This is a genomic window from Paenibacillus sanfengchensis (genome assembly GCF_036864765.1).
Classification (GTDB): domain Bacteria; phylum Bacillota; class Bacilli; order Paenibacillales; family Paenibacillaceae; genus Fontibacillus; species Fontibacillus sanfengchensis.
The window spans coordinates 288,357-335,253 of record NZ_JBAGJC010000007.1 but is presented as its reverse complement, the minus strand read 5'-3'; the positions used below and the strand labels follow the sequence as shown (position 1 = coordinate 335,253).

38 protein-coding genes, 5 tRNA genes and 3 rRNA genes (1 of these 46 running past the window's edge) are annotated in these 46,897 nt (G+C 50.7%); 40 read left to right on the top strand and 6 right to left on the bottom strand.

What is annotated here, in order from left to right:
* The 4 genes from V4U84_RS17405 to V4U84_RS17390 form a co-directional block, all read left to right on the top strand.
* Nucleotides 1-390 (top strand): 16S ribosomal RNA (locus V4U84_RS17405); the annotation flags it as partial.
* Between the two features lie 395 nt (nucleotides 391-785).
* Nucleotides 786-3,714: ribosomal RNA gene (locus tag V4U84_RS17400) — 23S ribosomal RNA — on the top strand.
* Nucleotides 3,715-3,849: 135 nt separating this feature from the next.
* Nucleotides 3,850-3,966 (top strand): 5S ribosomal RNA (gene rrf / locus V4U84_RS17395).
* Between the two features lie 375 nt (nucleotides 3,967-4,341).
* Complete coding sequence (locus V4U84_RS17390; protein ID WP_334074649.1) at nucleotides 4,342-4,848, top strand: GNAT family N-acetyltransferase; 507 nt, start codon at nucleotides 4,342-4,344, stop codon at nucleotides 4,846-4,848.
* A gap of 107 nt (nucleotides 4,849-4,955) precedes the next feature.
* On the opposite strand, the gene V4U84_RS17385 is transcribed toward V4U84_RS17390, so the two are convergent.
* Nucleotides 4,956-7,205: an FAD-dependent oxidoreductase gene (locus tag V4U84_RS17385; RefSeq protein ID WP_334074648.1), complete on the bottom strand. Its 2,250-nt coding sequence runs from the start codon at nucleotides 7,203-7,205 to the stop codon at nucleotides 4,956-4,958.
* Nucleotides 7,206-7,354: 149 nt separating this feature from the next.
* On the opposite strand from V4U84_RS17385, the gene V4U84_RS17380 reads away from it, so the two are divergent.
* The 11 genes from V4U84_RS17380 (at nucleotide 7,355) to V4U84_RS17330 (ending at nucleotide 23,465) form a co-directional block, all read left to right on the top strand.
* Nucleotides 7,355-8,170: an AraC family transcriptional regulator gene (locus V4U84_RS17380; RefSeq protein ID WP_334074647.1), complete on the top strand. Its 816-nt coding sequence runs from the start codon at nucleotides 7,355-7,357 to the stop codon at nucleotides 8,168-8,170.
* 105 nt (nucleotides 8,171-8,275) lie between these two features.
* The gene (locus V4U84_RS17375; RefSeq protein ID WP_334074646.1) at nucleotides 8,276-10,591 is read left to right on the top strand and encodes an FAD-dependent oxidoreductase; all 2,316 of its coding nucleotides are present in this window, start codon (nucleotides 8,276-8,278) and stop codon (nucleotides 10,589-10,591) included.
* 138 nt (nucleotides 10,592-10,729) lie between these two features.
* Nucleotides 10,730-12,586, top strand: coding sequence for a sensor histidine kinase (locus V4U84_RS17370; protein ID WP_334074645.1), 1,857 nt, complete (start codon nucleotides 10,730-10,732; stop codon nucleotides 12,584-12,586).
* The gene (locus tag V4U84_RS17365; protein WP_334074644.1) at nucleotides 12,558-14,081 is read left to right on the top strand and encodes a helix-turn-helix domain-containing protein; all 1,524 of its coding nucleotides are present in this window, start codon (nucleotides 12,558-12,560) and stop codon (nucleotides 14,079-14,081) included. Before V4U84_RS17370 ends, V4U84_RS17365 begins: the two co-directional genes overlap by 29 nt.
* A 160-nt stretch (nucleotides 14,082-14,241) precedes the next feature.
* Nucleotides 14,242-17,511 (top strand): golvesin C-terminal-like domain-containing protein, encoded by a 3,270-nt coding sequence (locus V4U84_RS17360; protein ID WP_334074643.1) that lies wholly within the window; start codon nucleotides 14,242-14,244, stop codon nucleotides 17,509-17,511.
* Between the two features lie 124 nt (nucleotides 17,512-17,635).
* Nucleotides 17,636-18,610 (top strand): ABC transporter permease, encoded by a 975-nt coding sequence (locus V4U84_RS17355; RefSeq protein WP_416367262.1) that lies wholly within the window; start codon nucleotides 17,636-17,638, stop codon nucleotides 18,608-18,610.
* Nucleotides 18,604-19,464, top strand: a complete 861-nt coding sequence (locus V4U84_RS17350) for a carbohydrate ABC transporter permease (RefSeq protein ID WP_334074642.1) — start codon at nucleotides 18,604-18,606, stop codon at nucleotides 19,462-19,464. The genes V4U84_RS17355 and V4U84_RS17350 overlap by 7 nt, the downstream gene beginning before the upstream one ends.
* Nucleotides 19,465-19,528: 64 nt before the next feature.
* Nucleotides 19,529-21,055 (top strand): extracellular solute-binding protein, encoded by a 1,527-nt coding sequence (locus V4U84_RS17345; RefSeq protein WP_334077599.1) that lies wholly within the window; start codon nucleotides 19,529-19,531, stop codon nucleotides 21,053-21,055.
* A gap of 186 nt (nucleotides 21,056-21,241) precedes the next feature.
* Nucleotides 21,242-22,027 (top strand): hypothetical protein, encoded by a 786-nt coding sequence (locus tag V4U84_RS17340; RefSeq protein WP_334074640.1) that lies wholly within the window; start codon nucleotides 21,242-21,244, stop codon nucleotides 22,025-22,027.
* A gap of 155 nt (nucleotides 22,028-22,182) precedes the next feature.
* A complete protein-coding gene (locus V4U84_RS17335) occupies nucleotides 22,183-22,494 on the top strand; it encodes an ArsR/SmtB family transcription factor (protein ID WP_416367261.1) in 312 nt (103 codons plus the stop codon).
* Nucleotides 22,495-22,511: 17 nt separating this feature from the next.
* Nucleotides 22,512-23,465: a cation diffusion facilitator family transporter gene (locus V4U84_RS17330; protein WP_334074639.1), complete on the top strand. Its 954-nt coding sequence runs from the start codon at nucleotides 22,512-22,514 to the stop codon at nucleotides 23,463-23,465.
* A gap of 66 nt (nucleotides 23,466-23,531) precedes the next feature.
* Here V4U84_RS17330 and V4U84_RS17325 read toward each other — a convergent pair whose 3' ends face one another.
* Nucleotides 23,532-24,236 (bottom strand): MerR family DNA-binding transcriptional regulator, encoded by a 705-nt coding sequence (locus V4U84_RS17325; protein ID WP_334077598.1) that lies wholly within the window; start codon nucleotides 24,234-24,236, stop codon nucleotides 23,532-23,534.
* 156 nt (nucleotides 24,237-24,392) lie between these two features.
* Here V4U84_RS17325 and V4U84_RS17320 point away from each other — a divergent pair, with 156 nt between their 5' ends.
* From V4U84_RS17320 to V4U84_RS17260, 13 genes are all read left to right on the top strand, one after another.
* Nucleotides 24,393-25,271 carry an alpha/beta fold hydrolase gene (locus tag V4U84_RS17320; protein ID WP_334074637.1) on the top strand — a complete coding sequence of 293 codons (879 nt, stop codon included), beginning with the start codon at nucleotides 24,393-24,395 and terminating at the stop codon, nucleotides 25,269-25,271.
* Nucleotides 25,272-25,549: 278 nt separating this feature from the next.
* Nucleotides 25,550-26,194, top strand: coding sequence for a hypothetical protein (locus V4U84_RS17315; protein WP_334074636.1), 645 nt, complete (start codon nucleotides 25,550-25,552; stop codon nucleotides 26,192-26,194).
* A gap of 224 nt (nucleotides 26,195-26,418) precedes the next feature.
* Nucleotides 26,419-27,153 carry a UTRA domain-containing protein gene (locus V4U84_RS17310; protein ID WP_334074635.1) on the top strand — a complete coding sequence of 245 codons (735 nt, stop codon included), beginning with the start codon at nucleotides 26,419-26,421 and terminating at the stop codon, nucleotides 27,151-27,153.
* Nucleotides 27,154-27,484: 331 nt separating this feature from the next.
* Nucleotides 27,485-28,267, top strand: coding sequence for a fructoselysine 6-kinase (frlD, locus tag V4U84_RS17305; protein ID WP_334074634.1), 783 nt, complete (start codon nucleotides 27,485-27,487; stop codon nucleotides 28,265-28,267).
* Nucleotides 28,268-28,301: 34 nt separating this feature from the next.
* On the top strand, nucleotides 28,302-29,174 hold the full coding sequence (locus V4U84_RS17300; RefSeq protein WP_334074633.1) for an amidohydrolase family protein: 873 nt from the start codon (nucleotides 28,302-28,304) through the stop codon (nucleotides 29,172-29,174).
* Complete coding sequence (locus V4U84_RS17295) at nucleotides 29,162-29,590, top strand: secondary thiamine-phosphate synthase enzyme YjbQ (RefSeq protein WP_148457792.1); 429 nt, start codon at nucleotides 29,162-29,164, stop codon at nucleotides 29,588-29,590. The genes V4U84_RS17300 and V4U84_RS17295 overlap by 13 nt, the downstream gene beginning before the upstream one ends.
* 66 nt (nucleotides 29,591-29,656) lie before the next feature.
* Nucleotides 29,657-30,559, top strand: coding sequence for a transporter substrate-binding domain-containing protein (locus V4U84_RS17290; RefSeq protein ID WP_334074632.1), 903 nt, complete (start codon nucleotides 29,657-29,659; stop codon nucleotides 30,557-30,559).
* Between the two features lie 28 nt (nucleotides 30,560-30,587).
* Nucleotides 30,588-31,328, top strand: a complete 741-nt coding sequence (locus V4U84_RS17285) for an amino acid ABC transporter ATP-binding protein (RefSeq protein ID WP_334074631.1) — start codon at nucleotides 30,588-30,590, stop codon at nucleotides 31,326-31,328.
* A 27-nt stretch (nucleotides 31,329-31,355) separates the two neighbouring features.
* Nucleotides 31,356-32,081 carry an amino acid ABC transporter permease gene (locus V4U84_RS17280; protein ID WP_334074630.1) on the top strand — a complete coding sequence of 242 codons (726 nt, stop codon included), beginning with the start codon at nucleotides 31,356-31,358 and terminating at the stop codon, nucleotides 32,079-32,081.
* On the top strand, nucleotides 32,032-32,685 hold the full coding sequence (locus V4U84_RS17275; RefSeq protein WP_334077597.1) for an amino acid ABC transporter permease: 654 nt from the start codon (nucleotides 32,032-32,034) through the stop codon (nucleotides 32,683-32,685). Before V4U84_RS17280 ends, V4U84_RS17275 begins: the two co-directional genes overlap by 50 nt.
* A 127-nt stretch (nucleotides 32,686-32,812) precedes the next feature.
* Entirely contained in the window at nucleotides 32,813-34,264 is a 1,452-nt protein-coding gene (locus tag V4U84_RS17270; RefSeq protein ID WP_334074628.1) for an NAD-dependent malic enzyme, read from the top strand.
* Nucleotides 34,245-35,672 carry an aspartate ammonia-lyase gene (aspA, locus tag V4U84_RS17265; protein ID WP_334074627.1) on the top strand — a complete coding sequence of 476 codons (1,428 nt, stop codon included), beginning with the start codon at nucleotides 34,245-34,247 and terminating at the stop codon, nucleotides 35,670-35,672. The genes V4U84_RS17270 and aspA overlap by 20 nt, the downstream gene beginning before the upstream one ends.
* Before the next feature lie 88 nt (nucleotides 35,673-35,760).
* Entirely contained in the window at nucleotides 35,761-36,747 is a 987-nt protein-coding gene (locus tag V4U84_RS17260; protein WP_334074673.1) for an SIS domain-containing protein, read from the top strand.
* Nucleotides 36,748-36,870: 123 nt separating this feature from the next.
* Here the strand turns inward: V4U84_RS17260 and V4U84_RS17255 are convergent, their stop codons facing one another.
* The 3 genes from V4U84_RS17255 to V4U84_RS17245 form a co-directional block, all read right to left on the bottom strand.
* Complete coding sequence (locus tag V4U84_RS17255) at nucleotides 36,871-37,515, bottom strand: DUF1349 domain-containing protein (RefSeq protein WP_334074626.1); 645 nt, start codon at nucleotides 37,513-37,515, stop codon at nucleotides 36,871-36,873.
* 1 nt (nucleotide 37,516) lies between these two features.
* Nucleotides 37,517-37,726, bottom strand: coding sequence for a hypothetical protein (locus tag V4U84_RS17250; protein ID WP_334074625.1), 210 nt, complete (start codon nucleotides 37,724-37,726; stop codon nucleotides 37,517-37,519).
* 103 nt (nucleotides 37,727-37,829) lie between these two features.
* Complete coding sequence (locus V4U84_RS17245) at nucleotides 37,830-38,618, bottom strand: serine/threonine protein kinase (protein ID WP_334074624.1); 789 nt, start codon at nucleotides 38,616-38,618, stop codon at nucleotides 37,830-37,832.
* A 272-nt stretch (nucleotides 38,619-38,890) separates the two neighbouring features.
* On the opposite strand from V4U84_RS17245, the gene V4U84_RS17240 reads away from it, so the two are divergent.
* The gene (locus tag V4U84_RS17240) at nucleotides 38,891-41,278 is read left to right on the top strand and encodes a polyprenyl synthetase family protein (protein ID WP_334074623.1); all 2,388 of its coding nucleotides are present in this window, start codon (nucleotides 38,891-38,893) and stop codon (nucleotides 41,276-41,278) included.
* Between the two features lie 72 nt (nucleotides 41,279-41,350).
* Here V4U84_RS17240 and V4U84_RS17235 read toward each other — a convergent pair whose 3' ends face one another.
* Nucleotides 41,351-41,776, bottom strand: coding sequence for a VOC family protein (locus V4U84_RS17235; protein ID WP_334074622.1), 426 nt, complete (start codon nucleotides 41,774-41,776; stop codon nucleotides 41,351-41,353).
* A gap of 175 nt (nucleotides 41,777-41,951) precedes the next feature.
* Between V4U84_RS17235 and V4U84_RS17230 the strand changes: the two genes are divergently transcribed.
* The 11 genes from V4U84_RS17230 to V4U84_RS17180 form a co-directional block, all read left to right on the top strand.
* Nucleotides 41,952-42,368, top strand: a complete 417-nt coding sequence (locus V4U84_RS17230; protein ID WP_334074621.1) for an Rrf2 family transcriptional regulator — start codon at nucleotides 41,952-41,954, stop codon at nucleotides 42,366-42,368.
* A gap of 96 nt (nucleotides 42,369-42,464) precedes the next feature.
* The gene (locus V4U84_RS17225) at nucleotides 42,465-43,328 is read left to right on the top strand and encodes an SDR family oxidoreductase (protein WP_334074620.1); all 864 of its coding nucleotides are present in this window, start codon (nucleotides 42,465-42,467) and stop codon (nucleotides 43,326-43,328) included.
* Nucleotides 43,329-43,611: 283 nt separating this feature from the next.
* Complete coding sequence (locus tag V4U84_RS17220; RefSeq protein ID WP_334074619.1) at nucleotides 43,612-44,349, top strand: VOC family protein; 738 nt, start codon at nucleotides 43,612-43,614, stop codon at nucleotides 44,347-44,349.
* 489 nt (nucleotides 44,350-44,838) lie between these two features.
* Nucleotides 44,839-45,039: a hypothetical protein gene (locus V4U84_RS17215; protein ID WP_334074618.1), complete on the top strand. Its 201-nt coding sequence runs from the start codon at nucleotides 44,839-44,841 to the stop codon at nucleotides 45,037-45,039.
* Nucleotides 45,040-45,249: 210 nt separating this feature from the next.
* Nucleotides 45,250-45,324: transfer RNA gene (locus tag V4U84_RS17210), tRNA-Gln, on the top strand.
* Between the two features lies 1 nt (nucleotide 45,325).
* A tRNA-Leu gene (locus V4U84_RS17205) sits at nucleotides 45,326-45,415 on the top strand.
* A gap of 152 nt (nucleotides 45,416-45,567) precedes the next feature.
* Nucleotides 45,568-45,641, top strand: a tRNA-Glu gene (locus V4U84_RS17200).
* Nucleotides 45,642-45,654: 13 nt separating this feature from the next.
* Nucleotides 45,655-45,729 (top strand) — tRNA-Trp (locus tag V4U84_RS17195).
* Nucleotides 45,730-45,740: 11 nt separating this feature from the next.
* Nucleotides 45,741-45,823: transfer RNA gene (locus tag V4U84_RS17190), tRNA-Tyr, on the top strand.
* A 140-nt stretch (nucleotides 45,824-45,963) separates the two neighbouring features.
* Complete coding sequence (locus V4U84_RS17185) at nucleotides 45,964-46,536, top strand: ribonuclease H-like YkuK family protein (protein WP_334074617.1); 573 nt, start codon at nucleotides 45,964-45,966, stop codon at nucleotides 46,534-46,536.
* Between the two features lie 126 nt (nucleotides 46,537-46,662).
* Nucleotides 46,663-46,897: the 5' portion of a GNAT family N-acetyltransferase gene (locus V4U84_RS17180; protein WP_334074616.1), read on the top strand. The gene runs 224 nt beyond the window's last position; only the first 235 of its 459 coding nucleotides appear in the window; the start codon lies at nucleotides 46,663-46,665; the stop codon falls past the right edge of the window.

The following is a 46,897-nucleotide window of genomic DNA, read 5'->3' as shown; positions in this document are numbered from 1 at the left end:
AGTGACTGCCGGTGACAAACCGGAGGAAGGTGGGGATGACGTCAAATCATCATGCCCCTTATGACCTGGGCTACACACGTACTACAATGGCTGGTACAACGGGAAGCGAAGGAGCGATCCGGAGCGAATCCTAAAAAGCCAGTCTCAGTTCGGATTGCAGGCTGCAACTCGCCTGCATGAAGTCGGAATTGCTAGTAATCGCGGATCAGCATGCCGCGGTGAATACGTTCCCGGGTCTTGTACACACCGCCCGTCACACCACGAGAGTTTACAACACCCGAAGTCGGTGAGGTAACCGCAAGGAGCCAGCCGCCGAAGGTGGGGTAGATGATTGGGGTGAAGTCGTAACAAGGTAGCCGTATCGGAAGGTGCGGCTGGATCACCTCCTTTCTATGGAGAATCGCTTCCTGCGACGGAAGCATTCAAAAAAAGTTCGGTCCGCTGTAAGCGGCCGGATAAAATGGCTTCGCAAAGCGAAGTCGACCATACTCACTCGTTGGTCAGTTTTGAGAGTTCAACTCTCAACTGACAGAAGTTTTGAACGTCACCGAAGGTGATCGTTACAAAACATCCGTCATTGATCCTTGAAAACTGGATAACGAAACGAAATTTGCGTTTTAGAAACAACTCTTTTAGCTGAACTTGTGTCTAACAAGTTTAATAAAGGTAGTGACTACAGAGCGAAGGTTTTGGGATGACCGAACTTTAGGTAGTGCGCGGCTGCTTGCGATAGCAAGCCAGTAAGCGACGAACGAGGAGAGGGCAGCGCAAAACCGGAGCGGATTGGTTAAGCTACTAAGAGCACACGGAGGATGCCTAGGCGCTAGGAGCCGAAGAAGGACGTGGCGAACAACGATACTGCCTCGGGGAGCTGTAAGCAAGCTTTGATCCGGGGATGTCCGAATGGGGAAACCCGGCTGGAGTAATATCCAGTCACTCATGCCTGAATACATAGGGCGTGAAGAGGCAGACCAGGGGAACTGAAACATCTAAGTACCCTGAGGAAGAGAAAACAAAAGTGATTCCGTCAGTAGCGGCGAGCGAACGCGGATTAGCCTAAACCAAGGGGCTTGCCCCTTGGGGTTGTGGGACGTCTCACACGGAGTTACAAAGGAGCATATTAGACGAAGAGGTCTGGAAAGGCCCGCCAAAGAAGGTAAAAGCCCTGTAATCGAAAGTGTGCTCCCTCCGAGACGGATCCCGAGTAGTGCGGGGCACGTGAAACCCCGTATGAATCCGCCAGGACCATCTGGTAAGGCTAAATACTCCCTAGCGACCGATAGTGAAGCAGTACCGTGAGGGAAAGGTGAAAAGCACCCCGGAAGGGGAGTGAAAAAGAACCTGAAACCGTGTGCTTACAAGAAGTCAGAGCCCAATTTAGGGGTGATGGCGTGCCTTTTGTAGAATGAACCGGCGAGTTACGTTTGCAAGCAAGGTTAAGCCGATAAGGCGGAGCCGCAGCGAAAGCGAGTCTGAATAGGGCGAAGTTAGTTTGTAGGCGTAGACCCGAAACCGGGTGATCTACCCCTGTCCAGGGTGAAGGTGCGGTAACACGCACTGGAGGCCCGAACCCACGTACGTTGAAAAGTGCGGGGATGAGGTGGGGGTAGCGGAGAAATTCCAATCGAACTCGGAGATAGCTGGTTCTCCCCGAAATAGCTTTAGGGCTAGCCTCGGTGGGACAGTCGTGGAGGTAGAGCACTGATTGGGTGCGGGGCCCGCCAAGGGTTACCAAGCTCAGTCAAACTCCGAATGCCATAGACTGATTAACCGGGAGTCAGACAGTGAGTGCTAAGATCCATTGTCAAAAGGGAAACAGCCCAGACCATCAGCTAAGGTCCCCAAGTGTGTGTTAAGTGGGAAAGGATGTGGAGTTGCACAGACAACCAGGATGTTGGCTTAGAAGCAGCCACCATTTAAAGAGTGCGTAATAGCTCACTGGTCGAGTGACTCTGCGCCGAAAATGTAACGGGGCTAAACACACCACCGAAGCTATGGCTTGATGCTTTGCATCAGGGGTAGGGGAGCGTTGTATTTTGTTTGAAGTTTTACCGGAAGGATTGTTGGACTGTATTCAAGTGAGAATGCCGGTATGAGTAACGAAAAGATCAGTGAGAATCTGATCCGCCGAAAGCCTAAGGGTTCCTGAGGAAGGTTCGTCCGCTCAGGGTAAGTCGGGACCTAAGGCGAGGCCGAAAGGCGTAGTCGAAGGACAACAGGTAGAAATTCCTGTACCACCGTAAACCGCTATGAGCGATGGGGTGACGCAGTAGGGTAGTGACGCGAGCTGATGGATGCTCGTCCAAGCAGTGAGGCTGGTGTGTAGGCAAATCCGCACACCGTAAGGCTGGGCTGTGATGGGGAGGGAAAATTTACAGTACCGAAGGTCATGATCTCACACTGCCAAGAAAAGCCTCTAGCCAGGTGAAGGTGCCCGTACCGCAAACCGACACAGGTAGGCGAGAAGAGAATTCTAAGGCGCGCGGAAGAACTCTCGTTAAGGAACTCGGCAAAATGACCCCGTAACTTCGGGAGAAGGGGTGCCTCGGTAGGGTGAATAGCCCGAGGGGGCCGCAGTGAAAAGGCCCAAGCGACTGTTTAGCAAAAACACAGGTCTGTGCGAAGCCGCAAGGCGAAGTATACGGGCTGACGCCTGCCCGGTGCTGGAAGGTTAAGGGGAGTGGTTAGGAGCAATCCGAAGCTATGAACTGAAGCCCCAGTAAACGGCGGCCGTAACTATAACGGTCCTAAGGTAGCGAAATTCCTTGTCAGGTAAATTCTGACCCGCACGAATGGCGTAACGACTTGGGCGCTGTCTCAACGAGAGATCCGGTGAAATTTTAATACCTGTGAAGATGCAGGTTACCCGCGACAAGACGGAAAGACCCCATGGAGCTTTACTGCAGCTTGATATTGGACTTTGATACGATTTGTACAGGATAGGTGGGAGCCTAGGAAGCCGGAGCGCCAGCTTCGGTGGAGGCGCCGTTGGGATACCACCCTGATCGTATCGGAGTTCTAACCTGGTACCGTGATCCGGTGCGGGGACAGTGTCAGGCGGGCAGTTTGACTGGGGCGGTCGCCTCCTAAAGAGTAACGGAGGCGCCCCAAGGTTCCCTCAGAATGGTTGGAAATCATTCGCAGAGTGCAAAGGCAAAAGGGAGCTTGACTGCGAGACTGACAAGTCGAGCAGGGACGAAAGTCGGGCTTAGTGATCCGGTGGTACCGCATGGAAGGGCCATCGCTCAACGGATAAAAGCTACCCTGGGGATAACAGGCTTATCTCCCCCAAGAGTCCACATCGACGGGGAGGTTTGGCACCTCGATGTCGGCTCATCGCATCCTGGGGCTGAAGTAGGTCCCAAGGGTTGGGCTGTTCGCCCATTAAAGCGGTACGCGAGCTGGGTTCAGAACGTCGTGAGACAGTTCGGTCCCTATCTGTCGTGGGCGTAGGAAATTTGAGAGGAGCTGTCCTTAGTACGAGAGGACCGGGATGGACGCACCGCTGGTGCACCAGTTGTTCCGCCAGGAGCACAGCTGGGTAGCTAAGTGCGGACGGGATAAGCGCTGAAAGCATCTAAGCGTGAAGCCCCCCTCAAGATGAGATTTCCCAATTAGTAAGACCCCTTGAAGACGACGAGGTTGATAGGCCTGGGGTGGAAGTGCAGCAATGCATGGAGCTGACAGGTACTAATCGGTCGAGGGCTTATCCAAAAAATCACCCCACAAAGTGAAGAACAGCTTCGATGCTGATTCCGAGTACTTTGCGGGGACCCCGAAAAACAAATAGGGGCTAAAACGCAAATACGTTTCGTATCCAGTTTTCAGGTGATCAAACATCTGAACACGTTTGGTGGCGATGGCGGAGGGGTTCCACGCGTACCCATCCCGAACACGACCGTTAAGCCCTCCAGCGCCGATGGTACTTGGACCGAAGGGTCCTGGGAGAGTAGGACGCCGCCAAGCGAAGAAGAAAGAGCACTACCGTATGAAGCGGTGGTGCTCTTTTTGTATGCTCTAATACAAATTGATGCAAATCTGCAACAATTTCCGAACGTTTGAGCCCCGAAAAGCGAAAAGGATGCAAATGTGCAGGAATTTTCGGCCTTTTTCTTGAAGGGAGCCCCAGCAACAAAAAAAGCCTGCAGATTTGCAGGAATTTCGGACAGAAGGGCCATCTACTCCAATAATTCCTGCAGATTTGCAGGAATTTGACCATTCCGCACTTTGCAACCGCTCGCTAGGTGTCGTTACGAGTTTATTTGTTTAAGCTTGAACTTTATGATAAAATTTTTGAGATTTGACAAGGTAGAGGAAATACGGATGAAGGAAGTGGATCATATGGATTTAGTCATTAAAAAAGTAAGTACAGCGGATGGAATGGCGGCGTTGGCGGAATTGGCCTCGGAAATATGGCATGAGTACTATGTTTGTATTTTATCCAATGAACAGATTGATTATATGGTGGACAAGTTCCAATCCAAGCCTGCTATTACGGAGCAAATCGAAAATCAAGGCTATGAATACTATTTCCTGAACGCACTAGGGGAGCATGCCGGTTACATAAGTATTAAAGAGGAAGAGGGCAAGCTTTTTTTAAGCAAGTTCTATATCCGAAAAGAACACCGCGGGAATGGCTACGCCAGCAAGGCAATGGAGTTTCTGGTGGAGTTATGCAAACAACGGGGGCTAGGGCTCATTTGGCTTACGGTAAATCGGCATAATGACGACTCGATCGCAGTATATACGAAAAAAGGCTTCAAGGCCGTTCGCACCCAGATAGCGGATATCGGAAATGGTTATGTCATGGATGATTACGTGATGGAGAAAGAAATCCGGCTGGCTTGACACGAAAGATTAATTAGAACAACTCCCAAGAAAGGTTACAGGCATCTTCAAACCATTCTTGGGAGTTGTTTTGCGTAAGTCTATGTTGTGCAACGCACAGCCAGGTATTAAGCAGGATAAACGCGGATTTCGACGACCTCCGCTCGCGGGCATCCGTTCGTCGCTTCAATAATAAGCCTCAGGGAGGTTGCCGGGATCGGGCGGTCAAGCCGATGGATGTTTTTCCGCTTCCTGTTGTTTTTGAAATGAACGACTTCGATGCTCCCCGAGGACGTCAGAACTTCGATCTTGTAATCCTTCACAAGTTCCGGGACGACTTGAAACGGGGTGCGATGATGATGGAGGTTGATCAGATCCTCGTTCACATCGTCCTGGAAGGTAAGATGAATTTCCCGTATAGTAATCTCTTGTTCCCATTGAAGCTCGATCCAGGCGGCTTTTCCCTCCGTCAGCGGTTCGGATGCCCAGCAGTGCGGACCGCCATAGGGACGGCTGAACCCGTCAATAACCTTATCAGGATCGAGGGCGTGGCCCGTCGGTAACCGGAAGCAAAGAGGGCGCCGGGAAAAAGGAGCGGCATTCCATTGTTGGACTGGTTGGGGAGGCTGGCGGTCACCGTATTCGGCAGACACGATCGGGGTCTGTCCTTTTCGGAAACAAAGCACGCCGGTTAAAGGCTGGGCCGATGTATATAATGCAACATGCGGATTCGCTTTAATTACGATAAAGGCATTGCAGGCTTCCTCCGGAGTCCAATCCAGCGGAACGGAAACCCATTTTTGCTCGCCGGAGAGAAGACGGATTTCAACGGTCTGAACCAAGGCATGAGGAACATAATTTTCTTTCTTGCCCGTATGATAAAGCTCAGCGGTCAGTATTGTGGCTTGCGAGCAATCCGTTAAAAGCTCCAAACCCGTTAAACGGCCATCCACCGGAACCAGGATGCCGAAGTCCGCCTCCAGCGGAACCCGCCCGACGGGGGCAGACGGCGCATAGGCGAAAAGTGTGGACGAGGCGCGAACGGCAGCTCGGGGTGCCAGGTCAGCGGGATCATCGGCTTTCAATCCGATGACCGATGCATCTTGGCGAAGCAGCGTCTGCTGCAAAGCGGCAAGATGAAGCCGTCCCAATTCCCGCGGCGTTACGGATTTGGCCTCGCACAGTGCGGCGGCTGTCCCGGCCGCCTCCCCCAGGATGGCGCAGGTAGCCATTACGCGCGTTGTGCCAAAAGCCACGTGGGAAGCGCTGATGTTCCTTCCGGCAAACAGGAGATTGTTGACGTTAACGGAATAAATCGAACGGTAAGGGATATGATAAATACCATCCGCAAACCAATGCTTGGAGCCATGCTCCTCAGCGTAAACGCCGCCCGGGGGATGGAGATCGATCGACCAGCCGCCAAACGCGATCCGGTCTTCGAAAGGCCGCTGGGCCAAAATGTCGTGCTGCGTCAACGTGTAATCCCCTATAAAGCGGCGATATTCCCGTTTCCCGGGAAGGCTGCCTACCCATTCGAGCGTCAGATTCTCGGATTCGAATTTTCCCGAGTTTTTGATGTAATCCCAGATCCCGTAAATGACCGACCAAAGCTCATCCCGGATGCGTTCATTATCGTGGACCGTATCCAGTTCGCCACCCCATTCGATCCACCAATAGGCGCAGCCGTTGTCCCCGCTGCGAATAATTCGCCGAAGCGGGATGGAGGTCTGAGTAATATCCGTAGCGAAGGAAGGAGGGGTGAAACGGACAGGCTCTCCGGCATCCTTCGTATAGAATAGCAGCGTACTGCCCAGCGTGATGGCATCCGCTTCTTCCGGGGCCCAAGGTTCGCCGAACTCGGTCCTCGACTCCCGGCCGATCCGGTATTTGGCTCCCGCAAGCGTGCCAATCAGTCCATCACCGGTACAATCGAGAAACAAACGGCTGCGAAATTCAATCCTTCGTTCGGAGCCCATCATCCAGCCGGTAACACTGCGGATGTTTCGGTCGTTCTCCGGCCCTTCGGCCTCCACTTCATGGACGTCCGTATTCAAATACAGGGAAAGATTCGGCTCCGCCTTCACAGCCTCCAGAAGAGTAAGATCCCATAGATAAGGATTGCCCTCCATGTTCCGGAACTGGTTTTCTAGAAACAGCTCTCCCATGATACCCGTTTCCCGGGCATACCGATTTACCCCATGTCCGGTTGCGCCACAGACCCAAACCCTCACTTCGCTGCTGGAATTCCCCCCCAAGACCGGGCGATTGTGAACCAAAGCCACGGTTTTCCCCAGCCTAGCTGCGGCTATGGCAGCGCATAAACCGGCAAGGCCGCCGCCGATGACGGTTATATCCGGTGTTACGGTCTCATTTCTCATTGTGAACACACTCCTTTTTTAAGATCGAACGCAGCAACTGACTACATCAAACTATCTTTAATTTCATAATAATAAAGCATATTTACTATACAAATAGCTTGAATTACAATATACATATCCAAAATTTCAAAGAAAGAGGTGAGAGAAGGTTGGGGCAAGGAGGTGTAACTGTCACGGGTTACCGGTATTGGGATTTCAAGCGTCAGTTTGCTTTGGAGAGGGACCGGAACGAAGACTGGGTAATGTTTGCCTTGGAAAGCGGAAGCATTTCCTATGCGGTCGGTTCAGAAGAGGGAGAAGCCGGAGGAGGAGAGGCGGTGATTTGCCCGCCGGGGGTATGGCTGAAACGCGAAGTCTTGAAACCGGTTTCTTTTCATTATGTCTCTTTTCGGATCACCGAGATGTCTAACCATACTAACACCTTGGCCCATTTTGAGGAGTATGACACGCTGCGGATTGTAACTTCCCGATGTCATATCCGTTTTACAGACCGGGAACGGTTCTTCTCAAATTTGCGGATCATGAGAGAAGTGGACAACCTGGGGAAGGATGAGGCGGTACGGTGGCGCAATTATGGATTTGGTGATTTATGTATGCAGGCCTCCTACCAGGATATTGTAAAAAAAACCGTACCCGCCGTGATCGATGTAAGAATGGCGGAAGCCATAAACGAACTGAGAAGCCTAGCCGACGCCCCGTTGGAAATTCGGCAGGTTGCCGCGCGCTACGGAATGACACCGGTTCAATTTATTAGGCGATTCCGTAACGCCACAGGCCAGACTCCGCTTGAGTACGTAACGGCTTTACGAATCGGCAAGGCCTGTCTTTTGCTGGAGGAGACGGATGATACACTTGAGGCGATAGCGGAACAGTGCGGATATGAGAGCGGGTTTTATTTGAGCCGGGTATTTTTGAAACAAAAGGGCATCCGCCCTTCAGAGTACCGCAAGTCTTACAAAGTGTAAGAAATTTGTGCACCCTATTGAACAGATTTGTTGACGGAAGTCTCCGCCCTCTTGAACTACAATCATAGAAAGAATGAATGGCTCAATGAGGATGGAGGAAAATCTGTGATACAATCCGAACAGGAAAATTACGATATGGTGGTTTGCGGCGGGGGGTTGGCCGGATTTTGCGCCGCCGTGGCCGCGGCCAGACTTGGAGCTACGGTATGCCTGATTGGGGATCGGCCCGTGTTCGGCGGCAACAGTTCATCTGAAATTCGGGTAACGCCGCATGGAGCGGCGGCTTTTCATGCGTATGCGCGCGAGACCGGTATCATTTCCGAGTTGTTGATTAAGGAACGCGCTTCTAATCACGAGACGATTCGGGAGAACGGCTGGACCAACAGTGTATGGGATATGACCTTGTATGATATGGCCGTAAGCACGCCAAATCTAACGTTCTATCTGAACACCACGGTCACCGGGGTACAAATGGATGGATCGCAAACGATCCGAAGCCTGACGGCAAGGATCGCCGGAGCCGAGACCGAACTCAGAATCGGCGGACAAATCTTCGTGGACTGCACGGGAGATGGCGTCATAGCGGATGCTGCGGGCTGCGAATGGAGATGGGGCACCGAAAGCAGAGAAGAATTCGGAGAACCGCACGCCCCGCGGATCGCAAGCGGCGACACCATGGGCAGTTCCATCCACTTTAAAGCGAAGGACATGGGCCGGCCGGTTCGGTTCCATGCTCCGGAATGGGCGGTGCGCTATGAGGATCCCGCTTTTTTTGCCGATCAAGGGAGACATTTTTATGAGCTGGAATCGGGCTACTGGTGGATTGAGATCGGGGTACCCTGGAATACGGTGTTCGACCAGGAACAAATCAGGCATGAGTTGACTCGGCATACGCTGGGGATCTGGGATTATATCAAAAACCGGGATCCGGTATTGAAAAAACGCGCCGCCCACCTGGCGTTGGACTGGATCGGCCAGATTCCGGGCAAACGGGAAAGCCGGAGAATTATGGGACGCTATCTGATGACCGAACACGATCCTGCCGGCAAAACGGTGTTTCCGGATGAAATTGCTTACGGCGGGTGGTTTATTGATTTGCATACCGCCGGAGGACTGCTGGCGGGGAGTGCGGAGCCTTCCAGTGCGGAGGGTTACGCCGAAACCTCGGAGTACGCGGTCAAAAGCTACTGCGGCCCTTACGGGATTCCGCTGCGTATCTTGATGTCCAAGGATGTGGAAAATCTGATGATGGCGGGGCGCAACGTTAGCGTTACGCACGCCGCTTTAGGAACGGTTCGCGTCATGGCCACCACCGCTTTGATGGGGCAGGCCGCCGGAACCGCCGCGGCCATTGCTTTGCGGGATAATATCCGCCTGACGGAAGTTCCCGGCCGTTGTATTGCCAAGATGCAGCAGCAGCTGCTGCGCGACGGTTGTTTTCTTCCGAATGTTCGGGGCTGTGACCCTGAGGATTTGGCAAGGGAGGCCCGCGTAACGGCCAGCAGTTCGGAACCGGTGGAAGGCGCCGGCCCGGAGAGCTCCGATGCCACCGGAGGCTTTATCCTTGGCAACAAGGAAGAGAGGCAGCAGGCGGATGAACCGCTGAACCACCGGCGAGGGCAGTGGATTGCCGTCGGTCCGGAAGGAATCCGCTCTCTCTCGGTTTGTTTATCCAATGGCTCGGATAAGGAGCAAATCTTGACCGCGGAGTTAGTTGCCGTAAATCATTTATGGGATTACCGCAGCCAGGGATCGGCCAGACTCGCCCATACCGAGCTGGTCATTCCTCCGGGGAAGAAACAATGGATCCCCTGGAATTTATCTCCGGCAGAAACCGCTCATTTGAAGCAGGGGAGCTATGTGCGTCTGGATCTGCTGCCTTGCCCCGCGGTGGAGTGGCACATTGCGGGAACCGTCATCCCCGGGCATACGTCCGCATACGAAATGGGGGACGGTCGGATGCGCCGTTATCGGGACGGAGGCACGCTCAGCTACAGAGTAACCCCGCCGCAAACCTGCTTCCTTGCGGAAAATGTGCTCACCGGGATCACTCGTCCCTATGATAATACAAACCAGTGGCGCTCGAATCCCGCGGATCCGCGGACCCCGTGGGTGGAGCTGGAATGGAAACAAGCCCGGACCGTCGGCATGATTGAGGTGACTTTTCCAGGCCATCTGTTCCGGGAATACCACAATTATCCTCCTTTCTACCGCGACCCTCAAACGGCGCGGGATTACCGCATTGAGGTTTGGGATGGCCATGCTTGGGGGGAAGTGGTTCACGTGGAAGGGAACGTTCAATGTAAAGTACGCCACAAACTGGATAAGCCGATTTTCATCGTTAAATTGCGGCTAAATATTCTGGCAACCTGGGGGGATCCGGCCGCAGGAGTGTATGAGATTCGTTGTTACGGTCCGTAATTAAAAATACGTTCGTCCCATATCCGTGCCTGTGTTACACTAGCTCTAACCGACACAGGTTAAAGACTATAGAGCATTTCACACAGCTGCCTTTCATGCAATCAATAGTTCCGCTTATATAGGCAGGGGGAATTGAGTTTGAGCTGGAACTGGAACTGGAACATGGCCCTATTAAACCGTCTCAGTCTGAAGCATCGCCTGTTTATCTCCATTTTGCTGTTCGTGCTGATCCCGGCCACCATTGTGCAAATTCATAGTATTTCCCGGCTGGAGACGATGATGAAGGACAACATTGCGGAGCAGAATATCGAGCAGCTGGATTCGTTGAAGAACAGTCTGGAGAATCTTCGGATCGGTGTGCTCGGGGCGATGCTTCAACTGGAACGCGATCCCGAGGTCGTCCGAATGCTCCGTACACCGGGGGAACCGATAACGGAGGAGCGCCGTCTATATTTACAGAACCGCTTATTAAGCGTTAAACAAGGCCTTATGAACGCGGTCGTCCCGGTTGATATCACATTAGCCGATGCTTCAGGCCATGTTTATACGTCTCTGGAGGAGGCGACCGTGGGGACGATGGAAGGGGGAGAGATGTATCAGGAAGGCAGTCCGGAGGGAACAAAGCAGCTTTTTGACGGAGCTACCTTTCAACGGCTGCTGTCTTCAGAAGAGCCTTATTTCTGGGCGGTTCATGCGCCGGAAGACAGGTATGAGAAGACTTTTCCGCCCTCGGAGCTCTTTTCCCTGTACGGCAAACTGCAAACACCCCAGGGGGATACCTTCGGCTACATCCGTATCAGCCTGGATATCAAATCCTGGATGGACTCCATCACGGGGGGATTTTTAATCAAGCAGAATTATTATTTGCTGGATGGAGATGGGCAGCCGATTCTGTTGGAAGCGGATGAAACGGAAGCGGACCATATGCAAACGATGCTGCCCGCATTCAAAAAGAATCCAAGCCGGTATTTCACAGATCATCAGGATCAATACATGTATAATGGAGTTTACATGCCCAATATGAACTGGTATATGTTAAACCGTTTCCCTTTGGAGGCGTTATCGGGGAATGTTTGGTCCATGAAACGGCAGGTCGTTTTTTCCTTCCTGCTGACGGTGGCCGTATTTATGCTGGTCACTTATGCCATCGTTTCCTCCATTCTGCGTCCGCTCCGTCAGTTGCAGCGGAAAATGACGCAAATGGCGGATCAATATATGCATCTTCATCTGCAGGAGTCCGGATATAAAGGCGAGACACGGGAGCTGGCCAGGTCCTTCAACCAGATGACCGATGATATCCGTAAGCTGATCGCCACTTTGCGGGCGGAGGAACGTCAAAAAGAAGCTTTGCGTTTTCAAATTCTGATGTCGCAAATGAATCCCCACTTCTTGCTGAATACCTTAAATACGTTGAAGTGGAACGCGCGGAGCCAAGGGGATACGGGAACTTATGAGATTTGCCAGAATCTGGGCAGGCTGCTGGAATGCGGTTTGAATACCGAGGTAGATCTGGTCCATTTAAAAGAGGAAATCGGACTCGTCCAGTCCTATCTTTATATTCAATCTTTCCGGTACGATCATACTTTTCAGTCGGAGATCGAGATCGGGGAAGGGCTCGATTACGCGTTAATTCCCAAACTCAGCTTGCAGCCGCTGGTAGAAAACTCGCTGCATCACGGATTGATACATATGCGTGAAGGCGGCCGCATTTCCATACGGGTTACACGGGATTCCCGAAAACTGAAAGTGGAGATTCTTGATAACGGGCAGGGCCCCGCCGCCTCCGAGTCTTTGCGTTCCTCAGGAAGGCGAAGGGGAATCGGCATCAGCAATCTAAGGGAGCGCCTTGCCTTGTTGTACAAAGGAGAAGCTCGCCTCGAGCTGATTCCAGCCAATCCGGGAATGCTGGCGGTGCTTGAAATTCCGCTGCTTATATCCTCACCCTATGACAAGGAGGGCATCCAACATGTGGAGTATCCTGCTGGTGGAAGATGAGCCTTTTGTGAGAAGAACGATCCGGAACACGATTCCTTGGGAGGAACACGGCTTTACGATCGCGGCGGAGGCCGCCCACGGTTTGGAAGCTCTAGAGCAAATGGAGACGTTGTCGCCGGACATTGTGATCAGCGATGTGCTTATGCCGTATATGGATGGTATCGAGCTGCTCCAGCAGGCGAGAAAAAGGGGGAATGAGGCGGCGTTTATCATGCTGACCTGTGCCGGTGAGTTTGAGTATGCCCGGATGGCATTGGAGTACGGAGCCTCCAGCTATATTTTGAAATTATCGATGGATGATGATAAGCTGCTGGAAGCGTTAAACAAGGTAAAGAGCCGCCTTCAACGAAAAGTCGAAGAAGAGGCCAGGCTGAAGTGGGACAGTCTGGAGGAACGCCTTCCTTACTTGTGGAAGAAGGCTTGCGGCAAGACGCTATCGTCGATGGAAGCGTTGAAATTAGCGGAGTTAAGCATGCACAAGCTGGGTACCAGACTTGTTTTGCTGACTTGGCTAGAGCGTGAAAAGGGGGTGTCTTGCGAGCAAGTGCGGGAAATGCTGGCTAATGAGGGGCCAGGCTCGTACCGACTTATGACGTTCCGGGCGATGGGGGTCAGTACGTTGTTGATTTGCCCCAGCGATGCAGCCGCTTCCGCCTCATTAACCAAGAAGCTGAGCGGCGATCCCCAAAAATTTGCGGGGGTGTGCCGTACGGTTTATCTGGACAATAAAACGGCGGACGATATCGCAGGGGAATGGGCCCAAAATTTGCGGGAGCTTGACCGAATCTATTATCACGGGTGCCGGACAGTGGTTCACAACGGATATCGGATTGATCGGCAGGACGAATATCCCGCGATTCCTTGGGAGTGGGAGCAGGAGATCCTTCGCAGTTTCGCCAAGGCTGCGGTGAACGAATGTGCGGATAAGCTTACGGAGTTGTGGGCTTTCATGGAAAATCATCAACTGCCGATGGTACAAGTGAAAGAAACGGCCGAACGATTGGAACGGCTTTTCGCTCATATTAGCCGCAAGCCGATTCTTCCCGGTGGGGAAGAAATGACGTTTTATTCCCGCCATCAAGTTTTGCTGGATACCCTTTCAGACCGGATGATCCAGTATTCCAAAGGAAGGACCACGCCGGCTTTGGAGGAAACGGACCATAAAGAAGTTAACCGGGTCATCCACTATGTGCTCGAGCACTATGACGAGGACATCTCGTTGCAAGCGATGGCCCAAAGAGTGAATATGGATGAGAATTATTTAAGCGGACTTTTCAAAAAGAAGACCGGCCAAACGTTCATCGGCTACCTTCAGCAGGTCCGTGTTCAGGAGGCCAAGGGGTATTTGGAGCGGACGGACCTGACGGTGGCGGAAATCGGCGAAAGATGCGGATTTGCCAACCCCAGTTACTTTTTCAAAATTTTTAAGAGGTGGACGGGGCTGCGGCCGAGTGAATACCGTCTTACTTTAAAAAGAGAGGAAGCCGGGCAATGAGCCCGGTTATTCTATTTTTTGCAAAAAAAACGGGTAATTGGGGAGGAAAGTGTAATTCGTTCATTCAGCAAGACAGATTTGTTGATTATGGCCCCAAAAAGGGTCTGATATCATGCCTTTGTAAGCGCTTAACAAAAAAAGAGTAATGGAGGGGTGCCAGGTGCAAGGGAGCTTTGGATCAAAGCGTATCAAAGGGCTGCTGTTGTTCGTGGTGATTTTTTCGTTGTGTTCGGGCGGTTTTATGGGGCCGTCCCCGCTCGTCGCAGCGGATAGTGAGGATGCGGGAGAAAGTGAATATTTCTGGGGGCAGGTGCCGATCGGCGGCGGAGGTTATATCACCGGGATCGTGATTCATCCGCAGGAGCCGGATCTGGTTTACATCCGCTCGGACGTGGGCGGAATTTTTCGCTGGAATGAAGAAAACCGCAGTTGGAAACAGCTGATTGGCGAAGCGGACCGTCAACATGCCAATTTATATGGCGGGGAAAGCCTCGCTATTGATCCGTCCGACCCCGATGTTGTTTATGCCGCTCTGGGAAGGTACGATTACTTGACGCCCAGCGACATTTACAAATCAACCGACCGGGGCGAAACCTGGTCTCCGACCGGGTTGAATCTCGGGGGCAAAGGGGTAAGAATGTCGTCCAACGGACAAAATCGCGCGGCCGGGGAAAGGTTGGCCGTGGATCCCAACGACGGGAACATCGTTTATTTCGGGTCCCGTTATGACGGTTTGTTCCGAAGCGTGAAGGCGGCCGAGCAGGGGAGCTGGATGCGGGTTGAGTCATTTCCTTCTCTGAAGAATGCGCCGTATGGCATCAGCTTTGTCCAGTTCGACCCGTCATCGGGAACCAAGGGAGCGAGAAGTTCCGTCATTTACGCGGGTGCGTACAATTATGGCGTCTATGTCAGCCGTGATGCGGGGAAAACCTGGACATTACTGCCCGGCAGTCCGCAAAAGCCGAACCGTGCCGCCGTTTCGAAAGAGGGTACCTTATATGTGGCTCATGGACAGGGACTGGCCAAATTTAAGGACGGGGTATGGACGAATATGACGCCTCCTGCGGACTCGGGCCAACCGTTCGGTTCCATCGCGGTGGACCCGGCGGATTCCGATACGCTACTGGCCGCTCGCCGGCAGGATGCGCACGGCAATCCGATTTATCGCTCGACCGACGGCGGAGCCACTTGGGCCAAACTGCAGATCAGCCGGAATTCGCTTGTCCCCTGGATGCCCTCCTGGCATTGGTCATCCGCCACGTCCGCTCTGGCCTTCGATCCGTTCCACAAGGGCCGGGTTTGGATGACGGACTGGTATTACGCCTGGAGAACGGAAGACGTGAACAAAGCCCCCTCCCAATGGAGCAATTACGCCAAGGGGCTGGAGACGGTAGTCAATGTAGCGAATCTCGTGAGCCCGCCGCAGGGTAGCCGGGTTCTGCACAGCGGCATCGCGGATAATGGAGGCTTCGACCATCGTTCGCTGGAAAGCTTTCCGGAGTCCACTTACTTTACGTCATCCGGCGGCATCAAGGAGCTGACCACCACCGGTATAGACGTTTCCGCATCCCGGCCTGATTTTGTCGTTCGTGTCGGCACGTATGGATGGAACGGCGACGGCCGGAGCGATCCAGGCGGCGGCGGGTATTCCACCGATGGGGGCAGCAGTTACACGGCGTTTCGCGCACTTCCTTTCAAAGGAGTTCAGGGCGGGAAAACAGCGGTGTCGGCCACTTACTCGAATAACGTAGTGTGGATGCCGCAGAAAGGCTCCGTCTATTATACGATGGACCTTGGAAACTCCTGGATGAAGAGCGCCGGTTTACCGGGAGACATGATTACGGGAGATCATATTTTTGCCGGTTACTATCAGCCGCTGGCCTCCGACAAGGTAAAAGACGGTGTGTTTTATGCTTATGATTACAGGAACGGGAGCTTCTTCCGCAGCGCAAATGGGGGAAGATCGTTTGAGACGGTCTCCGAGTTACCCACACAGCAAAACCCGTGGCATCATGTCCAGGCGGCTCCCGGGATGATGGGAGAGGTTTGGGTAAGCTTGAATGACAAAGGATTGTATCGCTCCGGCAACGGCGGCAGCCGATTTGACCGAGTGGACCATGTGGAGCAGGCGTACCTCTTCAGCTTCGGTAAAGCGGCTCCCGGTCGGTTGAATCCGGCGGTGTTTGTCTTCGGTAAGGTCTCGGGTTTTCCGGACGAAGCCATATATCGTTCTGATGATATGGGGGCAACCTGGGTAAAGGTCAGCGTTTCCGACCCATTCCCCGGCAATGAGCCGAACAGTATGGCGGGAGACATGCAGGTACACGGCCGCGTGTATGTCGGCACCAATGGTACGGGCATCCTGTACGGCGAGCCGGGCAGACCCATTCGGCTTCCCGAATTTAACGACGACAAATCGCCAAAACCGCCGAAAAGCTTGGAAATAATAGCCAAGGGCAATACGTTTCTGGATTTAGGCTGGGACAAGAGCACGGACTCGGGCTCAGGCATTCGCGGTTACCGCATTTCGAACGCGGCTGGGGAGATCCTGGCCGAGACTTACGGAACCTCATACAGCTTTTCCGGTCTGGAGGCCAAGACCCAATATACCTACTTCGTTCAGACAGTAGATCTGGCCGGTAATTTGTCGAAAGCCTCGAAAATTTCCGCCAAAACCGAACCAAATGATGGGACGCCGCCGGAAACGCCGCGGGATTTTCAGGCAGAGGCGATATCTTATGCAGAAATTAAACTGGTTTGGAAAGCGCAGGAGGATGAAGATATCGCCGGCTATCACCTTTACCGCTCGACCGAGCCGACTTTTGAACCGGGGCAGGCAAACCGGATCGCTTATTTGCTGCAGGGCGACAACCATTTGGATTCGGACGGGATAGAGCCTGAAACGGTCTATTACTACAAGTTGACCGCCGTGAACATGTTGGGAAATGAATCGGAGCCCTCCGGAGAGATTCGGGTGGAAACGCCGACGGATCAACGGGTGGACATCATCGTGGATAATCGGGATTCCGGCTTTTCCGTGGACGGTGGATGGCAGAGCAGCACGTACTCCGCCTCCAGGTACGGGGAGGATTATATGCATGACGGAAGAGCGGCCGGAAAGCAGGCCACATGGGTCCCAGACCTGCCGCAGGCCGGGGAGTACAATGTCTATATGCTTTGGAACGCTTCACCGAATCGGACCGCCAAAGCGGCCGTGGAGATCACTCATGAAGAAGGAAGCGAGGCCGGAATTACCGTCAACCAGACGCAAAACGATAACCAGTGGGTGTGGCTCGGGAAGTACCGGTTTGGAGAAGGGTCGGGGGGATCGGTAACCCTCCGGACGGCGGGCGACGAAACAACGATTGCGGATGCCGTCAAATTCTCCCTTGCCGCGCAGGATCCTTTTGGAGAAACACACCCGCGATAAATGAATAGAACACATCACGGTTAAAAACAGAAATATGTGCATGACACTGCTGAGAAATGGCAATATCGATCCTCTTACCTCTCCGTTATGATTGGAGTATATAACGGAGAGGAAGATGGTGAGCATGAAACAGCACGTCAATTTACAAGCCCATTCGCCCCAGCCCGCCGGGGGTATCCCCGGACAGCGGCTGCGCAGACTAACGGCGGACATTTGGAAGATGAAAGCGCTATACCTCATGTTGTTACCCTGTCTGATTTGGTATTTTATTTTTAAATATCTTCCCATGTATGGGGTCGTGATTTCATTTAAGGATTACAATTTTGCCGAGGGAATATTCGGGAGCCCTTGGGCGGATCCCTGGAACAAGCATTTCAAAATGTTCTTTGAATCCCCTTATTTCTCGCAACTTCTGACCAACACGCTGTTAATCAGTCTTTACAAGCTGTTGTTCGGCGTGTTTCCTTCGATTATCCTGGCTATCGTCTTTTTCGAATGCCGCGTGGGCTGGCTAAAACGCTGGGTACAAACGTTGAGTTACATGCCGCATTTTCTGTCCTGGATCGTCATTTACGGCATTTCCATCGCTTTCTTATCGGAAACTACGGGCCTCCTTAACCGCTGGATCACGGAGACGGGAGGGAACGCTATTCCTTTTCTGAACGGGACGGAGTGGTTCCGCAGCATCCTGGTTTTGACGGAAATCTGGAAGGATCTCGGTTGGGGGGCGATCATTTATTTGGCTGCGATCAGCAGTATTGATCCTACGCTGTTTGAAGCCGCCAAAGTGGACGGGGCCAGCCGGCTGAGAATGATTTGGCATATTACGCTGCCCGGGATCCGCAATGTGATTATTTTACTGCTCATTCTTCGGATCGGGAGCGTTTTGGACGCAGGTTTTGAACAGGTTTTTGTTTTTTATCACCCAAGAGTGTACGAGGTCGGGGATATTATCGATACCTGGGTGTACCGGACCGGCCTGGAGCAAATGAATTTTAGCCTCGGCGCGACCGTCGGACTGTTTAAATCGGCGATCGGGTTCGTTCTGGTACTAGGGGCAAACAAGCTGGCCAAAAGATGGGGGGGGAGCATATGGTAAGCAGCCGGTCGGATAAATGGTTCAATGCCGCTATATATGTCATCTTGGTTCTGATTGCCGTTGCCGCTGTTTTTCCGTTGCTTTATGTGATCTCGATGTCTCTGACCCCCTACAGCGAGGTGGTTAAAAACGGAGGTTTTATCGTTCTGCCCCGAAAAATCTCTTTTGAGGCTTACGAACGCATCTTTGCGGACCCGGCGCTGGGTCGATCGATGCTGGTGACTGTAATCGTTACGGTCGGCGGCACGCTCGTCAATATGCTTTTTACCACGTTGGCCGCTTATCCGCTCAGCCGCCGAAATTTGCCGGGACGTACTTTTTTTCTGCTGTACATGGTATTCACCATGCTGTTCAGCGGCGGCTTGATTCCAACCTATCTGGTAATCCAGTCGCTGGGCATGCTCAACACGCTGTGGGCCTTGATCATCCCGGGCGCGATCGCTACGTTTAACGTGCTCATTTTGAAAAGTTTCTTTGAGACATTGCCGGAAGAACTATTCGAATCGGCACGGATTGATGGGGCCAGGGAATTCCGCATCTTATGGCAGGTGGCTGTTCCGCTGTCGCTGCCTTCTATGATGACCGTTGGTTTGTTCTATATGGTGGGGCATTGGAATTCTTTTTTCTCGGCGGTGTTGTACATCACGGATACGGACTTGAATCCGCTTCAGGTGGTCATCCGAAATATGCTGCTTCTGACGCAGTCCAGCGAACTGCAGGCGGAAATTACTGTGCCGACGGCTGCGATGCAGATGGCGGCGGTCATTGCCGGCAGCCTTCCGATCATAGCGGTCTATCCTTTTATTCAGAAGCATTTTACCAAGGGAATGCTGTTGGGCGCAGTGAAAGGGTAATGGACGCGTCGCCGGAGATTTAACCGGGTTGCGGTATTTTAACAATGTAAAGGTGGGACGATCCATGAAAAGAAATCGAATTTGGTCATTATCTTTAGCTTTCGTATTGGCAGCAACGTTAGTAAGTGCGTGCGGAGGAAAGGAGGAGGGAGCGAAAGGAAATGGCTCCGAAGGCACAAAGGGCTCCGGTCCCGTAAAGATCAACGCATCCCAAATCAGCTGGGGGACAAATTTACCGGCCGACGATTTTGTTAAAAAAGAGCTGGACGCCAAAATGGGCATCGAGTTGTCGCAAACCTTAGTGGGGGACCAAGCCGATTATGAGAACAAAATTAATGTGCTCGCCGCTTCCAACAACCTGCCTGACTTGTTTATGGTGACAGGTAAGCCACACTTGCAGAAGCTGGCGGAATCGGGCAGCCTGCTCGATTTGACACCATACCTTGAAAAAATGCCCGATTACACCAAGTTTGCCGGTAGCGATGTGATCAAGAAAGGGCTTGTATCGGAAAAGCAATATGCGCTGCCGAAGGCGGGGCAGGCGGTCTCGTACACGTATTGGGTCCGCAAGGATTGGCTCGACAATTTGAAGCTTCAGCCGCCAACGACCGTGGATGAATTGCTTGCCGTAGCGAAGGCGTTCACGGAGCAGGATCCGGACCAGAACGGAAAAAATGACACTTTTGGCATAACGGGCACCAATTTTCAAACTTTTGATCCCATTTTCGGAGCCTATGGCATTACCAATATTTATGAGGGTTCCAAGCTGTTTGTGGAAGACGGTAAAGTAACGAATACGTTGTATCACCCGAAAATGAAAGAGGCGCTGGCGGCCATTAAAAAATTTGTGGATGCCGGAGTCGTCGATCCGGAGGTCGTGAGCAACAAAGGGACGATGGCGAAAGACAAAGCGTTTCAAGGCAAAGTGGGGATTATCAACCTGGACTGGGCGCAGATCATTAAAGACGATCAGGTGGCGGTATGGAAAGGGGCCAATCCCAAAGCCGAATGGATTCAACTGAATCCGCCAAAAGGACCGGATGGGACGCAGAATTCCAATTCCATCAATATCGGTGCTACCGGCGGGTTGTGGGCCATTCCGAAACGGCTGGAGAAGGAGCCGGAGAAACTGAACAAGATCTTGGAGCTTATCAATTACCTCGCAACGCCGGAAGGCGGCCGACTGGTGCAATTCGGTCTGCAGGACGTTCATTATACACTGAATGGCGAGCAATTAGTGATTACCGACAAAGGCAAACAGGAAGCTGGATTTACGTGGCTGTATCAATTTGCCGGGCGGGAGGAGACGGAGTATTTAAAAACGAAGTTTGCCGGCCAAGCCGAATACATTGAATTTGAGGCAAACCTGCCGAGAATTCAGACGCTCGATGGTTATGTGCAAAGCCCGCCCGGTTACAATGCGGCGGATGCCAACCGTTTTGTTGAGGAAGAAATGATCAAATTCGTATACGGTAAAAGCAGCTTGGACCAGTACGATCAATTCCTCAGTACGCTTGAAAGCACATTCAATTATAAAAATTATATGGATTCGGCTTTGGACCAGTTGAAAAAACTCGGATACGGCAAATAGAAGAATGTACGTTCGCAAACAAGATTGACATGAATTCCCTTTTCAGGTATATTATCTTTAAATCATAACGGAACAAGCGAGAGAAGCACCTCGCAGGATTGGCTGGATAGCCTGTCTTGCGGGGTGTTTTTTGCTTTTGGGGAACCCTGTTATGACATTAACCCATTTTACGAAGGAGTGGTACGGATGAATTTGAGGAAGAGTATAGTTCGGAGGGCTTTAAGGTTCACGCTGCTGATCGTCTTGGCGTTGGCCGTCCTGTCGGGCACCGGATTGTCAACAGCGAAGGCGGATAGCTGGGAGGATGCGCTGCTGACCGTGGACACGCTGCATGACAGTTTCTCCGCACTGGAGAGTGTAATCAAGCTGGCGAAGCTGGAGATGCAGACTCTCAGAAAGCAAAACAACGAGCGGTTGAAGGCGATTCAGGCCAAGATTAAAAATGTCGATAAGGCGAAAATCGACCAACTCAAGGCAAGCTATGATCAGGCGCAAAAGAAACACGCTCCATCGTTGGACCAATATAAGACGTTGACTAAGCAGGCCGCGGCAGCAAGAAAAGCGAAGGATTCCAAGAAGGCCGCCTTGCTTGACTTGAAGAGGAACAGCCTGAAGCCTTCGGTAGACGCGGCTAAGCAGGATATCGCGAACCGGAAATCGGAGCTTGCGGCGGCCAAGAAGCAGGCTGCGGCCAAAGCCAAGGAGATCAGAACGGCGCTGGCCCCGATTCAGCCCGTAAAGAAACAGATCGCTGCGGAGAACAAGTTGATCAGCCGGACCAACAAGAACAAGTCGGCGGCGGAGAAACTCTACCGCGTCGCGGTCAAGAAAGGAAACGCGGTAATGGCGGCGGCCCAGATGACGATCATGTACGCGGAGCTGGGCAAGGTAAATCAATCGCAAAAGAAGATCCATACGTGGGAGAAACAAATCGGCAGCTGCCTTGCTGCGGCCGAGGCCAAGCTGTCATAGGCGACCCCGGAATCCTAGTTGCATCATAGTGGTTTTAAGCCCGGCATATTCGGGCTTTTTTTTGTGGAACAAAGTCTTGACAAATTGTGGAGTACGATTCATAATGCAAATATGAGCACATGATCATATATAAAATAATACATAAGAAGGTTGTGATGACATTGGAAGCGAAGGAACATGCATTTTTAACGGAAGAGGAAGTGGAGTCGGTTTCGCAAATTTTTAAGGCCTTGTCGGATCCGACGCGGATTAGGCTGTTGTATTTGCTTTCGCAGGAGGAATGCTCCGTCAACCATATTGCCGAGGTGCTGGACATGTCGCAATCCGCGGTGTCGCATCAACTCAGTTTCCTGCGGAATAGGCGGTTAGTGAAGAAGAGGCGAGAAGGCAATATGCTGTTCTACAGCTGCGATGACGATCACGTCATTTCACTGCTGCATCAAGCGATTAACCATTGTGAGCATTAGAGAAGGAGGTAACCATTATGCATAACCATTCTCATCACGGGCACCAACACCATGGACATGATCACCATGGGCACCACGGCCATCATCATCACGATCATGCCAGGGAAGGCAATAAAAAAGGGTTGGCCATCGCCCTCTCGATTACGTTCGGCATTATGTTTCTGGAGTTTTTTGGCGGACTGATCACCAACAGCCTTGCACTCCTATCCGATTCCGGGCACATGCTTAGCGACGCCAGCGCCCTTGCGTTAAGCCTGGTCGCTTTATGGTTTTCGTCCAAACCAGCTTCGGCCAAGCGGACTTTCGGATTTCACCGCTTTGAAATTTTGACGGCGTTATTCAATGGTATCGTCCTGTTTATCATTGCGGGATTTATCGTATGGGAGGCCGTACAGCGGTTCAATAGTCCGCCTGAAGTGGCCAGCGGGTCCATGATGCTTATCGCGGCTGTCGGGTTGCTCGCCAATGTCGGCAGTGCCATCGCGTTGATGCGAAAAGGAGATGTGAAGAATAATTTGAATCTCCGCAGCGCATATATCCATGTTCTAGGTGACGCCTTAGGTTCCGTAGGCGCTATTCTGGCGGGAATCGTAATGATGGTTTTTAAATGGTACCTGGCTGACCCGATCATCTCGATCCTTGTGGCGCTCCTGATTTTGAAGAGCGCTTGGGGAGTTATTTCTCACACGATTCACATTCTGATGGAGGGGACGCCTGCCGCCATCGATCAGGGCGAAGTGAAGGAAGCGCTGCTTGCGATTGAAGGGGTCCAGGATGTCCATGACCTTCATATTTGGACAATTACATCCGGCTTCGATTCACTGAGCTGTCACGTGCTGGTTCGAGACGGTGAAGATAACCAAATCATTCTGCAGAAGGCGATTCATATCCTGGAGGAGCGTTTTCATATTGAGCATTCCACGATTCAAGTGGAGACCGCCGATATCCATCATGGGAAGTTAAAATGTTAACGAGCCGTGATCATACGCAACTCACATTTTATCGGCGCAATTCAAAAGCCTCCCCGAACGGGAGGCTTACGCGCGATAGAAGCTAATATATTTCATAAGCTCCGAAATCCCTTGAAACGCCAGCGTTAGATGGCTGTTCAATTTTTGCAGAGCGAACTGAAAGGAGCGTTCGACCCTGGCGAAATCCTGTGTCTCCAGCTCGTATAACAGCTGTTTCATGTTTTCGATGTAGTAGATCGTTTTCCGCAAGCTGCTGATTGCAATGATTTTTTTAAGTTCTGCCGTCGTAAAAATTCGGTACCCATTCTCCTTATTTCGCTTCGAGGCAATTAATCCCTCTTGCTCCCAATGGCGGATCGCCGATGGATTGACCCCGGCAATTTCCGCTACTTCTCCAATGGTCATGGCGTCCGTAACCTTTACGTTGTTGTATTTGGTAAAATCGGCGTTTCGGATCATGCTCATGATTTCTTCCACCCTGTGTTTCTCCATTTGAAGACGATACAGCTGCTGATTGACTAACCAAAGTGCAGGATCTACGTTCCCATGCTTTATTTTCCTCATTACCTCAAATACAACCGGTATTTCAAAGCCGCGCAGTAAAGCTCTGATCGCCGTAAACGCCTGTATGTGAACGGGGCTGTAGCATCTGCGGTTGCTGGGTGTTCTGGGAACGTCGGGAATGAGACCCTGATCCTCGTATCTCCTTAGTGTTGTCGTACTTACTTTCAACGCATGGGCTGCTTGAAGAGGAGTATATATTTCATCCATTGAAACTTCACCTCAAACCTAAAGTAAAACCTTCAAGTGCTTCACCAATATTAAAATTGAATATTTCAAAGATATCAAGGCCATTCGGAAGACAAACCGAAAGATTGCTTGAATGTTATAAGATGGAGATACAAAATGCCGAACAGGAGTGATATCATGAAAAAAATGATACAACTAAACAATCATACCGAAATTGAGGCAGGCCTGGCGGGAAATCCGCAGCGCAAAGTCGTTATGCTGCCGATCGCCAAAAAATCGGTTTACGGGCCGGAGGCCGAAAGCTTAAAACAATGGGGCGTGGATCCTCAGTTGGGGGAGCATTTCGTGGAGGGGTTGGCCGAACAGTTTCGGGTTCTTTATTTTGATTACGAAGGCCATTTATTTCAATATCCAGAGCCGGATCGCCTCACCGCGGAACATATTGTTCGCGATTTTTTGCAAATTGCGGATGAGATGGGCGTCCATAGGTTCAGTTATTACGGTTATTCCTGGCTGGGGCTTATGGGGCTTCAGCTGGCATTAAGAACCGATCGCTTGGAAAGTTTGATGATGGGCGGATATCCTCCTTATGAAGGACCTTATCGCGAAATGACGATCGTGACCGAAAAAACCTATGAGCTGGCTTGGAAGTCGAGTCAAGAGGTCTTCGCTTCCGCCGAAGGATGCCCGGGGCCCGACGACATGGACTGGGAAGAGATCCCGGTTACGATCGACCCGCGCATTCCCCGGCAGTTCCAAAGTTTATATAGAAGTTTAAACGGATTTGACGACCGGTTGGTTCAAGCGAGGCTTACGATTCCGAGACTTGCTTTTGCCGGATCAGGAGATACCCTCGTTTACGGAGAAAAGTTCGGAAATGTCACGGTCGATATTGGCGGAATTCTGCAGAGGAACTGCAGTCTCTTAGAATCTATGGGTTGGGATATAGAAATTCTGCAAGGGGACGGGATGGATCATACGAAGGCCATGCAGCCGGCGGCGGTTCTGCCGCTAATCAAGCCTTGGCTGATGAAAAGTTTGAAGTATATAAGTTGAACTAAAAAAAGCTCTAGGCAATAGTGTGAAATGATTCTGGAGAAGCGTAGCGTTCGCCTTTGTGACCGGATTTCTACCTATTCTGAATTTAATTGATGAGGAAATCTGGGAACAACAGCGATCGGAAGAACATTTCACACGGCTGCCTCATATGCGAATTAATAGTTCAACTTATATAGCAGGCCCGAGAATACGGAACCTCTAGTATTCATCCAGACGTGTAATAGAAATAGAACATAAAATACGTCATGAGGAGAAAAAGAAAGGGGGAGCCGGCAGTGCAGCAAAGCGTGTTATTTATCGTTTCCTCGACGATTTATTTGACCAGCCAACCTTTGAGCTATAGTGCGACGCGTTCCGCTTTCACGATAGAAGAACGGGCGCGGCAAACCTTGGGTACGATCGCGTCGATTCGGGACAAGTTTCCCGCGGCCCGCATATTGTTGATAGAAACAGGGCTTAGGCCAGATGTTCCGCCGGAATTGACGCAAAGTGCGGACCGCTATTTATATCTCGGACATCGAAAAATAATCAGACAGGCGGCGGATGGCCCCTATAAAGGATTGGGTGAGGCGCTCAGCTTATATCTGGCGAATCGGGCCATACGTTCTTTTCAAGCGGATTATTACTTTAAACTAAGTGGACGGTACTACCTGGATGACCATTTTGATCCACAAAATTGGGTAGGGGAGACCGTCATGGGCAGGGAATGCGGAAGCGGCCTGTATACGGTATTGTACGGATTTCCGCGCAGACTGTATGATAATTGGCGGAGTTCCTTAAGACAAAGCATTCCGGTTCTCCTTCGGGGGGAATCCCTTGAACTCATTCAACCGAAGTTTTTTGAAAAACCGATCCGCTATTTGCCGCGGTTAGGAGTTAGCGGCTGGAAGTCACATTCAGGGGAATTTGTGTCATTATAAATGAATAGCAGGAGCAAACCGTCTGAACGACAAATCGTCCGATGACGGTTTTTTTGTTTAAGTCAGATATTTGCGGTTCTGCTTCCTGTTCTCCGCTTTCTTTATTATCGACTTGGGGTATGTTACTATAATAACAAGTGAGTCGCAAGTCATATGATAACATATGATATGATAAAGACTTGCAATATCGGGCCTAGTTTAATTCCGAAGGAGAAAGAAAATAGATGAAATTGAATGTATCCAGTCAAAGTCCACTTTATCTACAATTAAAACAAATTATTAAAGAAGATATTTCCAGAGGCGTATACAAAGCGGGGCAAAAGCTGCCCCCTGAAGCGGAAATCGGGAAGACATACGGGGTAAGCCGTATTACCGTTCGACGGGCCATTACGGATTTGGTGGAAGAAGGGGTTTTGCATAGTCAACAGGGCAAGGGCAGTTACGTGCGTGAACTCAAGGAAAAACGGGAATTGATTTCAGTGGGAAGCTTTTCCGATATGACTACCTTGTCCGGAAAAACACCTAGCTCGCAAATCCTATCGAACCTGGTCATGGAAGCGGATGAAAAGTTGGCAAGCACTTTTAAAATTCAGCTAAATGATCCGGTGCTTAAATTGCATCGCCTTCTGTTCATCGATAACCAACCTTTCATTATTGAAACTTCCTTTTTTCCGCTGGAAATCCTGCCGGACCTGGAAAAATACATCGGGGAGTCTCCCTCCACTTACCACATTTTAAAAGAACGTTATGGTGTTGAACCTGCCTTTTCGGAAAAAACGCTGGAGGTTATTCTCGCGACGGAATACGAGTCAAGCTTGTTCCATTGCGACAGAGGGACCCCGCTTTATTTGCTAGGTAAAATTACTTATGATCAACAAGACAGACCTATGCATTATTCGCAATCCGTTTATATGTCCAGCAAGGTCATTTTTACAATAAATTCCGGGAAACGCAGTTAGCCTCAGGCGCTTAAATCCATACTGTATAAACACATAACAAAATGAAGCTCTCCATCTTCACTCCATCCAACGAGGAGCGAGAATGGCGGGCTTTTTTGTTGACTTGAACTTGGAGGTCGCAAGAATCTATGTAAGTGAATATTACATGGATATTCTGTTTTGGAGTATGAGGCATCAAAAAATGGGTTTATGAAAGATAATGTAACACAATGAAAACACTTACATAGAATTTTATAGTTGACTGGTGTTGTATAGAGATGGTATATCTTATATTATAACAACATATACAATTTGGATAGGAGACAAATACTCACCGAAAGAGGAGGCCGGTATGCGCGTAGCGGGAGTTGGGTTCAGTTGCATTGACAAGTATGATAATTTGGGCAAATACTATCCCACTGGTAACAGCGTTGATTTTGTGATTCATCTAAGCCGATTAGGCTTAGATGTCTCCATGGTAAGCGTCGTTGGCAATGATTTGTACGGGTCTATGATGATTGAGAAGCTTAGGGAAGAAGACGTAAATGTGACCTGTATGCATGTCCGCCCAGGCAAAACGGCGATCTTTAAGATGGATTTGAACGGGAATGACCGGGTGCATAAGGAGAAGATCGAAGGGGTCATGGCCGAATTTGCTTTAACCGAACAGGATTTGGCCTTCATTCTTCAACACCAAGCCATTCACACCAACCTATCCGGCCGGATCAATGAGCATCTTTCGTACTTCCGCAGCAAAGGGGTCAAGGTTATTTATGATTTTTCCACAAGGACCAAGAAGGAAATCGCCGGACCGATCTTGCCGGACACCGATTATGTATTCTTCTCCTATGAACAGGAAGACGACTACATTATGGAATTCATGAAGTGGGCGCACGCCCAAGGACCTTGTATCGTGGTCGTGACTTTGGGAGAACACGGAAGCCTTGCCTACGACGGAGAGTCCTTCTACCGGGGCGAAATCGTCCAAACCAAAGTTGTCAATACGGTCGGGGCCGGAGACTCGTTCTGCGCGGGCTTTATGTACGGGCAGTTGAAGGGGTGGCCGATTCCCGATTCGCTTAGGCAAGGGGCGGTTGTCGCCGCAGGAGTCGTTTCCCGATTCGAACCTTATTAAACACAGCCGGACAGGCGGAAAGGCGGATGATAAATTGATTATCGATGTACACACGCACCCCATTTTTCACAAAGCGATTAGTGATGACAAGCAAGTTTTGGACTACCGCAAAAAAGAGTTTGGTATTTTCAAGCAGTCCCCGAGCCCGCTGGAATCGGTGCTGCAGGAGATGGACTACATGCAAATCAGCCGGTCGGTTCTGCTGCCCATGGACCTGACCACCCAAAGCGGCGGATGGATCGTATCCAATGAAGAGGTCAAGCAACTGGTCGATTTGGCGCCGGATCGGTTTATTGGATTTGCCAGTGTGGATCCGCACCGGAAAGACGCCGTGAAGGTTCTTGATTACGCTTTCCGGGAACTGGGTTTAAAGGGGCTGAAACTCCACCCTTCCAAGCAGAAGTTTTACCCGGGTGACGATAAATTGAAACCGCTTTACGAAAAATGCCTGGAGTTCGATAAACCCATCCTGTTTCATGCCGGCATGAGCTGGGAACCGGATGCGCCATCGAAATATGCCCAGCCCGTGAATTTTGAAGATGTAGCCATAGCTTATCCCGAACTGCGCATGTGTCTGGCACACTTCGGCTGGCCATGGGTTCAGGAAACCGTTATGCTGCTGCTGAAATACCCGAACGTGTTTACCGACACATCGCTGCTTCACATGGATAATGCTCTCGATTTTTACCGGCAGGTGTTCAAAACGAATATGGGGCCCCTCTGGATCGAGCGGAATTTGAACGATAAGGTGATGTTTGGTACAAACAGTCCGCGTTTCAAGGCCAAAAGGCTGCTGCCGGCGCTCGAAGCGATGGAGTTCAGGCCCAAAACACTGGAAAAGATACTTGGCGGCAATGCACAGGTCTTTTTAGGCGAAAGGAGGAATGATCGGCCATGGTTAAACTAAAAACGATCGTATTGCGTTCAACGGCCGAATTTCAAATGATCAAAATTACCGATACAATCCGCAGCTTTGTTGAAGAATGCGGGGTTCAAAACGGGATCGCGGCCGTTATCTCGGCGCATACCACGACCGGGATCATGATTAATGAAGGACTTGAATGTGTGGAGACGGACATTGAGGAACTGCTGGAACGTCTGGTTCCCAAAGATTTCCCATATGCGCATGCGCATTTCCTGCCTTCTTACGGGGCAACGGGCAGCAATTCTCCTTCTCACTTGAAGTCGATGCTCTCGGGCAACAGTTGCTTATTCGTCGTGGAGAATGGCCGAATGATTGCCGGCGACGCTCAGGATGTGTATCTTGCCGAATTTGACGGTCCCAAGAGCAGAAAAGTTTACATTCAAGTCATTGGTGAGTAAGACAAGCCGCGGATAAAAGGACCCTACATTTCAAATCAACTTCAAAAGTGAAAGCGAGGATGGGGTATGAAAAACGAAAGACGCAAAAACGCAGTAGGCCATTGGGTGCTGATGATTTCGCTGAGTATGGTGGTTTTGCTGGCCGGCTGCGGAAAGAACGAAGCGGGCGCCGGCTCCGATGCGAAAGAAACGGACGGTAAAACCGGCAATACGGCGTCAGCCGCGCAGGCGGAAAATTTGCCGGATGCGCTAAAACAGCGCGGTAAGCTGGTCGTTGGCGTCAAAGTCGACTATCCTCCGCTGGGTTATTTGGATGAGAGCGGCAAGAATGCGGGTTATGAAATCGGCGTGGTCCAAAAAATGGCCGAATATGCTTTTGGCGATAAGAACGCGGTGGAATTCGTCCCGGTCAATGCCACAAACCGGATTCCTTATCTGGATTCCAACAAAATCGACTTTATCGCGGCCACCTTGGGTGTAACCGAGGAACGCAAGAAACAGCTGGACTTTTCAACGGAATTTTTTGACGGCGGTGTTGTTACGGTCGTCAAGAAGGACAGCGGCATTAACGCGATTCCTGATCTTGCGGGGAAAAAGGTCATCGTCATCAAGGGCTCTACAGGCTCCACCTATCTTGATGAAAATGTGCCCACGGCCGAGCAGATCAAGATTGAAAGCAATGCGGATGCTTTCCGCGCTTTAAAGGACGGACGGGCCGACGCGATGTTCCATGATGCCGTGCTCATGTCCGAATTCGTAAAAACATCCATGGACTACACGATTGTAGGGGAGCAGGTCGCCTTTGCGCCGATGGCGATCGGTGTCCGCAAAGGCGACGCGGCCATGCTGAAATTGGTCAACGATTCGCTTGAGCAGATGAGACAAGAGGATTATTTTAAATCGCTGATTGAAGAATATATGCCGAAGGCCGGCGATTTGGACCCGATGCAAATGATCCCGAGACCATAACGCCGGCAAAAAACAGGGAGGGGACAGCATGGAAACGAAGCGACCGAAATTATCCATCCGTAATCTGAAGAAGCAGTTTGGGGATAGCCTCATTCTTCGCGGTGTCGATATCGACGTCCATTCCCAGGAAGTGATCGTGATTATCGGGCCGAGCGGCTCGGGCAAAAGTACGCTGCTGCGCTGTATAAACGGTTTGGAGAGCATGAACGATGGAGAGATCTACATCGACGACCAAAAGATCGATTACACACCTTCATCCTTGCAAAAGGTCCGGCAAAGAATCGGCATGGTATTTCAGAGCTACAATCTTTTTCCTCACCTGACGGTCATGGAAAACCTGTTGCTCGCTCCGATGAAGGTGCAAAAACGGGCGAAGAGCGAAGTGCTGCCCCAGGCCAGCGAACTGCTCGATCAAGTCGGACTTCTGGATAAAGCGAACAGTTATCCCGCGCAGCTTTCCGGAGGCCAGCAGCAACGCGTAGCGATCGCAAGGTCGCTTGTCATGAATCCCGAAGTGCTTCTGTTCGATGAAGTTACGTCCGCGCTCGATCCAGAACGGGTACGCGATGTGCTGGATGTCATGAAGGACCTGGCTGCTCGGGGCACAACGATGCTGATCGTTACCCATGAAATGGGCTTCGGCCGCGATGTCGGCGATCGGATTATCTTCATGGACCAAGGCGTTATCGTGGAACAAGGGCCGCCGGAGCAGGTGTTTGGCAATCCGCAGGAAGAACGAACCCGCCAATTTCTTAAAAATGCCATGTAAGATGACACCATGAGGAGGTGCTAAGGCATGAGTTTTGATTTCGGTTATATCATCAACGCGTTGCCCCTCTTGCTAACGGGGCTCCAAATGACCCTTTTTATCAGCGTCATAAGCATTCTATTGTCGCTGGTGATAGGAATGAGCGGCGCCGTCGTCCGCACCTTGAAAATCCCGGTTTTATCCCAAATTGTAGCCGTCTATGTGGACGTGATCCGGAATACCCCGCTATTGGTGCACGTATTCTTCCTCTATTTCGGCCTGCCTGCCTTCGGGATTAAGCTGTCTGCGGTTGCGGTAGGCATCATAGCCCTATCCTTATGGGGCGGGGCGTTTGCGGCCGAAAACTTTCGCGGAGGAACCGACGCCGTGCCGCATGCGTTGATTGAATCCGGTCAATCGCTCGGACTCAGCACCTGGCAGATCGTCCGTCATATTATCGTTCCATTGGGATTTCGGATCAGTTTTCCCGCTTTCAGCAACACCGCCGTATCGGTGATCAAAAACTCCGCCTATATGACAAGTATTGGCGTTGCGGAAATGACTTTTGCGGCGATGGATCGGATCGCCTACGACTTTAAAACCTATGAAATGCTGATTACGATAGCGGTTATCTATCTCCTGCTGGTTTGGGGCACCTCGTATTTGTTCGGGCGTATCGAGCGCAAGCTGGATTACAAAAAAGCAAAGAAAGGCAGGGGGCGAAATGGAAGTATTAGCGAAAAATTCAAACTTTCTCCTCGACGGGTTGATTAATACGATCTTATTAAGCCTCAGCTGCCTTGGCATTGCCCTGCTGCTCGGCATGATCGTCGGTGTGCTGCAAACCGCAAACCATAAGGTTATCGTCTGGATCATGAAGGGATACGCCGAGCTATTCCGCGGCCTGCCGATCGTAATTACGTTGTTCCTGGTGTTCTTCCTGCTTCCGGAAATGGGCGTTCAAGTCAACAGTTACATTTCCGCGATGATCGCGCTCAGTCTATGGAGCAGCGCCAATATTTCCGTTGCGGTGCGCGGGGCTATTCAATCGATACCTCCCACGCAGACGGAAGCGGGAATGGCGCTCGGGCTAAGCCCCATTCAAACGATGCGTTATGTGATATTGCCGCAAGCCATACGGCGGATGCTGCCCTCCGTCATCGGACTGATGTCCAATCTTATTCAATCGACGTCACTCTCCGTCCTGATCGGCAATTTGGACTTCCTGAAATCGGTACAGCTCGTTATCGAGCGGGTCGAGCTATTGGAAGGCTTGTCGATCGCTACGCAGATGTATACCCTGGTGCTTGCCGTGTATTTCCTGATCTGTTATCCGCTTTCCCTATTGGCCAAAAGGATGGAACGGGTGTACCGCTAAAAATTTGGAGGCATCTATATATCGGAGGCGCTGCGGAAATTTTCGCTGCATCTGTACAATCAAGCCCAAGAAGCTGAACAATTCAACCTTATAATAATAGCAGGTCTCTGGGATAGGAGAGAGGCGAATGGGATATGAAAATCTGAGGCTGCGATTGGAACTGCTGCACGCAAAAGCCGGCTTCGGCGATGTGGCGGAGATCGTCAACCGACTCGGCGGTGATATCGTGTCCGTGGAGACGATTCGCTCGGATATCGGTTCCTCCATCCGCGACGTTGACATTCAATTGGAACGGGATGGTTACGAAGGGATCTTGAAAGAACTGGAATCGTTGAATGGGATCCGGATCATTGAGGTTTCCGATCGTGTTTTTCTTGCCCATCTGGGCGGAAAAATTTCCATTCAGCCTACCATGCAGATCAAGACCAATATGGATTTATCCCGGGTTTACACACCAGGCGTAGCCAGAGTATGTGCCGCGATAGCTCAAGATCCCCAAAGGGCGTATTCCCTTACGCTGAAGAGGAATACGGTGGCGGTCGTGACCGACGGCACCGCGGTGCTGGGATTGGGTGATATCGGGCCTAGTGCCGCGGCTCCCGTGATGGAGGGAAAGTCCATGCTTTTCAAACAGCTTGCGGACGTGGATGCTTTTCCGATTTGTCTGGATACGAAGGATACGGAGGAGATTATCCGCACGGTCAAGGCGATAAGCCCTATTTTTGGTGGTATCAACCTGGAGGATATCAGTTCGCCGCGCTGTTTTGAGATTGAGCGCAGACTTCAGGAAGAGCTGGACATCCCGGTTTTTCACGATGATCAACATGGCACGGCCATTGTGGTTATCGGCGGGTTAATGAATGCCCTGAAGGTGATCGGAAAGCGGATGGAAGAGGTTAAGATCGTCGTGAACGGCGTCGGTGCCGCCGGCGTATCCATCTGCAAAATGCTGATTTCCGCCGGTGTCAAGCACTTGATCCCCGTGGACCGGAGCGGAGCAATCGTCCGCGGCGGCAGCTATGAGCATCCGATGTGGAGCTGGCTGGCGGAGCAGCCGCAGGTGGGAGATCGGGCGGGTCAGCTATCGGACGTGATAGAAGGGGCGGATGTATTTATAGGAGTTTCCCGGGCCGGTGTGTTGTCGGCTTCACATATCCAAGCTATGGCGGAGAATCCGATCGTCTTCGCCATGGCGAATCCCGAGCCGGAAATTTCCCCGGAAGAAGCGATGCCGCATGTGCGGATTTTTGCAACCGGACGCAGCGACTATCCGAATCAAATCAACAATGTGCTGGTCTTTCCCGGCGTTTTTCGCGGTGCGCTGGATTGTGGAGCGGGCCTGATCAACGAGGCCATGAAACTGGAGGCGGCCAAAGCGATTGCGGATGTCATAAGCGAATCCGAGCTGAATGAACAGTACATCGTGCCGAGCATTTTCAACGAGAGGGTCGTCGTTAAGGTCAGGGAAGCCGTGATCCGGGCTGCGCTCAAAACGGGCGTGGCCAAAAGAGTCCCTTCCGATTTTAGCGCATCGCTGCCAGAGGAAGGAGAGATGGTTCATGCTGCCGGAATCACATAGAATCGAGATGGATTTTTTGGGAGAGAGACAGGTGCCCCTTGATGCCTATTATGGAATTCAGACGATGCGTTCCGTGGAAAATTTCCCAATCACTGGTTACCGGATTCATGAACGTTTGATCTGTGCCCTGGCCATGGTGAAAGAAGCAGCCGCGAAGGCAAATCGAGAAACGGGGAGGCTGGAGCCCGAAATAGGCACGGCCATCGAGCAGGCTGCCGAGGAGATCCGGGCAGGCCGCTTCCATGACCAGTTTGTGGTCGATCCGATTCAAGGGGGAGCGGGAACTTCGATAAACATGAATGCCAATGAGGTACTGGCCAATCGGGCGATTGAGCTTCTCGGCGGAGTCAAAGGAGATTATACCCGGGTAAGTCCCAATACGCATGTCAATATGTCGCAATCTACCAATGACTGTTTTCCGACGGCTTCGCAAATCGCGGTACTTGGTTTAATGGAGGATCTATTAAGCGAGATGGAATCCATGTATGCGGTGTTTCATGCAAAGGCCGAGGAATTTGATTCCGTGATCAAAATGGGGCGGACTCACCTTCAAGATGCGGTACCGATCCGATTAGGCCAAGAGTTTGGGGCTTACGCCAGAGTGTTTTTCCGGGATATCGGGCGAATTAAACGCGCTAGGGAGCATTTGCTGACGATTAACATGGGGGCGACTGCGGTAGGTACGGGTCTCAACGCGGATCCGAGGTATATCGAGCGGGTAGTCGAAGCGCTGGGCAAGATTAGCGGTTTGCCGCTCCGCCTTACGGAGCACATGCCTGATGCGACTCAAAATACGGACAGATTCACGGAATTGTCCGCCGCGCTAAAAATCTGCATGCTGAACATGTCTAAAATCTGCAATGACTTGCGTCTCATGGCTTCGGGACCAAGCTCGGGTTTTGGCGAGATACATTTGCCGCCCCGTCAGCCGGGCTCCTCGATCATGCCCGGGAAAATAAACCCCGTGATGTGCGAGGTCATCAACCAGGTGGCATTTCAGGTCTTTGGTAACGATCTTACGATCTGCCTGGCCTCCGAAGCCGGCCAGTTGGAGCTGAACGTGATGGAGCCGGTGCTTGTTTACAATTTGCTGCAATCGCTGGAGATTATGAAAAACGCCTTTGGCGCATTTAAAACCCACTGCCTTGAGGGAATAACGGCCAACGAGGAACGCTGCAGCGGCTATGTGAATTCAAGCACCGGCCTGATTACCGCGCTGAATCCATATATCGGCTATGAGACATCGTCCCGAATTGTCAAGGAAGCGCTAAGAACGGGGAAAACGGTTCGCGAGCTGTTGCTCGCTCATCATTTGATCGATCAAAAACAGCTGGAAACTATCCTGGATCCCTATCGAATGACAAGTCCAGGGATAGCTGGGGAGAGAAAAAACGGAATAAGAAGTTGACATTTTGTGCGAAAAAATGTATATGTATATATAATACAACATATAACAACTTAACTATGGAGGCGAGATCATGAGCGTAGCAAATGTATTGACTACAGCGCAGGAGCAAGTGAATCAAATCATTGAGGCCTATAAAGAAAGAGAAATCCGCCGGGTATTTCTGGTGGCTTGCGGCGGATCCTCCGCCTTGATGTATCCGAGCAAATATTTCATTGACCGGGAATCGACCCAAATCACGGCGGAAGTTTACAACTCCAACGAATTTATTTACCGCAATCCCGCAACGCTGGGTTCCGATTCGCTGGTTATCCTTTGTTCCCACAAGGGAAAAACGCCGGAAACGACCGAAGCGGCCAAATTTGCCAAAGGAAAGGGAGCGCTCACCGTTTCGCTGATGTATGTCGAGACCGCTCCATTAGCCGAAGAGTCCGACTTTATTGTAAATTACAGCTGGGCGCCGCCGGGGGAATTGGATCCCCATCCGGAAATCGCCAACTATGCGGTATTGTATCGTTTGACGATGGGGCTGTTGGCTGTTAAGGAAGGAAACAAGAAATACGAGAAGCTGCTAAGCAGCTTGAACAACTTCGGTCAAGTGCTGAAGAAAGCGAAGGAGCAGTCTTTGGAGAACGCCAAAGCTTATGCCCAAGCCTTTAAAAACGAGTCCGTCATCTACACGATGGCAAGCGGAGTGAACTACGGAATAGCCTACTCCTTCGCGATCTGTATTCTGATGGAGATGCAGTGGAAACATTCCCATGCGATTCATGCCGGAGAATTCTTCCACGGACCGTTTGAAATTCTGGATAAGGACGTACCGTTTATTCTTCTGAAAGGGCTTGACGAAACCCGCCCGATGGAAGAAAGAGCGCATAAATTTCTTAAGGAGCATGGCAAGAAACTGTTGATTCTCGATGCCAAGGAATTCGACATGAGTGGAATCGATGAGGAATTGAAAGGATATCTTGCGCCGCTGCTGCTGAACTTTGTTCTTCGCGTTTACGCCGTCGAACTAGCGGCCGCAACCGGACACGCACTTGAAACGAGACGTTACATGTTCAAGGTTCCTTATTAATCCCGTACGCACATTGAAAATAGACAAGAAAAATACAAAAAATGGCTTCCGCTTGCGGAGGCCATTTTTTGTATCATCTTTCGACCTTTCGCCGAAGATTTGACTCAGTCCAGCTTGTTTTTATTAAAGGTACGCCTCATTCGGGTCGTCGCCCAGCTCTTCGAGGATCAAAAAGTCAAATCGGACCTCCAGTTCCTTGCCTTGGGGACTGCAGGCGTACAATCCGGCATAAACCGGGGCACCCGCAGGAAGATCCAAGTGAGCGACGCGGATTTGCGACCAATGCTCTCCATCCCAGGAATAATCGGCATAACTGTTTTGACCGATTTTGGAAATCCGGAAGAACATCTCGATTTCGCCGCCGGAGAGCGAAACGGATTGGGTCGACCAGTCCGAATATCCGCGGTTTGTCACCACCGCTCCGAGTTTTCCGGTCCCTTCCGATATGTACTCCACGGAGGTTTTGATCCATAGATCCTCCGAGAACCGGACCATTAACCCAGCCTGATCGTATCGCGATTTCGGCCGGGCGATGACTTTGGTCGTCATTCTGAAATTATTCTTAGTAGTCGCATATAAGAAATGACCGCTGTCCGCTTGAAAACCGTAGTGAGTCTTTTGCCAAAAGTCCGTGTTCTCCTCGGTATGCAATACAAGCTGGCTAAGTTCCGCATCAATAAACCAGCTTTGAGGCTCGCAATGCCAGGCGAGCCCCTCAGTTAATTGTTGTTTCCGGAAATGTTCGTCCAATAGTAAGGTATTTATCATATTAACTCGAACTGCCCCTTCTGGATTTGTAATAGCCGTGCCCCAGATTTCCGTGACGGTGATGATAGTCGGAGGAGGAGCCCCGGTGCCGGGAATACCCGTGGCTGCTGCTGTACTTTTTACCGTAGTGTTTCGCGGAGCTGCTGTTATGCCTTCGATGATGGCTATGAGAGGAGGAGTGCAAAAGCTTGTCGATCAATTTTCTTAGCATCTTCAACGTCCACCTTTCTTGTTCATAATAATATACTTTAACTTTATTCGGATATTATCACAGATGGAACGGCACCTTCAACTTTTGGTAGATCAGGGAATGTTCATCCAGGGGAGAACTTAAGTCTGCACAAATCTTCTTTAAGTAAAGAAAGGCTAGAATACGGCTGCCGAAGCTTCAGCAAGCGCTCCAGGATCGTTCGAAGTTCCTTGGAGAGGTCCAATTCTTCCCGCCAACTCCGGCCGCTCGTTCCTCCGGCTGCGGTATTGTCCGGTTCATAGGAGGAATAAAGCAAAAACAGCATAAAATGCCCGATGTCAACAAGATCGGCCTGGATTTCTGCGGCTTTGAATTGAGCGGGAGATTGGCGCTTTAAACGAAAACCCTTTCCGGGAGGGGGAACCCGGGGAGGGGGTTCTCCGATCCTTCGGGCCAGCCCAAAATCGATCAGATGCAGGCGGCCATCGTTCACGAGCACGTTCGGGATGCGGAGATCCAAGTGAACGATGCCTTTGCTGTGAATATGTTCCACCAGTTCAAGCAATTTTAGCGTATAACGGACGCAATCCTCTTCGGCCAGCCGCTGGCCTTGATCAAAAATCAAGTCTTCGAACGTATCGCCGCTCAAAAAAGACATGACCAAAAAGGTACCGTTCTTTGCTTTGAACAGGTCAAGGTATTCGGGAATTTGCGGGTGTCTAACGGTTCTCAGAATATCCGCTTCTCTTTCCAATAAACCCGTAGCCCCGAGGCCTTTGCTGGGCCTTGCCTGTTTTACGGCAACGAAGGATCCGCTGATCCGGTCTTTACATTTATATATTAAGCCATAGCTTCCTTCACCAATCAGCTCTTTAACGATATACCGCTCCGCCAGCTTAAGGTTTGCTTCCAAAGGATAATCCCGCCAGGCCATCACAAAAGAGTTTAAATATGAAAATAAGCGCAAGTCCGTTACTCACCTTCCGTTTCCGGGAGTATCACCCGGCGTCTTAAGTAAATTATAGCGTATAACCGCGGGAACCGGCGAATACCTAGACTTTAGTCCAGAAGAAAAAACAGTCCGGAGTCGGTTTTTCATAGGGGTTCGTGTATAATAATCTAGAATAACAACTTTAGATCCTAATCATTTAAATTTTCTATATACAAGCTGAGGGATAACATCGGATGAGCAAAGCGGGAACCCATCAAGCGGAGGCTTGGTACAGGCGGGCCGAGGATAAGGCCGCTCAATATTTTTCGAGACTGCGGGTACAAGTAGAAGAAAAGACCTTTATCCCTGCGCTAATCGAGGATTTTCAGAAGTGGAAAAGGAAGCATGTCCGGACCGGTTCGATGCTGTCCTTTTTTTCACGTGTAAAGAAGCAGCCGGATTCGACAGATTTTCATAGATATATCACTTGGCTGAACTATACCGGAAAACTGGACAGCTATCTGGAACGCAGCATTTCCTATATCTACTTGCGGGATTTGGGAAAAGATCTGAACTCCGATCGGACGAAAGTTAAGGTCAACCGTTTCATCGACGACATGAAGAAGCTGCTTATCGATCCTTCCGAAGCAAAAAAGGGGCGCCAACCGGAATTTATCAGTCTGGCGGCGTTCTACCGGTGGGCTCAAAAGGAAGGCGTAGAAAATGCGGCCATTTGGGTGATCAACAAAATCAAAGGCGTCTCTCCCCGAATCCCCAAAGAGATGAACGCTGAGGAAGCGGAGCGTAAATTGATTAAAATCATCGTTGGCGTCGTCATGCACGCCCTGGATGAAATGGACGAGGTGAAAATTCCTCCTGAAGAACGCTCCCGGAGATTGGATGAGGCCATCCGGCTCGGTTATTTTTACGGGCTAACCTATCCTTTTATCGATGATCTGCTGGATTCCGGGGCATTGCTGGACGAGGATAAAGAACGGTATTCCGCGATCCTGCGCACCACATTGTCCAGCGGTGTCGTGCCGGAACTCGGGGAGTGGACCGGCAATAACCCCGAATTGGTTCGTTTTGTTCATGCCGAGCTTGGGGAGGCTTATGAGTATATCAAAAATTATCAACGTCAGGAGACGCGGGATATTTTTTATGAACACTCTTACGTATTCTTTCATTCCCAGGACGTAGACAGGCTCAAGGATTTAACCGAACCGGGTTATAGCAATGAAGATCTGTATTTGCCCATCATCATCAAAGCCGCTTCCTCCCGGCTGATCGTCCGCTCCGTTCTTAGCGCCCCGAAGGATGAAGGCTTTGATCAGCGGGTGTTTTATTATGGATTGTACAATCAGTTGGCCGATGATTTTGCTGACATGTTCGACGATTTGCGGGACGGAGCGGTTACCCCTTACACCTATTATCTAACCTATCGCCATGAACGGCCCGATTTAATCAACCCGTTTGAATTATATTGGACCGTCATATCTCATCTGATACACCACGTTTATCAATCGGACCCGTTAACGTGCGAGGTCATTCTGGATCGGGCGATCAATGGCTTAAAACGATATCAAAAACGGGTCGGTCAGAAGAAATATAACGAAATCATGGAGATCTTCGCCGCCGGAATGCCGGAATTGAACCGTCTCGTTCAGTTCATGGTCCGAAAAGCGGAGGATGTGGACTTTTTTGATAAGTTGCTGCGTGATCAATTGCTCCTTACAATGAGAACCAGTAACAGGGAGAAGGAAGATTTCCACACTACGATTCAAACAGCGCGCAGGCAAATCAACGAATGGTTGAAGATCCCGAAACCTGAATCTTTGGCGGATGCCAACGGACTGCTGATCGATACGGCCAACTACAGTCTGGAGGGCAGCGGCAAGCGAATCCGGCCCGTACTCTCATGGGTCATGGGGGTAAAAGAATACGGTCTTGACGCTTCCGCCTTAACGCCTTTATTTAGAGCGCTGGAATATATGCACACGGCATCGTTGATATTTGACGATCTTCCCTCGCAAGACAATTCGACTACGCGGCGGGGGAGACCGACGCTTCATCAGGTACACAACAGTGCGATCGCTGAATTGACGGGGATTTACCTTATTCAGAAAGCGATAGAAGAGCAGGCATCTTTGGAGGGCTTTGATCATAAAACCGTACTCCGACTATTGCGGTATTTATCCCGGAAGGCCGGGGAAATCTGTATGGGCCAAGCGATGGATTTGAATTCGAAGGGAAAAGTACTGGCTTTGGAGGAATTAAACACGCTTTGTTTTTATAAAACGGGCATTGCTTTTGAAGTTTCGCTCGTCGCCCCCGCCATGCTTGCACAGGTAAAAGAACCTGAAATCGCATTGTTGAAAAAGGTAGCCTATCATGCGGGAATCTCCTTTCAAATCAAAGACGATTTGCTCGATGGAGAAGGAGATCTTGAATTGCTGGGCAAGCCCACCGGCAAAGATGTGGAAAACAATAACTCCACCTTTGTAACGATTCTGGGACGGGACGGGGCCAGCCAGGCGATGTGGGAGCATTACTGCCTTGCCATGGAAGCGGTGAAGGAACTTCCGCTGAAGACCGGTTTTTTAAAGCACTTGTTGAATTATATCATCGTTCGGGATAATTAGGCTCGACACGAAGAGACGCGAATGAATTTTAGAAAGCGGCCGGGCCGGGAGGCCCGGCTGCGCTTCTCCCGGTTAACGGCGCTGCGTGAAGAGATGGAAGGTAACTCCGAAGCGGTCTTTAACCATGCCGTAAGCCGGGCTGAAATGAACTTGCTGCAAAGGAAAGACGATCTTCCCGCCTTGCGTCAAGGCGTCGAAGAAGTGTCGGGTCGTCACGGCATCCGGTGTTGTAATGCATACTTGGACGGTTTCGTTGTGCTCTGCGGATTTGTCGGTTTCCAGGGAATCAGCCACAAAAAGGTCGGCATCCCCGATTTTTAACACGGAATGGGCTAAACGGTTTCTGAATTCGGCGGGAAGGGGATTTGCGGAGGCGTCCGGCGCTTCCCCATAAGTTTGCTTAAACAACGTCTTGGCTCCCAGAGCCGTTTCATAAAACCGGATGGCTTCCTCGGCTTGGCCGTTTAGCATAATGAAGGGGGTGACTTGAAAAGACACGATAAATCAGCTCCTCGAATAGTGGATATTAACCCGGCTCCTTTTTTCGGATCAGGTTTGTTATCAGTATATCTCCTAATAGTGACAGCTCCTGTCATAGTCCGATGAATATGCGAAAAAAATTGACATTCTCAATAGTGGTAACTATAATGGTTACAACAGGAGGGTGGTTTCCTTGAAACAACTTAGCACGCGTTTTTCTATAGCGGTGCATACCCTTTCCCTAATTGTCGTAAGTCCCGTGGACTGTACAGGAGATTTTATCGCCGGCAGCGTGAATACGAATCCTGTGGTCATCCGCAGAATTATGGGCATGTTAAAAAAGGCGGGGCTTGTGGATGTCCGTCCGGGAGTAGGAGGAGCGGCATTGCTAAGGGGACCGGATCAGATCACGCTCCTTGATATATATCGTGCCGTCAATGTGACGGAAGAGAACCGGCTTTTTCGAATTCATGAGAATTCCAATATTCAATGTCCAGTGGGCCGGAATATCGAGAAAGTGCTGCAAGAGGAGTTGACCGAGGCCCAAACCGCGATGGAGCAAAGGTTGGCACAAACGACGTTGGATCAATTGATCCATAAATTCAACTGAAAATAAGCCTCTTAATGAGGCCTTATTTTATAGATTTGTTGTAACTTACATAGTTATAACAAGAGATATTACAACAATTTATTGGAGGAATGAAATATGAAGATGTTAGTTACAGGCGCCACAGGAAAGCTGGGCAAGAAAGTGGTGGAACATCTGCTGAAGACCGTACCCGCCAATCAGTTGGCCGTTAGCGTCCGGAACCCGGAGAAGGCGGAGAACTTGCGGGCCTTGGGTGTGGACGTCCGTCAAGGCGATTTTGATCTTCCCGAAAGTCTGGATTCGGCTTTTGCGGGAGTGGACCGCATCCTGATCATTTCCGCGGACGGGGACAATGAAACCCGAATCCGTCAGCATGCGAACGCCGTTGAAGCCGCCGTCCGGGCGAAGGTGGGATTCATTGCCTACACCAGTTTGGCGAATGCTCAGGACAGCAAGCTCTTCCTTGCTCCTACACACAAAGAGACGGAGAAAGCCATAATGAAAACGGGGATTCCATACTCTTTTTTACGCAACAATTGGTATTTGGAGAATGAAATGTCGAGCATTCAAGGGGTTTTCGCGGGGGCGCCATGGGTGACTTCGGCGGGTCAAGGTAAAGTCGGATGGGCTTCGCAACAGGATTACGCGGAAGCCGCGGCAGCGGTATTGTCCGGAGAAGGCCATGAAAATACGATCTATGAGCTATCCGGCAAACTGCTCACGCAAGAAGAATTGGCATCGGTGATCGGCGAGGTGCTGGGAAAAGAAGTTCCCGTGCAACAAGTAGATGATGAGACGTATGCGGATATCATGAAACATGCCGGTGTTCCCGACTTCGTCATCCCAATGTTGGTCAGCATTCAACAGGGCATTCGGGAAGGAGATTTGGAGATCCGGAGCGACGATTTCGAGAAAGTGCTTCGCCGGCCGCTAACACCACTGAATGATGTCCTCGGCCAGCTGGTCCGCGAATTGTCCTGATCTGACGGGGTATTTATTGAGCCGCTGCGGCGGACACGGTTGTAAGATAAAGCTGCAAGAAAATCATTTCTTGCAGCTCTTTATTTTTGACAATAATGCCTATCCGGCAGGAAGTAAGAGGGAACCATGGAAGGATGCCCTTGCTTATGGTAGACTTAGATCAAATTTTTGGATTTTATCAGTGTAGAGAATGAAACCAAGGAGTTGAATTCAACTGAAAAACCATGAAAGCGTCATCTTTGAGTCCTCGTCGACTTCCCCTTTAGAGAACCGGATTGCCAGCGTGTTTGTTCATGTTACGGATTTACGGAAATCCGCGGAATGGTACAGCCGTTTGTTAGGCCTTCCGGTTGTGGAGGAGCGGCTTAACGGAGGACCCGTGTATTGGTTTGATTTTGAGGGAACTCACCTGATCCTCGATTCGAATACGGCAAACCGGCAGAATCCAAAGTGGGATGAAGGCATGAGGCCTAGGATGATGTTCAAAACCTCAAATTTGGAGGAAGCTTACCGTTATGTCCAGGAGAAGGGAGAGATCATCCTCGAGCCTGAATATCACGGGACGATGGCCTATTTCAATTTCCGCGACGCCGAAGGCAATGCGCAGATGGTTTGCTGGACCGCTTCTTCGGCCGAGGACATTGAGCTCATGGCGCAAAGCCCGATTTTGCCGAAAATAGGCGGGGTGTTTGTGGACGTGAAGCATATCCCGGAAACGGCACGCTGGTATTCCGATCTGCTGGGCGTCCCGTATGATGCTTCCGCGGCAGGCGGAGCGATATACTCGGTTCCCATGGCTGATGGCGCCGCACTTTTGCTTGATCGGAACCGCTTTATGGATGGCGGTGCAATCACGGAGCTTTTATATTTCGAAACGGAACACTTTGATGCGGCGCTGGAATATATCGCGCGTCAGGGGTTTCAACTGGCGGGGGAGCCCGACTATTTTCCCGATTTGAAGGAAGCGGCCCTGCTGGATCCCGACGGTCATCGCATTATAGTGGCTCAGATAATGAGCTAGGAGGAGAGGGGATCACCGTTTTTATATTTTTTGCTTGACAAAAAACGGGCTCTTGCTTTAATCTGATGAAAATTATGGAAGCTTCGCAGGAAAGGATGTGAACTAGGATGAAAACACGGATGTTTTTCGTTGAAATTCCAAACTTGGAACAGTGGTCCCTTTATGAGGAGAGCCGCTTATTTCTTCGTGCCCTGAATAGATCTTCATCCTCTTCACGCGGAGTGTTCGAAATATCCTCCTGTACTCGTACAGGGACTGCGTAGGCATTCAAAAATATGTCTATATGTTTTGGATATAAGGCCGCTGAGGAAACTCGGCGGCTTTTTTGTATCTATGTTATCGAAAAAAAGTAAAAAAAGGGTTGACATCCAAAAAAACACTGTGATATTATCGAATCAGCAAAACGGTAAAACGTTAAAGCGATAATGTGTGAAAGTGAAACGGGTAACGAAAGTACGACAAATCTACGAAGAAAGGAAGGGATAGGTTATGAAACAGCAGTTAAAATCTCATTACGTCGAGACTATTTTCAATCAGATGCATCCGTCCAATCAAGATTGGCGCGAATGCGAAGTTAGCGAGTTATTGGCCGGCCTGTATGAGGCCTATCTCGAGCCGATCAAGAGTAGCTTTTACGTACCGCGTTTAGTCCGTATCATCCTGAAAAGAGGAGGAACGGTACTGACGTGATTGTGAATTGCGGACCGTTCTGAATCCAGATCCGTAGATCCATAGCTTTGTACGTAAAAGGCTGCTTGCACCTTCGCAAGTGGTCCATTTGTGCTTGCCTTCGTCAGCTCATGAAGTTGAATGAGGCCGGTTCAATGGAACGCTTGGAAGGGGAGTAGTCTTTTTTTGATCCCTATGAGGGAACGTGTGTACCGGTTAATTTCCCAATACTGCCTCTTAGCCAAGCCGGTAAGGCAGCGGCCTTTGAAGCCGCGACCCCAGGTTCGAGCCCTGGAGAGGCAGCCATGCGGTTGTGATGGAATGGCAGACATGCGGGTCTTAAAAACCCGTGAAGCGTTAGCTTCGGTTGTGGGTTCAAGTCCCACCGGCCGCACCAAAAGTACATAACATACGGTTCGCAAAGTGTGAGTCGGTCACTTGTCCGGGTTAGTTATGGTGGTCGAACGAAACACAAGCTGTAAAAAATCAGCGGGAGATAAGCCCGCTCCAAGCCAGGATTTACCGTAGTCCAACAACACAGTTTTACATGGCGTGGTGGTGAAATTGGAGAACACACCGGCCTTTCACGCCGGGATTTGCGGGTTCGAGCCCCGTCCACGTCATATTTCTCCAAATAGGGGTCCATGTCCTCGGCGGCGAGTCTGCCTCCAAAGCAGACTGAGGTGGGTTCGATGCCCACGGCCCCTGCCAATTCTTAATAAGTGCCGATGGGTGAGTGGTTGAAACCGCCAGACTGTAAATCTGGTCCGTGAAAAGAGCGCTGGTTCGAATCCGGCTCGGCACATTTCCGTTCACTTGGCGGCCATAATAACATAAGTATAAAAAACCAACATTGCCGCTCGTTGGGCAAAAATTCGGTCCCGTTCCAGGAACCAAAATCCAAAGCGAAAGGAAGAAGCCAGCCTTGCAGTACAGGTGAATCCCATGAAAAGAAAAATACGACAATACCCATTCATTCATGAAACGACCTTCCGGAATACGACGGAGCAGAATCTGGAATTTAACGACGTGCTGAATCGGATTTCCCGGTTCATGACAGCCGATCCGAGAGGCGTATATGATCTCGTGATCACGACCGACGCACAGACGCATCCGGGACACACCAAATTTGTCACCTACATTGTAGTGTACCGTGTCGGAAGGGGAGCTTGGTTATGCAGCCGTCAGGTAATCTTGCCCCGGGAAATCTATTCTGTCCAGGAGAAATTGTCATTGGAAACCTCCTTCAGTCAGGAAATTGCTGCGCAGTTTGGTTATGAAGAACGAGCCGTCCTCGAAAATATAATCTTGCCGCATATGGAACAAGGCGCGGATATCCGGTTCATCGTAGATATTGACGGCGGCAGCGAACCCAAGAATAAAACCGCTGCCTATTTAGCTGAAATGGTGGGTCGCATTGAAGCGATGGGGTTGATCGCGAGGGTTAAACCGGAGTCGGTAATGGTAAGCATCGCGGACCGCGAAACCAAAAAGCCGTATCCCTTCAAGGTTGTTTAGATTTGAGAACCGCGGCGGTATACAAACTTGAGGCGGAGGCCACGAAATTAGCCATCGCCTCTTTTTTATTGCAATTTTTTCCCCGACCCCGGATGATGGAATTAATAGCTTGTGGAGGGATGGAATATGGAAATCGTCAGGCTGCAGGAAAAGGATATCCGGACAGCGCTCGAGCTGGTATGGTGCGTATTCGAGGAATTCGAAGCTCCGGAGTCTACCGACGAGGGGGTAGAGGCTTTTAAAAAGGTCATCTCATACGAGAATGTGATAGATGGGTTTAGAGAAGAGGAGCTCCACTTTTGGGGGAGTAAGGAAAAAGGGGATTGGACTGGCGTTATAGCCACTTTGGGAGAGAATCATT

Coding starts and splice junctions, on each gene's coding strand:
- V4U84_RS17390 (WP_334074649.1), top strand. CDS start 4,342: ATGGATTTAGTCATTAAAAAAGTAAGTACAGCGGATGGAATGGCGGCG.
- V4U84_RS17385 (WP_334074648.1), bottom strand. CDS start 7,205: ATGAGAAATGAGACCGTAACACCGGATATAACCGTCATCGGCGGCGGC.
- V4U84_RS17365 (WP_334074644.1), top strand. CDS start 12,558: ATGTGGAGTATCCTGCTGGTGGAAGATGAGCCTTTTGTGAGAAGAACG.
- V4U84_RS17355 (WP_416367262.1), top strand. CDS start 17,636: ATGAAACAGCACGTCAATTTACAAGCCCATTCGCCCCAGCCCGCCGGG.
- V4U84_RS17350 (WP_334074642.1), top strand. CDS start 18,604: ATGGTAAGCAGCCGGTCGGATAAATGGTTCAATGCCGCTATATATGTC.
- V4U84_RS17345 (WP_334077599.1), top strand. CDS start 19,529: ATGAAAAGAAATCGAATTTGGTCATTATCTTTAGCTTTCGTATTGGCA.
- V4U84_RS17340 (WP_334074640.1), top strand. CDS start 21,242: ATGAATTTGAGGAAGAGTATAGTTCGGAGGGCTTTAAGGTTCACGCTG.
- V4U84_RS17335 (WP_416367261.1), top strand. CDS start 22,183: ATGACATTGGAAGCGAAGGAACATGCATTTTTAACGGAAGAGGAAGTG.
- V4U84_RS17330 (WP_334074639.1), top strand. CDS start 22,512: ATGCATAACCATTCTCATCACGGGCACCAACACCATGGACATGATCAC.
- V4U84_RS17325 (WP_334077598.1), bottom strand. CDS start 24,236: ATGGATGAAATATATACTCCTCTTCAAGCAGCCCATGCGTTGAAAGTA.
- V4U84_RS17320 (WP_334074637.1), top strand. CDS start 24,393: ATGAAAAAAATGATACAACTAAACAATCATACCGAAATTGAGGCAGGC.
- V4U84_RS17310 (WP_334074635.1), top strand. CDS start 26,419: ATGAAATTGAATGTATCCAGTCAAAGTCCACTTTATCTACAATTAAAA.
- frlD (WP_334074634.1), top strand. CDS start 27,485: ATGCGCGTAGCGGGAGTTGGGTTCAGTTGCATTGACAAGTATGATAAT.
- V4U84_RS17295 (WP_148457792.1), top strand. CDS start 29,162: ATGGTTAAACTAAAAACGATCGTATTGCGTTCAACGGCCGAATTTCAA.
- V4U84_RS17290 (WP_334074632.1), top strand. CDS start 29,657: ATGAAAAACGAAAGACGCAAAAACGCAGTAGGCCATTGGGTGCTGATG.
- V4U84_RS17285 (WP_334074631.1), top strand. CDS start 30,588: ATGGAAACGAAGCGACCGAAATTATCCATCCGTAATCTGAAGAAGCAG.
- V4U84_RS17280 (WP_334074630.1), top strand. CDS start 31,356: ATGAGTTTTGATTTCGGTTATATCATCAACGCGTTGCCCCTCTTGCTA.
- V4U84_RS17275 (WP_334077597.1), top strand. CDS start 32,032: ATGGAAGTATTAGCGAAAAATTCAAACTTTCTCCTCGACGGGTTGATT.
- V4U84_RS17270 (WP_334074628.1), top strand. CDS start 32,813: ATGGGATATGAAAATCTGAGGCTGCGATTGGAACTGCTGCACGCAAAA.
- aspA (WP_334074627.1), top strand. CDS start 34,245: ATGCTGCCGGAATCACATAGAATCGAGATGGATTTTTTGGGAGAGAGA.
- V4U84_RS17255 (WP_334074626.1), bottom strand. CDS start 37,515: ATGATAAATACCTTACTATTGGACGAACATTTCCGGAAACAACAATTA.
- V4U84_RS17250 (WP_334074625.1), bottom strand. CDS start 37,726: ATGCTAAGAAAATTGATCGACAAGCTTTTGCACTCCTCCTCTCATAGC.
- V4U84_RS17240 (WP_334074623.1), top strand. CDS start 38,891: ATGAGCAAAGCGGGAACCCATCAAGCGGAGGCTTGGTACAGGCGGGCC.
- V4U84_RS17225 (WP_334074620.1), top strand. CDS start 42,465: ATGAAGATGTTAGTTACAGGCGCCACAGGAAAGCTGGGCAAGAAAGTG.
- V4U84_RS17215 (WP_334074618.1), top strand. CDS start 44,839: ATGAAACAGCAGTTAAAATCTCATTACGTCGAGACTATTTTCAATCAG.
- V4U84_RS17185 (WP_334074617.1), top strand. CDS start 45,964: ATGAAAAGAAAAATACGACAATACCCATTCATTCATGAAACGACCTTC.